The organism is Streptomyces sp. NPDC020362 (assembly GCF_040642095.1).
GTDB lineage: Bacteria > Actinomycetota > Actinomycetes > Streptomycetales > Streptomycetaceae > Streptomyces.
Window position 1 is genome coordinate 1 of record NZ_JBFAET010000029.1, and the last position, 57,671, is coordinate 57,671.

Annotated in this window: 38 protein-coding genes (1 of these 38 running past the window's edge); 24 read left to right on the forward strand and 14 right to left on the reverse strand. The window is 72.8% G+C overall.

The genetic code is table 11. The annotated features are described in order from the left end of the window. The 3 genes from AB0H32_RS14215 to AB0H32_RS14225 form a co-directional block, all read left to right on the forward strand. The coding region (locus AB0H32_RS14215; protein WP_361119208.1) for a nitronate monooxygenase at positions 1-578 on the forward strand (578 nt) is incomplete at its 5' end. Next, entirely contained in the window at positions 575-2,125 is a 1,551-nt protein-coding gene (locus AB0H32_RS14220) for an acyl-CoA synthetase (protein WP_361119210.1), read from the forward strand. The genes AB0H32_RS14215 and AB0H32_RS14220, both read left to right, overlap by 4 nt. A 43-nt stretch (positions 2,126-2,168) precedes the next feature. Then, positions 2,169-3,665: an acyl-CoA synthetase gene (locus AB0H32_RS14225; RefSeq protein WP_361119212.1), complete on the forward strand. Its 1,497-nt coding sequence runs from the start codon at positions 2,169-2,171 to the stop codon at positions 3,663-3,665. A gap of 134 nt (positions 3,666-3,799) precedes the next feature. Here the strand turns inward: AB0H32_RS14225 and AB0H32_RS14230 are convergent, their stop codons facing one another. From AB0H32_RS14230 to AB0H32_RS14245, 4 genes are all read right to left on the reverse strand, one after another. Beyond that, positions 3,800-3,994, reverse strand: coding sequence for a hypothetical protein (locus AB0H32_RS14230; RefSeq protein WP_361119214.1), 195 nt, complete (start codon positions 3,992-3,994; stop codon positions 3,800-3,802). 60 nt (positions 3,995-4,054) lie between these two features. Next, positions 4,055-4,630, reverse strand: a complete 576-nt coding sequence (locus tag AB0H32_RS14235) for a TetR/AcrR family transcriptional regulator (protein WP_361119216.1) — start codon at positions 4,628-4,630, stop codon at positions 4,055-4,057. A 114-nt stretch (positions 4,631-4,744) separates the two neighbouring features. Then, positions 4,745-6,136, reverse strand: coding sequence for an amidase (locus tag AB0H32_RS14240; RefSeq protein WP_361119218.1), 1,392 nt, complete (start codon positions 6,134-6,136; stop codon positions 4,745-4,747). Further along, a complete protein-coding gene (locus AB0H32_RS14245) occupies positions 6,123-6,332 on the reverse strand; it encodes a hypothetical protein (protein WP_361119220.1) in 210 nt (69 codons plus the stop codon). The genes AB0H32_RS14240 and AB0H32_RS14245 overlap by 14 nt, the downstream gene beginning before the upstream one ends. A 130-nt stretch (positions 6,333-6,462) precedes the next feature. On the opposite strand from AB0H32_RS14245, the gene AB0H32_RS14250 reads away from it, so the two are divergent. Both AB0H32_RS14250 and AB0H32_RS14255 read left to right on the forward strand, forming a co-directional pair. Then, a complete protein-coding gene (locus AB0H32_RS14250; RefSeq protein WP_361119221.1) occupies positions 6,463-7,725 on the forward strand; it encodes an MFS transporter in 1,263 nt (420 codons plus the stop codon). A gap of 197 nt (positions 7,726-7,922) precedes the next feature. Then, entirely contained in the window at positions 7,923-8,822 is a 900-nt protein-coding gene (locus tag AB0H32_RS14255) for an MBL fold metallo-hydrolase (RefSeq protein ID WP_361119223.1), read from the forward strand. A 43-nt stretch (positions 8,823-8,865) separates the two neighbouring features. On the opposite strand, the gene AB0H32_RS14260 is transcribed toward AB0H32_RS14255, so the two are convergent. Further along, entirely contained in the window at positions 8,866-9,738 is an 873-nt protein-coding gene (locus tag AB0H32_RS14260) for a helix-turn-helix transcriptional regulator (RefSeq protein ID WP_361119225.1), read from the reverse strand. A 140-nt stretch (positions 9,739-9,878) separates the two neighbouring features. On the opposite strand from AB0H32_RS14260, the gene AB0H32_RS14265 reads away from it, so the two are divergent. Continuing rightward, entirely contained in the window at positions 9,879-11,138 is a 1,260-nt protein-coding gene (locus tag AB0H32_RS14265; protein WP_361119227.1) for an MFS transporter, read from the forward strand. A 60-nt stretch (positions 11,139-11,198) separates the two neighbouring features. Here AB0H32_RS14265 and paaK read toward each other — a convergent pair whose 3' ends face one another. Continuing rightward, positions 11,199-12,494, reverse strand: a complete 1,296-nt coding sequence (gene paaK / locus AB0H32_RS14270; protein ID WP_361119229.1) for a phenylacetate--CoA ligase PaaK — start codon at positions 12,492-12,494, stop codon at positions 11,199-11,201. A 140-nt stretch (positions 12,495-12,634) separates the two neighbouring features. Here paaK and AB0H32_RS14275 point away from each other — a divergent pair, with 140 nt between their 5' ends. Next, complete coding sequence (locus AB0H32_RS14275) at positions 12,635-13,096, forward strand: hypothetical protein (RefSeq protein ID WP_361119231.1); 462 nt, start codon at positions 12,635-12,637, stop codon at positions 13,094-13,096. Between the two features lie 83 nt (positions 13,097-13,179). Further along, positions 13,180-14,082, forward strand: coding sequence for an alpha/beta hydrolase (locus AB0H32_RS14280; protein ID WP_361119233.1), 903 nt, complete (start codon positions 13,180-13,182; stop codon positions 14,080-14,082). Here AB0H32_RS14280 and AB0H32_RS14285 read toward each other — a convergent pair. Then, positions 14,040-15,650: an acyl-CoA synthetase gene (locus tag AB0H32_RS14285; protein ID WP_361119235.1), complete on the reverse strand. Its 1,611-nt coding sequence runs from the start codon at positions 15,648-15,650 to the stop codon at positions 14,040-14,042. The two genes, AB0H32_RS14280 and AB0H32_RS14285, sit on opposite strands and share 43 nt — an antisense overlap. A 176-nt stretch (positions 15,651-15,826) precedes the next feature. Between AB0H32_RS14285 and AB0H32_RS14290 the strand changes: the two genes are divergently transcribed. The 7 genes from AB0H32_RS14290 (at position 15,827) to AB0H32_RS14320 (ending at position 21,795) form a co-directional block, all read left to right on the forward strand. Further along, positions 15,827-16,627 (forward strand): crotonase/enoyl-CoA hydratase family protein, encoded by an 801-nt coding sequence (locus AB0H32_RS14290; RefSeq protein ID WP_361119237.1) that lies wholly within the window; start codon positions 15,827-15,829, stop codon positions 16,625-16,627. A 15-nt stretch (positions 16,628-16,642) separates the two neighbouring features. Next, positions 16,643-17,584 (forward strand): OB-fold domain-containing protein, encoded by a 942-nt coding sequence (locus tag AB0H32_RS14295; protein WP_361119239.1) that lies wholly within the window; start codon positions 16,643-16,645, stop codon positions 17,582-17,584. Then, a complete protein-coding gene (locus AB0H32_RS14300) occupies positions 17,581-18,630 on the forward strand; it encodes a thiolase domain-containing protein (RefSeq protein ID WP_361119241.1) in 1,050 nt (349 codons plus the stop codon). The genes AB0H32_RS14295 and AB0H32_RS14300 overlap by 4 nt, the downstream gene beginning before the upstream one ends. Further along, the gene (locus tag AB0H32_RS14305) at positions 18,627-19,793 is read left to right on the forward strand and encodes a thiolase domain-containing protein (protein ID WP_361119242.1); all 1,167 of its coding nucleotides are present in this window, start codon (positions 18,627-18,629) and stop codon (positions 19,791-19,793) included. Before AB0H32_RS14300 ends, AB0H32_RS14305 begins: the two co-directional genes overlap by 4 nt. An 82-nt stretch (positions 19,794-19,875) precedes the next feature. Continuing rightward, a complete protein-coding gene (locus AB0H32_RS14310) occupies positions 19,876-20,118 on the forward strand; it encodes a DUF397 domain-containing protein (protein WP_361119244.1) in 243 nt (80 codons plus the stop codon). A gap of 165 nt (positions 20,119-20,283) precedes the next feature. Then, complete coding sequence (locus tag AB0H32_RS14315; RefSeq protein WP_361119246.1) at positions 20,284-21,186, forward strand: universal stress protein; 903 nt, start codon at positions 20,284-20,286, stop codon at positions 21,184-21,186. Between the two features lie 111 nt (positions 21,187-21,297). Beyond that, the gene (locus AB0H32_RS14320) at positions 21,298-21,795 is read left to right on the forward strand and encodes a hypothetical protein (RefSeq protein WP_361119248.1); all 498 of its coding nucleotides are present in this window, start codon (positions 21,298-21,300) and stop codon (positions 21,793-21,795) included. A 12-nt stretch (positions 21,796-21,807) separates the two neighbouring features. Here the strand turns inward: AB0H32_RS14320 and AB0H32_RS14325 are convergent, their stop codons facing one another. Then, positions 21,808-23,778: a peptidoglycan recognition family protein gene (locus AB0H32_RS14325; protein WP_361119250.1), complete on the reverse strand. Its 1,971-nt coding sequence runs from the start codon at positions 23,776-23,778 to the stop codon at positions 21,808-21,810. A 288-nt stretch (positions 23,779-24,066) separates the two neighbouring features. Further along, positions 24,067-25,212 (reverse strand): aminoglycoside phosphotransferase family protein, encoded by a 1,146-nt coding sequence (locus tag AB0H32_RS14330; protein WP_361119252.1) that lies wholly within the window; start codon positions 25,210-25,212, stop codon positions 24,067-24,069. A gap of 325 nt (positions 25,213-25,537) precedes the next feature. Between AB0H32_RS14330 and AB0H32_RS14335 the strand changes: the two genes are divergently transcribed. Continuing rightward, on the forward strand, positions 25,538-27,031 hold the full coding sequence (locus AB0H32_RS14335) for a hypothetical protein (RefSeq protein ID WP_361119254.1): 1,494 nt from the start codon (positions 25,538-25,540) through the stop codon (positions 27,029-27,031). A 138-nt stretch (positions 27,032-27,169) separates the two neighbouring features. Here the strand turns inward: AB0H32_RS14335 and AB0H32_RS14340 are convergent, their stop codons facing one another. Continuing rightward, on the reverse strand, positions 27,170-28,600 hold the full coding sequence (locus AB0H32_RS14340; protein WP_361119256.1) for a SpoIIE family protein phosphatase: 1,431 nt from the start codon (positions 28,598-28,600) through the stop codon (positions 27,170-27,172). Between the two features lie 349 nt (positions 28,601-28,949). Here AB0H32_RS14340 and AB0H32_RS14345 point away from each other — a divergent pair, with 349 nt between their 5' ends. Together AB0H32_RS14345 and AB0H32_RS14350 are read left to right on the forward strand one after the other, a co-directional pair. After that, positions 28,950-29,363 (forward strand): SsgA family sporulation/cell division regulator, encoded by a 414-nt coding sequence (locus tag AB0H32_RS14345; protein WP_361119258.1) that lies wholly within the window; start codon positions 28,950-28,952, stop codon positions 29,361-29,363. A gap of 140 nt (positions 29,364-29,503) precedes the next feature. Then, a complete protein-coding gene (locus tag AB0H32_RS14350; RefSeq protein ID WP_361119260.1) occupies positions 29,504-31,525 on the forward strand; it encodes a phosphocholine-specific phospholipase C in 2,022 nt (673 codons plus the stop codon). Here AB0H32_RS14350 and AB0H32_RS14355 read toward each other — a convergent pair. Together AB0H32_RS14355 and AB0H32_RS14360 are read right to left on the reverse strand one after the other, a co-directional pair. After that, positions 31,515-32,540, reverse strand: a complete 1,026-nt coding sequence (locus AB0H32_RS14355; RefSeq protein WP_361119262.1) for a Gfo/Idh/MocA family oxidoreductase — start codon at positions 32,538-32,540, stop codon at positions 31,515-31,517. The two genes, AB0H32_RS14350 and AB0H32_RS14355, sit on opposite strands and share 11 nt — an antisense overlap. 126 nt (positions 32,541-32,666) lie before the next feature. After that, positions 32,667-33,761, reverse strand: coding sequence for a chemotaxis protein (locus AB0H32_RS14360; protein WP_361119264.1), 1,095 nt, complete (start codon positions 33,759-33,761; stop codon positions 32,667-32,669). A 342-nt stretch (positions 33,762-34,103) separates the two neighbouring features. On the opposite strand from AB0H32_RS14360, the gene AB0H32_RS14365 reads away from it, so the two are divergent. The 6 genes from AB0H32_RS14365 (at position 34,104) to asnB (ending at position 56,512) form a co-directional block, all read left to right on the forward strand. After that, positions 34,104-35,831 (forward strand): fatty acyl-AMP ligase, encoded by a 1,728-nt coding sequence (locus tag AB0H32_RS14365; protein ID WP_361119266.1) that lies wholly within the window; start codon positions 34,104-34,106, stop codon positions 35,829-35,831. Positions 35,832-35,985: 154 nt separating this feature from the next. After that, positions 35,986-49,920: an SDR family NAD(P)-dependent oxidoreductase gene (locus tag AB0H32_RS14370; RefSeq protein ID WP_361119268.1), complete on the forward strand. Its 13,935-nt coding sequence runs from the start codon at positions 35,986-35,988 to the stop codon at positions 49,918-49,920. A 33-nt stretch (positions 49,921-49,953) separates the two neighbouring features. Next, a complete protein-coding gene (locus AB0H32_RS14375) occupies positions 49,954-52,401 on the forward strand; it encodes a thioester reductase domain-containing protein (protein WP_361119270.1) in 2,448 nt (815 codons plus the stop codon). After that, positions 52,398-53,537: an alpha/beta fold hydrolase gene (locus AB0H32_RS14380; RefSeq protein ID WP_361119272.1), complete on the forward strand. Its 1,140-nt coding sequence runs from the start codon at positions 52,398-52,400 to the stop codon at positions 53,535-53,537. The genes AB0H32_RS14375 and AB0H32_RS14380 overlap by 4 nt, the downstream gene beginning before the upstream one ends. 86 nt (positions 53,538-53,623) lie before the next feature. Then, positions 53,624-54,403, forward strand: coding sequence for an alpha/beta fold hydrolase (locus AB0H32_RS14385; RefSeq protein ID WP_361119274.1), 780 nt, complete (start codon positions 53,624-53,626; stop codon positions 54,401-54,403). Between the two features lie 267 nt (positions 54,404-54,670). Then, positions 54,671-56,512 (forward strand): asparagine synthase (glutamine-hydrolyzing), encoded by a 1,842-nt coding sequence (asnB, locus tag AB0H32_RS14390; protein WP_361119276.1) that lies wholly within the window; start codon positions 54,671-54,673, stop codon positions 56,510-56,512. Here asnB and AB0H32_RS14395 read toward each other — a convergent pair. Together AB0H32_RS14395 and AB0H32_RS14400 are read right to left on the reverse strand one after the other, a co-directional pair. Then, positions 56,505-57,029, reverse strand: coding sequence for a DUF4232 domain-containing protein (locus tag AB0H32_RS14395; protein ID WP_361119278.1), 525 nt, complete (start codon positions 57,027-57,029; stop codon positions 56,505-56,507). The genes asnB and AB0H32_RS14395 overlap by 8 nt on opposite strands. Positions 57,030-57,160: 131 nt before the next feature. After that, positions 57,161-57,671, reverse strand: the end of a protein-coding gene (locus AB0H32_RS14400) for an alpha/beta hydrolase (protein ID WP_361119280.1). It continues 1,124 nt past the right edge of the window; the window shows 511 of its 1,635 coding nt (coding positions 1,125-1,635); its start codon lies off the right edge, out of view; its stop codon occupies positions 57,161-57,163.

Here is a 57,671-nt window from a genome sequence, read left to right on the forward strand (position 1 = left end):
GCATCGACATCGTCGTGGCGCAGGGTTACGAAGCCGGTGGCCACACGGGGGAGATCGCCTCCATGGTGCTGACCCCCGAGGTCGTCGAGGCGGTCGATCCGCTGCCCGTGCTGGCCGCCGGAGGCATCGGCAGCGGTCGGCAGGTGGCGGCCGCCCTCACCCTCGGCGCCCAGGGTGTGTGGCTCGGCTCCATCTGGCTGACCACCACAGAAGCGGACCTCCACTCGCCCGCCCTGACCCGCAAGCTTCTCGCCGCCGGGTCCGCAGACACCGTTCGTTCCCGCGCCCTGACCGGGAAGCCCGCGCGCCAGCTCCGCACCGAGTGGACCGACGCCTGGGACGACCCCGCCGGGCCCGGCACGCTGCCCATGCCCTTGCAGGGCCTGCTGGTCGCCGAGGCGGTCTCCCGCATCCAGAAGTACGAGGTCGAGCCGCTGCTCGGCACACCCGTGGGGCAGATCGTCGGCCGGATGACCAGCGAGCGCAGCGTCCAGGCCGTCTTCGACGACCTCACCCGCGGTTTCGAGCAGGCCGTCGACCGCATCAACCGCATCGCCGGAAGGAGCGGCCAGTCGTGAGCACACCCCCCACCGGCTTCTGGGCCCAGGCGGCCCAGAACCCCGACCGCACGGTCCTGATCGCCCCCGACGGCGAGCAGTGGACCGCCTCACGCCTGCATGCAGCCGCCAACCGGCTCGTCCACGGGCTGCGCGCGGCGGGCCTGGAGCGGGGCGACGCGTTCGCCGTCGTCCTGCCCAATGGCGTCGAGTTCTTCACCGCCTACCTGGCCGCGAGCCAGGCAGGGTTCTATCTCGTCCCGGTCAACCACCACCTGGTCGGCCCCGAGATCGCCTGGATCGTCGCCGACTCCGGAGCCAAGGTGCTCGTCGCCCACGAGCGCTTCGCCGTAGCGGCCCGCGAGGCCGCCGACGAGGCCGCTCTCCCGGCCACCCACCGCTACGCGGTCGGCACGGTCCAGGGCTTCCGGCCGTACCCCGAACTCCTCGACGGACAGCCCGGGTCCGCGCCCGCCGACCGAACTCTCGGCTGGGTCATGAACTACACCTCCGGTACGACCGGACGCCCGCGCGGCATCCGCCGCCCGCTGCCCGGCAAGCCCCCCGAGGAGGCCTACCTCGGCGGCTTCCTCGGGATCTTCGGCATCAGGCCGTTCGAGGGCAACGTCCATCTCGTGTGCTCACCGCTCTACCACACGGCCGTCCTCCAGTTCGCGGGCGCGTCCCTGCACATCGGCCACCTCCTGGTCCTCATGGACAAGTGGACCCCCGAGGAGATGCTGCGCCTCATCGACACCCACGGGTGCACCCACACCCATATGGTCCCGACCCAGTTCCACCGCCTGCTGGCCCTCCCCGACGAAGTGAAGGAGCGCTACGACGTCTCGTCCATGCGGCACGCCATTCACGGCGCCGCCCCCTGCCCGGACCATGTGAAGCGAGCCATGATCGACTGGTGGGGGCACTGTGTGGAGGAGTACTACGCGGCCAGCGAGGGCGGCGGAGCCTTCGCCACCGCCGAGGACTGGCTGAAGAAGCCCGGCACGGTCGGCAAGGCCTGGCCCATCAGCGAACTCGCGGTCTTCGACGACGACGGCAACCGCCTGCCGCCGGGCGGGCTCGGCACCGTCTACATGAAGATGAGCACCGGCGCCTTCTCGTACCACAAGGACCAGGCGAAGACCCGCAGGAACCGCATCGGCGACTTCTTCACCGTCGGGGACCTCGGCTTCCTGGACGAGGACGGCTACCTCTTCCTCCGCGACCGCAAGATCGACATGATCATCTCCGGCGGCGTCAACATCTACCCCGCCGAGATCGAGTCGGTCCTGCTCGCCCACCCCGCCGTCGCCGACGCCGCCGCCTTCGGCATCCCGCACGACGACTGGGGCGAGGAGGTCAAGGCCGTGGTCGAACCGGCCCCCGGGCACGAGCCGGGCCCGGCCCTCGCCGCGGCGCTGCTCGACCACTGTGCGCAGCGGCTCGCCGGGTACAAGCGGCCCAAGAGCGTCGACTTCACCACCGAGATGCCCCGTGATCCCAACGGCAAGCTGTACAAGCGGCGGCTGCGGGATCCGTACTGGGAGGGCCGCACCCGGATGGTGTGAGGGTGCTTGACCTGCGGCTGCGGCGGGCCGAGGATCGGCTGTCATGATGCAGGGACACGGCAGCACGGTCGACGGGGTGCTGCGGCGCAGTGCCAGGCGCACCCCGGCACGGGTCGCGGTGGAGTACCGCGAGCGCAGCTGGACGTACGAGGAACTCGACGATGCCGTCTCCCGCGCGGCGGGCCTCCTCCTCGCCGAGGGGCTCGCCCCGGGCGACCGGGTCGGTGCCTACGGCCACAACTCCGACGCCTACCTGATCGCCTTCCTCGCCTGCGCCCGCGCCGGTCTGGTGCATGTGCCGGTCAACCAGAACCTGACCGGCGACGACCTGGCGTACATCGTCGGCCAGTCGGGCAGCAGGGTCGTCCTCGCCGACCCGGGCCTCGCGGGCCGGCTGCCGGAGCGGGTACGGGTGGTCCCGCTGCGGGACACCGACGACTCCCTCCTCGCCCGGCTGGCCGGGGCGCCGCCCTGCGACGTACCCGAGGCGCGCACCGAGGACCTGGTGCAGCTGCTGTACACCTCCGGCACCACCGCCCTGCCCAAGGGCGCGATGATGACCCACCGGGCATTGGTGCACGAGTACCTGAGCGCGATCACCGCCCTCGACCTGAGCGCCGGCGACCGGCCCGTGCACGCGCTGCCCCTGTACCACTCGGCGCAGATGCACGTGTTCCTGCTGCCCTACCTCGCGGTCGGGGCGACCAGCATCATCCTGGACACCCCCGACGGGGACCGCCTGTTCGACCTCGTCGAAGCGGGCCGCGCGGACAGCCTGTTCGCACCGCCCACCGTGTGGATCGGCCTGGCGAACCGGCCCGACTTCGCCACGCGCGACCTGAGTGGTCTGCGCAAGGCCTACTACGGCGCCTCGATCATGCCCGTGCCGGTGCTGCGACGACTGCGTGAACGCCTGCCCGACCTGGCCTTCTTCAACTGCTTCGGGCAGAGCGAGATCGGCCCCCTGGCCACGGTGCTGGGGCCCGACGAGCACGAGGGCCGGCTGGACTCCTGCGGCCGGACCGTCCTGTTCGTGGACGCGCGCGTGGTCGACGACAAGGGCGAGGACGTGCCCGACGGTACGCCCGGTGAAATCGTCTACCGCTCACCGCAGTTGTGCGAGGGCTACTGGAACAGGCCCGAGGAGACCGCCGAGGCCTTCCGTGACGGCTGGTTCCACTCCGGCGACCTCGCCGTGCGGGACGCGGACGGCTACTTCACGATCGTCGACCGGGTGAAGGACGTCATCAACTCCGGTGGCGTGCTGGTGGCTTCCCGCCAGGTGGAGGACGCTCTCTACACCCATGAGGCGGTCGCCGAGGCCGCCGTGATCGGCCTGGCCGACGAGCGGTGGATCGAGGCGGTCACGGCGGTCGTCGTCGCACGTGGAGAGGTGACGGAGGATCAGCTGATTGCCCATGTCCGGGAGAAGCTCACGTCCTTCAAGGCGCCCAAGCGGGTGCTGTTCGTGGACGCGCTGCCGCGCAACGCCAGCGGGAAGATCCTCAAGCGGGACCTGCGGGAGCGGTTCAGCAGCTGACCCCGGACGCGCCGGGCAGCAGGGCGGCGGCGAGCCGGCGCCACTGCGGCAGCGCCAAGCTGCCCGGCTCGACGCCGATCACCTGCACCGCGTGCCGAGGTCCAGACGCTTCCCGCCGGTCGTCGTGCGCTCCCTCACTGGATCCATCGCGTCGCATCAATGTGGCTCACGCCCACACCCACCTCCACCGGGTCGGTGATCGCCGTCTCCATGGGGAAGTGCCGCTCGGGCTCACGCGGCCACTGCAGCATCTGCGGCCGCATCGGGTCGGACGGCGCCCGCAACGCGCTGGCCAGGTCAGGATCCGGGGAGGGGGCGATGTCCGTCATGCGTCCGGAGTACAGGTTCGCGCTGACGTTTCGAGATACGTCGATGCAGCCGGGGTCCGGTCACGAGCCGGCCGTCCCGCCGGTGCCGAGGAGCTCGTCCACGAGCCGGCGCGCGTACGTGGCGTCGAGCCCGGCCGGACGGAAGAGGATGCGGTACATGAAGGGGGCGACGACGCGGTCCATGACCGTCTCGACGTCGGGGACGTGGCCCTCGCGGCCCGTCGCCCGGGCGAGGATGACGTCGATCTGTTCGGCCGCGTAGGCCGAGCACCGGCCGGCGTTGCTGCCGTCCGGGTCACCGAGCAGGGCGTCGCGGATGTAGGCGCGGCCCGAAGGTGACGTCATCTCGTCGAGGAACTGCTCGGCCCAGGATGTCAGGTCGGAGCGCAGGTCACCGAGGTCCTCCGGTGCCGCGTCGGGCCGTAGGTGCTCCACCGCGACGTCCGACAGCAGCTCCTGGAGGTCGCCCCAGCGGCGGTAGATCGTCGATGGGGTGACCCCCGCGCGCTGGGCCACCAGCGGCACCGTCAGTGCGTCGCGGCCCACCTCCGACAGGAGTTCGCGTACAGCGGTGTGCACCGATGTCTGGACCCGGGCGCTGCGCCCGCCGGGGCGCACCATCTGTTTGCGACTCATGGGACCACCTTAGAGCACTTAAAGCACAATCCTTGCGTTTAGGGATCTCGGCCTGAACGGCTGCCTTCAGTCCGAGACCCCTCCCCGGCCCTCTCCCGGGCCCGTGCGCCGTTCTCAGGCGGCCGGTGCGAGCGCTCGGGCGGGCTGCTTCCGTTCGTAGGCGTGACCGCCCCGCAGGAGTGCCCGCTCCCCGAGCGGCCTGCCGAGCAGCTGCATGCCGATCGGCAGGCCCGCCGTGTCGTGGCCGACCGGGACGGACAGAGCGGGCACCCCGGTGATGTTGGCGGGTGCGGAAAGGCGCACGAAAGCGTCGGAGACGCCCTCGACCGTACCGTCGGGCCAGGTGATCGTCTCCTGGTCGGCTCCTACCGCGGTCGTCGGCACCGTCGGGGCGGCGATCACGTCGACCTCCCCCAGCATGCGGGCCCATTCCCGCTGCATCAGCGTCCGGGACCGCTGGGCGCGCAGGTAGTCCCCGGCGGTCATCAGCTCGCCGGCCTCCAGGAGGATGCGGACGTCCGCCCGGTACAGGTCGGGAACCGTGCGCAGCGTGCCCTCGTGGTAGGCGGTGGCCTCCGGCACCATGAGTCCCCACTGGGTCGCCTGGATGTACCGGGTCATCGGGATGTCGATCTCGACGAGCTGCGCGCCGAGGGCCTCCAGCTGCCCGACGGCGCGCCGGACGGCGGCCTCCACCTCCGCGTCGACGTGGTCGAAGTAGTAGGTGCGGGGCAGGCCGATCCGCAGCCCCGTCAGGTCCGTGTCCGCGCCCGGCCGGTAGTCCACCGCGGGGGCGGCCAGTGAGGCCGGGTCGCGCGGGTCGTGTCCGGCCAGGGCGGTCAGGACCATGGCGGCGTCCTCGACCGTGCGGGTGATCGGGCCGACGTGGTCCAGCGACCAGGACAGGGACGTGACGCCGTGACGGGGGACGAGACCGTACGTCGGCTTGAGGCCGACGACTCCGTTGAGCGCGGCGGGTACCCGGATCGATCCGCCGGTGTCGGTGCCCAGGGAGAAGGCCGCGGTGCCCGCGGCGACGGCGACGGCGGACCCGCCGCTGGATCCGCCGGCGACCCGGGTGCGGTCCCAGGCGTTGCTGGTCTGCGGGGTGGTCAGGCCATAGGCGAACTCGTGGGTGTGCGTCTTGCCGACCAGGATCGCACCGGCCGCCGTCAGACGGGAGACGACCGTGCTGTCGGCCTGAGCACGGTGGCCGGCGCGGACCCGGGAGCTGGCCGTGGTGGCCATGCCTGCGACGTCGATCAGGTCCTTGAGTCCCATCGGGATGCCGTGCAGGGGTCCCCGGTGGCGCCCGTGTGCCGCTTCGCGCTCGGCCTCGCGCGCAGCCCGGCGCGCCTGCTCCGCGGTGACCGTGACGTAGGCGTCGAGGTGCGGTTCGACCTGCTCGACGCGATCGAGGACCGAGTCCACCAGTTCGACGGGGGACAGCTCCCGGGCCCGGATCGCGTCCGCAGCGGCGGCGAGGGACAGCTCATACGCCTGCATCGTGCTGCTCCTCTCCCGCGCAGTACGCACCGGCGGGCGGGGTGTCCCCGAAGTCCAGTTCCCGCAGGAGCGCGACGACGGAGTGGATGTGGTCGGCGGTGGCCGCGACCGCGGTGTGCCGGTCGGCGGGCAGTACGAGCCCGGCACGGGCGGCCCACCGGGCCGCCTCCGGAGGCGTGAGTTCGGGGACGGACATGGGCGTCCTCTCCTGGTCGGGCGGGGACTGCAGGAGCCACCGCGCCAAAAGCTAACGGTTTGCTTTAGTCGACCGTAGGTCCTAGGGTGGCTTAAAGCAAATTCATTGCGTTTATCGGGAAGGAGTTCCCTTGCCCAGCGTCCTGTCCGACGCACCCGCGCACTGCTCCCGCCGGGCCGTCCCCGCGCGGGGGGCGCGCCGTACGGCGTCCTTCGCCCTCGACGCGTCGATACTGACGGCCCTCCTGGCCGCATCCAGTGCCCCGACGCCGCTGTACCCCGTCTACCAGGACCAGTGGCATCTGTCCCCACTCGCCGTCACGGTGGTCTTCAGCGCCTACTCCCTGGCGCTGCTGCTGGCCCTGCTCACCACCGGAGCACTCTCCGACCATGTGGGACGGCGCCCCGTCCTTGCGGGTTCCCTGATCGTGGAGGCCGCCTCCATGGCTCTCCTGGCTTCGGCGGACGGTGCGGGCTCCCTGACAGCCGCCCGGGTTCTGCAGGGTCTGGCCACCGGCGCGGCCACCAGCGCCGCAGGCGCGGCTCTCCTCGACCTGGCGGACCCCCGCCGCCCGGGCCGGTCCGCGCTGACCAACAGCATCGCCCCGGTCGCCGGCATGGCCGCAGGCGTCCTCGCCGCCACCCTCCTCGTCCGTTTCGCCCCCGCCCCCACTGTCACGGTCTACGTGCTGCTGGTGGCACTGTTCGTCGCCCAGGCGGTCGCGGTCACGTTCACCACGGAGACGGCCCACCGCCACTCGGGAGCGCTCCGGTCACTGCGCCCGCGGCTCGCCGTCCCGCCCACGGCCCGCCGTGCCCTGGTGCATGCCGGTACCGGGATCGTCGCCGTCTGGGCGCTGGGCGGCTTCTACTCCTCCCTCGGGCCGGCCCTGGTGCGCCTGGTGGCTCCCGACGCCCCGCAGGCAGCCCGCGGCATGGTCTTCTTCACCCTCAGCGCCGCTGCCGCGCTCACCGTGTGGACGCTGCGGCGCACCGCTCCCCTCGCCACGGCGATCGGCGGATGCCTCGCCGTCCTGCCCGCCGCGGTGCTGACCCTGAGCGGCCTGCACGGTGCCGGACTGCCCGCCGTCTACGGCGGTGCGGCACTGGCCGGCATCGCCTTCGGCGCCGTCTCCCAGGGGGCGTTGCGGATGATCCTCGCCTCGCTCGACGAGCAGGACCGCGCCGCGACCCTGGCCGCCTACTACGTCCTCGCCTACCTCTCCATGAGCCTGCCCGCGGTCGCCGCGGGCGCCGTTGCCCAGCACTACGGGCTCGGGACCGCCTCCCACGCCTACGCCGCCCTCGCTGCCCTTCTCGCGCTGGCAGCCCTGGCAGCGCTCACCGCGTCACGGCGCGGAACGCCCCGTCCCGCCGACGACCACCTCGACTGAACGGACGACCGCCCCCGCCGATCAGGGCCACAGGGCCACAGGGCCACACGGCCACAGGGCTGCAGAGTCACAGGGCCACACGGCCACAGGGCTGCAGAGTCACAGGGCCACAGGGCTGCAGAGTCACAGGGCCGCAGAACCACAGAGCCACAGAGCCACAGAGCCACAGATCTACAGAGCAAAGGAAACTTGAGACCATGCAGACTTCCCCCGCCACCCGCAACCCCTCCTGGACCGTGGGCGACATCACCGTCCAACGTGTCGACGAGGTCCTCCTGCCGCCCGCGACCGGATCGTGGCTGCTGCCCGACGCCACCCCCGAGGTGGTGGCCGGCGAGGAATGGCTGCACCCTCACTTCGCCGACCACGAAGGCGTCCTGCACATCGACAGCCACAGCTTCGCCTTCGTGGTGGACGGGCTGCGCGTTCTCGTGGACACCGGCGTCGGCAACGGCAAGGAACGGGCCAACCCGGCCTGGCACGACCTGAAGACCGACTTCCTGGAGCGCCTCACCGCCGGCGGCTTCTCCCCGGACTCCGTCGACCTGGTGATCCTCACCCACCTGCACGCCGACCACGTCGGCTGGAACACGCGGGAGGTGAACGGCGAGTGGGTCCCGACCTTCCCCGGCGCCCGCTACCTCACCTCCCGTACCGAGCGGGAGTTCTGGGCCTCGTACGACATGGAGGAGGCGCGCAGGCAGATGTTCCGTGACTCCGTGATCCCGGTCGAGGAGGCGGGTCTGCTCGACCTCGTCGACGTCCCGGCCGAGGGCGTCGAGATCGCCCCGGGCCTGCGCCTGACGCCCACGCCCGGCCACACCCCCGGCCACCTCGCCGTCGAGCTGACCAGCCGGGGGGAGAGGGCGCTGATCACCGGCGACTGCATCCACCATCCGGTCCAGTTCGCCCACCCCGCCATCGGCGCCTGCGTGGACATCGAACCGCAGCAGTCCGAGGCCTCGCGTCGCAAGGTGCTCGGCTCCCTGGCCGACACGGACGCCCTCGTCCTCGGCACCCACTTCGCGCCGCCCACCGCCGGCCGCGTGATCACGCACGGGGACGCCTACCGGCTGCTCCCCGTCCCCGCGGCCTGACGGGCCGCTTCGTGCCGCCGGAGTCGGCGAGAGGCCGCCTCCGTCAGGCCGTGCGTGCGGTGGATGCCCCGGACGCCGTTCGCGGGGTACGCGCGGGACGGGCGTCGTCGGCGAGGGCGCGCAGCAGGACGAGGGCGTCGGCGCTCGGGGTTCCGGGTTCGGCTGAGTAGACCAGCAGCCGCTGGCCGGGAGCGCTGGCGACGGTGAACGACTCGTAGTGCAGGTACATCTCGCCGACCTGCGAGTGCCACAGCGGTTTGTCGTCGCTGGTGCAGGGCCGCACTTCGTACCGGGCCCACAGGTCGGCGAAGGCCGGGCTGCGCAGGCAGAGTTCGCCGATGACCTGGGTGATGCGCGGGTCGTCCGGGTAAGGGGCGGCCTGCGCACGGAGGTTGCTGACGACGCCGCGGGCGGCGCGCTCCCAGTCCCGGTAGAACCGGCGGCCGGCCGGGTCGAGGAACAGCATCCGCAGCTGGTTGTCCATCCCGGCGAAGTCGCTGAACAACTGCCTCGCCGACGGATTGGCGGCAAGGATGTCCAGTGCCGGGCCGACGATACAGGCCGGCAGATCCAGGAAGTTGTTCATCAGCCGGGACAGCTCGGGGCTGACGGTGGCCACCGGGCCGGCGGCGGCTCGCGGCGCGGGCTGGGCCAGCTGGAACAGGTGCGCGGCGGCGTCGTGGTCGAGGCGCAGCGCGCGGGCGACCGCACCGAGTACCTGTTCCGACGGGTGCCGTTCGCGGCCCTGCTCGAGGCGCGTGTAGTAGTCGGTGCTGACTCCGGCGAGCAGCGCGACCTCCTCCCGGCGCAGGCCCTTGACCCGGCGGGAGGTGTGCGACGGCAGGCCCGCCTCCCGCGGCGAGACCAGATCGCGACGGGCGCGCAGAAAGTCGCCGAGCTCGTTCTCCCTCGTCATGCCTGCAACGGTACTGGCGCACGGGCCGGGCAGCCTGGGTGTGCTGCACCCTGGCTGGGAGGGGGTGCAGCACACCCTTCTCCGCCCGCCGCCGCCTTCCTAGCGTTGCCGACGCAACCTCGGAAGGAAGGCGTGAACACATGCGTCAACCGGTGACTGCGTCCCAAGTGGCCGCACCGCAGCGGATGAATCCCGCACTGACCCTGATCATGGCGGTGGCCTGCGGACTGACCGTGGCCAACCTCTACTACGCGCAACCGCTGCTCGAACTCGTGGCCCACTCCTTCGGCGTCGGCCAGGGCCCGGCAGCGACGGTGGTGACGCTGACCCAGGCCGGCTACGCACTGGGACTGCTGTTCCTGCTCCCGCTCGGCGACCTCGCCGAGAACCGCCGACTGGCGACACGGACGCTGCTCGTGACGGCGACCGCACTGCTGCTCGCCGCGGCGAGCCCGGTCTTCGGGATGTTCCTCGCCGTCTCGGTGCTGGTGGGGACGACGTCCGTGGTCGCGCAGATACTGGTGCCGCTGGCCGCCCACCTGGCCCCGCCCGAGCAGCGCGGCAAGGTCGTCGGCCAGGTGATGAGCGGGCTGCTGACCGGCATCCTGCTCGCCCGCACGGTGGCGAGCCTGGTCGCCGATCTGCTGGGCTGGCGGGCGATCTACGTGATCTCCGCGGCCCTGATGCTCGCCCTCGCCGTCGTCCTGCGCCGGATGCTGCCGCAGCGCGCACCGGACCACACGGCCGGCTACCGCACGCTGCTGGCCAGCCTGGGCGAGCTGGTGCGGCACGAGCCCGTCCTGCGCCGCCGGGCCCTGTGCCAGGCGAGCATGTTCGGGGCGTTCACCACCTTCTGGACGGCCATCGCCTATGAACTGATCGACGAACACCACTTCGGGCAGGTCCAGATCGCCCTCTTCGCACTGGTCGGTGCGGGCGGTGCGGCCGCCGCGCCGATCGCCGGCCGGATCGCGGACCGAGGCCACGGCCGCGGCGCCGGCGGGGCCGCGCTGCTGCTCGCCTCGGCGGCGTTCCTGCTCGCCGCCCTGGGGCACGGCAGCGTGCCTCTGCTGGTCCTGGCCGCGGTGCTGCTGGACTTCGCCGTGCAGTGCCACCAGGTGCTGAGCCAGCACGAGATCTACGCGCTGCGCGCCGATGCCCGTGCCCGCATCAACACCGTTTTCATGACCACGGTCTTCGTCGGCGGCGCCGGCTCCTCCGCCATGACCGGGGCACTGCACGCCGCCCACGGCTGGACCGGCGTCTGTGCCTTCGGGACGGCGCTGCCGCTGGCCGGTCTGCTGCTGTGGGCCCACGGCTGGTGGACGACCGCCCGCACCCGAGTCCGGACGGACGCCCCGCGGACCGCCGAGGCCGACCTCACCGTGGACGCCGTGTGACCGAACCCGCCGGACGAGGCCGGCCGCGGCGCCTCCGCACAATGCTTCAGGGCCCTACGGCTAGCGCGGCCGCAGGTCCACGATCCGGCGGATCTTGCCCACGGACCGCTCCAGCGTCTCCGGCTCCACGATCTCCACGTCCACCGACACACCGGCGCCGTCCTTCACGGCCGCGGCGATGGACAGGGCCGCCGCCTCCCGCACCTCGGGAGTGGCGCCGGGGCGGGCCTCGGCGCGCACGGTGAGTGCGTCGAGGCGGCCCTCCCGGGTCAGGCGCAGCTGGAAGTGCGGCGCCACGCCGGGGGTGCGCAGCACGATCTCCTCGATCTGGGTCGGGAACAGATTGACCCCGCGCAGGATCACCATGTCGTCACTGCGCCCGGTGACCTTCTCCATCCGCCGGAACACGCGGGCCGTGCCGGGCAGCAGCCGGGTCAGGTCCCGCGTCCGGTACCGGACGATCGGCATGGCCTCCTTGGTGAGCGAGGTGAACACCAGCTCGCCCCGCTCACCCTCCGGCAGCACCTCGCCCGTGATCGGGTCGACGACCTCCGGATAGAAGTGGTCCTCCCACACATGGAGGCCGTCCTTGGTCTCGGCGCACTCCTGGGCGACCCCCGGGCCGATCACCTCGGACAGCCCGTAGAGGTCGACGGCGTCGATCGCGAACCGCTCCTCGATCTCGCGCCGCATCTCCTCCGTCCACGGCTCGGCGCCGAAGACGCCGACCCGCAGCGAGGTGCCGCGCGGGTCCACGCCCTGCCGCTCGAACTCGTCGAGCAGCGTCAGCATGTACGACGGCGTGACCATGATGACGCCGGGTTCCAGATCGCGGATCAGCTGGACCTGACGGGCAGTCATGCCGCCGGACGCGGGGATGACCGTACAGCCCAGGCGCTCGGCACCGTAGTGGGCGCCCAGGCCCCCGGTGAACAGCCCGTAGCCGTAGGCCACGTGAACGATGTCACCCGGCCGTCCGCCCGCTGCCCGGAGCGAGCGCGCCACCATGTCGGCCCACATCGAAAGATCGTTGTCCGTGTAGCCGACCACCGTGGGCAGGCCCGTGGTGCCGCTGGAGGCATGGAGACGGCGGATGCGTTCGCGGGGGACGGCGAACATGCCGTAGGGGTAGTGCTCGCGGAGGTCGGCCTTGGTGGTGAACGGGAAGTGCGCCAGGTCGGCGAGCGAGCGGCAGTCCTCCGGGCGGACGCCGGCCTTGTCGAAGGAGTCCCGGTAGAAGGGCACGTGGTCGTAGGCGTGCCGCAGCGAGGTGCGCAGCCGCTCCAGCTGGAGCGCCCGCAGCTCCTCGGGCCCGAGCCGCTCGCCCGCGTCGAGCAGGTCCGTCGCATCTGCCATCGGGACTTCTCCCTCGCGATCCGCGCATTATGGACGACCGATCATTCGGTCGATGTGTTCGGGGTCAGTAATTCAGGGCGTCCGGCTCCAGACAAGGGGTCTGCCCGGACTTTCTCGGCGGCGTCTCACAGAATGGGCATGTGGAACTGCGACGGGAACTGCTGCCCCCGGCCGTGCCGGCGGATCGACTGGCGGAGCTGTGCGAGGAGATCGAGCGGATCGAGAGGCTGCTCCACGAGGACCCGGACGCGGGGCGGCGGGCGGTCGACGCCTTCAACGCGGCGACCGGCAAGGCGTACGATCCGTCGGCCTTCCCGACCCGGTGTGGATCCCTCGATCTGGCGGAGTTCGCCCTGCAGGCGGCCCGGCCTGCGTGGCCACGCGTGCCGGACGTCACCCGCGCGGAACTGATCGAGATCGTCCGCCGGATCATGGCGGGACCAGGAGATCCCGACACCGACCACTACCTGCTGGTGCTGGAGACCAACGTCGCCCACCCCCGGGTCACCGACGTTCTCCTGCACCCGCCCGCCCACCTCGCGGACGCCCCACCCGAGCGGATCGTCGACGAGCTGTCGGCCTACCGGCCCATCGCCCTGTGAGCGCGCTCCCCGGGGGGCGCCGGGCCCTCGCCCCGTCCGAAAGGGCGTTGCGACCCGTGCGGCGGGCCAGGAGGATGATCCGCATGCCGACCTTCACCGCGGCCGACGGAACCCGGCTCGCCTACCACCTGCGGGGTGACGGCGAGACCCTCGCCGTGCTGCCCGGCGGACCGATGCGCGCCTCCGCCTACTTCGGGGACCTGGGCGGACTGACCGCCCACCGCCGCCTTGCCCTGCTGGACCTGCGGGGCACCGGGGACTCCGCGGTGCCGGACGACCCGGCGACGTACCGCTGCGACCGGATGGTCGAGGACGTGGAGGTGTGGCGCGCCCACATGGGCCTGGAACACATGGATCTGGTCGCGCACTCGGCGGGCGCCTGTCTCGCGCTGCTCTACGCGGCCCGCCACCCCCACCGGATACGGCGGCTCGTACTGATCACCCCCAACCCGTCGGCCCTCGGCATGCGGACGACGCCCGAGGACCGGCTGGCCGCGGCCCGCCTGCGGGCGGACGAGCCGTGGTACGCGCAGGCGTTTCCCGCGTTCGAGGCGTGGCTCGCGGGCGAGGCCGACTTCGACGAGGCCGTCATGCCGTTCTTCTACGGCCGCTGGGACGAGGCGGCCCGCGCCCACGACGGGGCGACCGAGGAGCAGACCAACGACGAGGCCGGCGACCGGTACTTCGCCGAGGGCGCCTTCACGCCGGAGGTCACCCGGGCCGCGCTCGCCACCCTGACCGCCCCGGTCCTGGTGTACGGCGGCGAACTCGACGGCGGCCCTCGCCCCGGTCTCGCCCGCCGCGCCGCGGAGGTCTTCCCGAACGCCGAGCCGGCCGTCCAGCCCGGCGCCGGACACTACCCGTGGCTGGACGACCCGGAATGGTTCGTGGACCGTGTCCGCGCGTTTCTCGACGGGAGCGGGCCGGCTCTGCCGCCGGCGGCTCAGCAGTCCGCGGCCGCCGCCACCTCCCGTGCCCACCGGTAGTCCGCCTTGCCGCTCGGGGACCGCTGGATGGAGTCCGTGAGCACCAGCTGGCGCGGGACCTTGTATCCGGCCAGCCGGGTGCGGCAGTGGTCCTGGATGTCGTTCAGCGACGGCCGCCGCGCGCCCTCGCGCAGCTGCACCACGGCCGCCACATGGTTGCCCCACGTGGCGTCCGGAACTCCGGCGACCAGCGCGTCGTACACGTCCGGATGGGCCTTGAGCGCCTGCTCGACCTCCTCCGGGTACACCTTCTCGCCCCCGGTGTTGATGCACTGCGAGCCCCGGCCGAGGACGGTGACCACGCCCTCCTCGTCCACCGTCGCCATGTCGCCGAGCAGCACCCAGCGCTGTCCGTCCTTCTCGAAGAACGTCTCGGTGGTTTTGCGTACGTCGTTGTAGTAGCCGAGCGGCACGTGGCCGCACTGGGCGACCCGGCCGATCTCGCCCACGGCGACCAGCTCGTGCGTCGCCGGATCCACCACCTGCGTACGGGAGTTGACCCGGATGCGGAAGCCGCGCTCGGGGCCCGAGTCGTCCGTCGCCGTTCCGTTGAAGCCCGACTCGGAGGAACCGAAGTTGTTCAGCAGCACGGCGTTCGGTACCAGCTCCCGGAACTGCCGGCGGACGGTCTCCGACATGATCGCGCCCGACGAGGAGACGCTGAACAGCGCCGAGCAGTCCGTGTCCTTCATCGGTCCGCCCAGGGCGTCGATCAGCGGCCGGAGCATCGCGTCCCCGACCAGCGACATGCTGGTCACCTTCTCCTTCTCGACGGTACGCAGCACCTCCTCGGGCACGAACTTGCGGTGCAGCACGACCCGCTGGCCGAAGTTGAAGCCGATGAAGGCGGTCAGGGTCGAGGTGCCGTGCATCAGCGGGGGAGTGGGGAAGAAGGTGATGCCCGCCCCGCCCGCCGCGACCCGCTCGGCCAGTTCCTGCGGCGTCTTCACCGGTTCGCCCGTCGGTGCGCCGCCGCCCAGACCGGCGAAGAACAGGTCCTCCTGCCGCCACATGACGCCCTTGGGCATGCCGGTCGTGCCGCCGGTGTAGATGATGAACTGGTCGTCGCCCGACCGGGCCGAAAAGCCCCGCCCGGCCGACCCGGACGCCTCGGCCCGTGTGAACGGGACGGCACCGGGCACCTCGGCCGGACCGCCCACGCACAGCAGGTGCCGCAGCTGCGGCGCACGTGGCAGCGCCGCCGCCACCCGGTCGCCGAACTCCGCGTCGAAGACGAGTGCGGCGAGGTCCGCGTCCCGGTAGAGGTAGACCAGTTCCTCCTCGACGTAGCGGTAGTTGACGTTGACCGGGACGACGCGCGCCTTGAGGCAGCCGAGGACCGTCTGCAGGTATTCGACACCGTTGTACAGGTGCAGGCCCAGGTGCTCCCCGGGGCGTATCCCGCTGTCGGCCAGGTGGTGGGCGATGCGGTTGGCGGCCGCGTCCAGCTCCGCGTAGGTCAGGCGGCGTTCCGCGCCGGTGCCGGGATGGTCGAGGTACACGAGGGCCTCGCGGTCCGGTACCACGTCGACGACCGACTCGAACAGATCGGCAAGGTTGAACTCCACCGCTCCTCCTGACCTCCGACGGCCGGGCGATCCACCGGTTCGCCGGTCATCAGAGCAAAGGGCGCCGCAACTGTGAAGGGTCCGCGCAAGGAAATCTGACTGCCTGTCAGAAAACCCTTGAAGTGCCTCACCGCCTCCTGCAACCTGTTCTCGTTCTTACCGAGGGGAGATGGGCAATGGGTGGGACCGAACACCTCACCGTGCAGCGCGAAGGCGCCACACTGGTGCTCACGCTCAACAGGCCCGAAGCGAAGAACGCGCTCTCGCTTCCCATGCTCGTCGGCCTGTACGACGGTTGGACCGAGGCCGACGAGGACGACGCGATCCGCTCGATCGTGCTCACCGGGGCCGGGGGCGCCTTCTGTGCCGGAATGGACCTCAAGGCCCTGGCCGGCGACGGCATGGCAGGGCAGCACTACCGCGACCGGCTCAAGGCCGACCCCGATCTGCACTGGAAGGCCATGCTGCGCCACCACCGCCCCCGCAAACCGGTGATCGCCGCCGTCGAGGGGTACTGCGTGGCCGGGGGCACCGAGATCCTCCAAGGCACCGACATCCGGGTCGCGGGCGCGTCCGCGACCTTCGGCCTGTTCGAGGTCAGGCGCGGCCTGTTCCCGATCGGAGGCTCGACCGTCCGGCTGCAGCGCCAGATCCCGCGCACCCACGCCCTGGAGATGCTGCTCACCGGGCGGCCGTACAGCGCCGAGGAGGCCGCCGCCATCGGGCTGATCGGGCACGTCGTCCCCGACGGAGGCGCACTCGCCAGGGCGCTGGAGATCGCCGAGCAGATCAACGCCTGCGGACCGCTCGCCGTCGAGGCCGTCAAGGCGTCGGTGTACGAGACCGCCGAGATGACCGAGACCGACGGACTCGCCGCCGAACTCGCCCGCGGCTGGCCCGTCTTCGACACCGCCGACGCCAAGGAGGGCGCCCGCGCCTTCGCGCAGAAGCGTCCGCCCGTCTACAAGCGCGCCTGACCCGAGGAGCCCCCGATGCCCGAAGTCCTCAAAGCCCCTCTCGTGGTCGAGTTCCCCTTCACCCGGTCCCTCGGCCCCGTCCAGAGCGCGTTCCTCACCGGACTGCGCGAACGCGTGGTCCTCGGCGTGAGGGCCGCGGACGGCCGCACGCTCGTGCCGCCCGTGGAGTACGACCCCGTCTCCGCCGAGGAGATCCGCGACCTCGTGGAAGTCGCCCCCACGGGCACGGTCACCACCTGGGCCTGGAACCACGAGCCGCGCCGCGGCCAGCCGCTTGCCACCCCCTTCGCCTGGGTCCTGGTCCGGCTCGACGGCGCCGACACCGCCCTGCTGCACGCCCTGGACGCCCCGGGCCCCGAGGCCGTCCGCACCGGCACGAGGGTGCGGATCCGGTGGGCCGAAGACCGCACCGGAGCCATCACGGACATCGCGTGCTTCGAGCCGTACGACGGCGCACCGGAACAACCGGGCGCTCACACGGGCGAGTTCGAGAACCCCCTCACCGGCATCGTCGCCCCGGCACGGCTCGACTACACCTACTCGCCCGGCCGCGCCCAGTCCGCCTACATCCACGCCCTCTCCGGACAACGGACCGTCGGCGAGCGCTGCCCCTCCTGCCGCAAGGTGTACGTCCCTCCGAGGGGTGCCTGCCCCACCTGTGGCGTCGCCACGTTCGAACAGGTCGAGGTGGGGCCCCGGGGCACGGTGACCACCTACTGCATCGTCAACATCAAGGCCAGGAACCTCGACATCGAGGTGCCCTACGTCTACGCACACATCGCCCTCGACGGCGCCGACCTCGCCCTGCACGCCCGCATCGGCGGCATCCCCTACGACGAGGTGCGCATGGGACAGCGGGTCGAGCCCGTGTGGACACCAGGAGCGCGCTACCCCGATCACTACCGGCCCACCGGCGAACCCGACGCCGACTACGACACCTACAAGGAGCTGCTGTGACAAGGGAGATCGCGGTCGTCGCCTTCGCCCAGACCGACCACCGGCGCTCCACCGAGGAGTCCTCCGAGGTCGAGATGCTCATGCCGGTCCTGCACGAGGTCCTGGAGCGGACCGGGCTGAAGGCCTCCGACATCGGCTTCACCTGCTCCGGCTCCAGCGACTACCTCGCCGGCCGGGCCTTCTCCTTCACCCTCGCCCTGGACGGCGTCGGCGCCTGGCCGCCCATCTCCGAGTCGCACGTCGAGATGGACGGCGCCTGGGCCCTGTACGAGGCATGGACCAAGCTGCTCACCGGGGACGCCGACACCGCGCTCGTCTACTCGTACGGCAAGTGCTCACCGGGTTCGGTGCGGGACGTACTGACCCGGCAGCTCGACCCGTACTACGTGGCTCCCCTGTGGCCCGATGCCGTGGCCCTGGCCGCCCTCCAGGCGCAGGCCCTCATCGACGCGGGGGAGACCGACGAACCCGCGCTCGCCGCGGTCGGCGCCCGCAGCGGGGCCGACGCCGCCGCCAACCCCCATGCACAGCGGAAGGGGCCGGTGCCCCCGGGCGACTACGTCGTACGCCCTCTGCGCACCGGCGACTGCCCGCCCGTCGGCGACGGCGCCGCCGCCGTGATCCTCGCGGCGGGGGAGCGGGCCAGGCAACTGTGCGAGCGGCCCGCCTGGATCCGGGGCATCGACCACCGCATCGAGGCCCACTCCCTGGGTGTGCGCGACCTCACCGACTCGCCGTCCGCCCGGCTGGCCGCCGAGAAGGCCGGCGCCTTCGAACGGCCGGTCGACACCGCCGAGTTGCACGCCCCCTTCAGCTCGCAGGAGGTCGTGCTGCGCAGGGCGCTCCGGCTCGGCGACGGCGTCCGCGTCAACCCCTCCGGCGGTGCCCTCGCCGCCAACCCGGTGATGGCCGCCGGACTCATCCGCATCGGCGAGGCCGCCGCCCGCATCCACCGCGGTGCGTCCGACCGCGCGCTCGCCCACGCCACCTCCGGGCCCTGCCTGCAACAGAACCTGGTCGCCGTACTCGAAGGGGATCCACGATGAGCAAGGAGCCCGTGGCCGTCGTAGGCGTCGGCCAGACCAAACACGTGGCCGCCCGCCGGGACGTGTCGATCGCCGGCCTCGTCCGCGAGGCGGCCCTCGCCGCGCTCCAGGACGCGGAGCTGAGCTGGGCCGACATCGACGCCGTCGTCATCGGCAAGGCGCCCGACTTCTTCGAGGGCGTGATGATGCCCGAGCTGTACCTCGCCGACGCCCTCGGCGCGGTGGGCAAGCCGATGCTCCGGGTGCACACCGCCGGATCGGTCGGGGGATCCACCGCGCTGGTCGCCGCGAACCTGGTCGCGGCACGCGTCCACGGCACCGTCCTCACCCTCGCCTTCGAAAAGCAGTCCGAGTCCAACGCCATGTGGGGCCTGTCCCTGCCGATCCCCTTCCAGCAGCCCCTGCTCGCCGGGGCGGGCGGCTTCTTCGCCCCGCACGTACGCGCGTACATTCGGCGAAGCGGCGCCCCCGACACCGTCGGCTCCCTCGTCGCCTACAAGGACCGGCGCAACGCCCTGAAGAACCCCTGCGCCCACCTCCACGAGCACGACATTACGCTGGAGAAGGTCCAGGCCTCGCCCATGCTGTGGGACCCGATCCGCTACTCCGAGACCTGCCCGTCCTCGGACGGCGCCTGCGCCATGGTCCTCACCGACCGAGCCGGAGCCGCCCGTGCGCCCCGGCCGCCGGCCTGGATGCTCGGCGGCGCCATGCGCAGCGAGCCGACCCTCTTCGCGGGCAAGGACTTCGTCTCCCCGCAGGCCGGCAAGGACTGCGCCGCCGACGTCTACCGGCAGGCCGGCATCGCCGACCCGCGCCGGGACATCGACGCCGTCGAGATGTACGTGCCGTTCTCCTGGTACGAGCCCATGTGGCTGGAGAACCTCGGGTTCGCCGAGGCGGGCGAGGGCTGGAAACTCACCGAGTCCGGGGTGACCGAGCTGGACGGCGACCTGCCCGTCAACATGTCGGGCGGCGTGCTGTCCACCAACCCCATCGGCGCCTCCGGCATGATCCGCTTCGCCGAGGCCGCACTCCAAGTGCGCGGTCAGGCCGGGGAACACCAGGTGGACGGCGCTCGCAAGGTGCTCGGGCACGCCTACGGCGGCGGTTCCCAGTTCTTCTCCATGTGGCTGGTGGGATCACAGCCCCCCGCCTCCTGAAAGGTCCTCCCGACACGGCCTGTCCGCCGTCGTAACCGCTCGCTAGGCTGACCGCGGACGACGAACCGGGAGGAGCACGGACGTGGCCGAGACCACCATCCAGCAGCAGCCGTTCGCGGGCTGGGACAAGCCGGAGCTGGACCTCAGCAAGGCCGAGTGGCAGTCCAGCAGCCGAGGGCTGGGCGATGTCCAGATCGCCTTTGTCGAGGGATTCATCGCGATGCGCAACAGCGGCCGCCCGCAAAGCCCTTCCCTGATCTTCACCCCGGCGGAGTGGGGCGCGTTCGTCTCCGGCGCACGGGAAGGGGAGTTCGACCTGACCTGAGCGCCCTCACCGTCGGTCCTCCCGGTGTCCCGGGCGGCACCGGAGCCGATCCGGGCGTGTTGAGCGCGGATTTCCGGACACGCGATCAACAGCGCCCGGCCGGGGCCCATGCCTGAGCGAGGCTGGCACCGGCACGGGAAGGTCGTGTTCCGGAAGTGAGGAAAGATGAGCAGTGCGCCGGTCATCGCCGCGGTCGACGGCTCCGAGGACAGCCGGCGGGCCCTGGAATGGGCCCTGGAAGCCGCCCGCCGCCGCGCGGCCGAGCTGCGGGTGGTGCACGTACGGCAGTACGCCGCCTGGGGACAGGCGGACGTGCTGGTCGCCGGGCCGCCCGACGCGGGGGGCGACCCGGTGCTCGACGAGGTGCGCGCCCTGCTGCGGGACCGCCCGGACGCCCCGGCCGTGGAGTACGTGGCCCTGGAGGGCGTACCGGGCGCGGTACTGCCCGAACTGGGCGCGGACGCCCAGCTGTTGGTCCTCGGCTCACGGGGCCGCGGCGGCTTCGCCAGCCTGCTGCTCGGCTCCAACGGCCTGGCCGCCGCACGTGACGCCGCATGCCCGGTGGTCGTCGTGCCCCGGCCCGGCCGCGAGGTCCACGGGGACGGGCCCGCGGAGCCCGGGCCCCGCGTGGTCGTCGGCGTGCACGCCGACAGTCCGGACGATGCCACCCTCGACTTCGCCTTCACCGAGGCCGCCCTGCACAAGGCCCGCGTCCAGGCCGTCGCCGCCTACCCCTGGCCGGTGCAGACCTGGTCCGCCCCCGGCCAGCTGGTGCCGCCGCCGATCGACGAGGACGCCGTCGGGAACGAGACCCGGTCCCTCGCCGAGGGCTTCCTCGCCCCGCACCGCAAGCGGCACCCCGACGTGCGCGCCGACGTGGAGGCCCTGCCCGGAGACGCTGCCGGTCACCTGGTTGCCGCGTCCAAGGACGCCGACCTGGTCGTGGTCGGCCGGCACCGGCGGAGCCTGCTCGCCCCCGCCCGCATGATGGGCTCGGTCACCCAGGCCGTGCTGCTGCACGCGGCGAGCCCCGTGGCGGTCGTACCGCCGTCGCCGCCACAGGAGTGACCCCGTCGCGCCCGGGCACCGGCACGCTCCGTGACGGACGGATGCGTACGGGCGTCCCCCGAGAGCGCGCCCGCACGTCGCCGACCACGCGTGTACACGTACCATGGCCGCATGTCGTTCCTCCGCCGCCGCAGCGCCACTCCTGCCGGACCCGACTTCGACGTGCTGGCCATGGACCCGGGCGACTGGCCGGGCAACCTCGGCGCGGGCCAGCTGCCCGCGCCCGACGGCACCTGCCAGGGCGTCTTCCTGCGCTACGACCTGTTCGGCGGCCGCGGCCCCGCCATGATCATCGGCAACCTCCCCGAGGGCTCCCCGGCCCGGGAGGTCACCGAGGGCGAGATCCCCTTCGAGGTGGGCCAGCTGCTGCTGGCGCTGGAGAACGACGAGGAGGTCACCGTCGTCGGCACCGAGGACACCCCGGTCCTCCAGGGCGACAACCTGCTGATCGTGCGCCGCCTGAAGCTCTCCGAGAGCCGCATCTCCTGCGTCCAGTTCGACCGCAGCGACGGCATCCTCGTGACCATCGCCGCCTGGGACCGCCCCATCACCGACGACCTGTACGCCCTGCTGAAGCCGCTCCCGGCGGAGCTGTTCCAGCAGGGCTGACCAGGGGTCCCGCTACCGGACGGCCCCCTCCAGGCGGACGTCCGCGGCCCGCACGAACGCCACCCGGTGGCCGTACTGGATCTCGTAGTACAGATCCTTGCCGACCACGACCCGGTGCGAGTCGGTGGTGAAGGTGACCGAGTAGTAGTACTCGCCCGGCACCACGTCACCGACCACGTACTTCTGCCCCGCCGGAATCGTGTACGGCAGCGCCACCACGGACTGGGCGGGCACCCCCGCCGGGTAGGCCTCCTTCTCCGGGTACGCCCTGCCGTACACCGGGACGCTCGCCAGGCCGTCCTTCGGAGTGACGACGAGGCCGGACGCCGGCACCGCCGTGGGCTCCTTGCGCGGATTCTCGAACCAGGCCTTCTGCCCGAGGTACCAGATTGCCGTCCAGTCGCCCCAGCGGTCGGCGACCGCGTACTGCTGGCCGGTGGAGGCCCGGGAGGACAGGTCGTTCACCCCGTCGGTCGGTGCCCTGCCCAGGCCGATGTCCTTGATCAGCGGTGCGTTCTCGTCATGGTCGGAATAGAGCCGCACCTCGCCGGAGCCGTGCGCCGTGCAGGGCTCGCCCGCGGTGGTGCAGCCCGTGTACACCGGCTGGTTGTCGGCGTAGTCCGGCAGGATCGTCACCAGAGGGGAGTGCCGGCCGCCCGTGGGCTCGAAGGGGTGGCCCAGCAGGTGGAAGTAGTGGCGCCAGTCCCAGTACGGACCCGGGTCCGTGTGCATGCCGGGGATGGTGGACGTGGTCGGCCCGGGCACATTGTCGTGGCCCAGGATGTGCTGCCGGTCCAGCGGGATGTCGTAGGTCCGGGCCAGGTACTTCACCAGACGCGCCGAGGACCGGTACATCGCCTCCGTGTACCAGGCGTCCGGCGCGGCGAGGAAGCCCTCGTGCTCGATGCCGACGGACTTCGCGTTGACGTACCAGTTGCCCGCGTGCCAGGCGACGTCCGCCGCCTTGACGTGCTGGGCGATCAGACCGTCGGTGGACCGGATGGTGTAGTTCCAGGACACATAAGTGGGGTCCTGGACCAGATGGAGCACCCCGTCCCAGGTGCCCTCCGTGTCATGGATGACGATGTACTTGATGCTCTGTGATCCCGGGCGGTCGCCGAGGTCGTGGTTGCCGTAGTCGTCGTCCCCGAACTGGGCGTACGGCGCGGGGATCCACTCGCAGGACACCGAACGCGGGCATTCGGTGCCGTCCGCCGGGACCGTCCGCAGCCCGGCCAGCTTCAGCTGGGCGGTGTCGGCGACGACGTGCGGCTGGGCGGCGAGGACGACCAGCTGGCCGTCGTCGGTGGTGCGCTCCTCGCCGGTGTGCAGCACGTCGTACACGTCGTTCGCGTAGGCCGCCGCGGTCGCCGCGTCGTCCGCGCCGGAGAAGCGGGCCACCGCGCCGTACCAGTCGGCCGGGTCGGAGCTGAACGGCTCGCCCAGTTCCTTCTGGGCGGCCGCGAGCAGGGCGGCGCCGCCCGCGATGTTGGCGGCCGGGTCGGAACGCAGCCGTGCTGCGGCAAGGCCGGTCAGCCCGGCCGCCCTGGGCAGCGTCTTGAGGCGGGCCGGGAGCGCCGATGCGGCCGGCAGCCTGATGTCGGGGTGGAGGGCCGCACGGGCGGTGTCGCCGCGGGCGTCCTCGGTGCCCTCGGCGAGGTGCTCGGTCGTGGCGAGCGCGGTGCGGGCGTCGGTGAGGTGCATCGGGCCGTAGCCGCCGCTCACACTGGGCGCTCCGGCGTGCGTGTCCCAGCGGGACTGGAGATAGGAGACGGCCAGCAGGACGCTCAGCGGCACGTGGTACTCGTCGGCCGCGGTGGCGTAGGCGTGCTGGAGCCGGTCGGTGGAGGGTGAGGTGGCGCCCGGGGCGGGGGCCGCGCCGAGCAGCGGCAGCAGCAGGGTCGCGGAGGCGAGTGTGCCGGCGGTCCGTCGCAGATGTCTGTGGCCGGGTGCGGGTCTGGGGTCGGTGGCGGAACCTCGCAATGCTGCCTCCTGTGACGGGCGGGGCGTGGCGGGGCGTGGCGGGGCGTGGCGGGGCGTGCGGCGCCGAGCTGGGACAGTGGTACCGGCTGGCCGACGATCCGTCAATAATGCCTTCACGAACCTGATTTCCCATGTCACGGAGGGTTTCGGCGAGTTTCGCCAGGGCGGTGCGCGGGCCTGCGGGGCGTCAGAGGCGTACACCAGTGGGCGTCCGCGGACCGTGGTCCGGACACACGAAGGTCCGCGATGCGCCGCCGCTCTGGGCGCACCGCGGAGCCGTCGTCCCCGTCAGCGAGTGCCGACCGCAGCGCGCACGGCCCTGCGGGCCAGCTGACAGTCGTCGTGCAGCCGCCTGAGCAGCAGCCGCTGTTCCTCGCCGGACGGCGCAGCACTCGGGTGGGCCGTACCCGGTGCCGCCGGGGTCGTGTCGTGCATCGAGCGCTGCACGGCCGTCTCGTAGGTGCGGATCTCCCGGGTCAGCACGAGCATCAGGTTCACCAGGAAGGCGTCCCGGGAGGCAGGGCCCGCCGCCTGGGCGATCTGGCTGATCTGACGCCGGGCCACCGGCGCGTCCCCGAGGACCAGCCACAGCGTCGCCAGGTCGTACCCCGGCAGATACCAGCCCGCGTGCTCCCAGTCCACCAGCACTGGACCGGCCGGTGACAACAGGACGTTCGACAGCAGGGCGTCGCCGTGGCAGAACTGGCCCATCCCCTGGCGGCCCGCCGCGTGCGCGATGCCGTGCAGCAGCTTCTGCAGGTCTCCCAGGTCCCGGTCGGTCAGCAGCCCCAGCTCGTGGTAGCGGGAGATGCGGGCCGCATAGTCCAGGGGGGCGTCGAAGGTGCCCGCCGGAGGCCGCCAGGCGTTCAGCCGGCAGATGGCGCCGAGCGCGGCCCGGATGTCCGGCCGGGGCGGGGCCTCCACCGGATGCCGCTGGAGCGCCGCCACCCGGCCGGGCATGCGCTCGATCACCAGGGTGCAGTTGTCCGGGTCCGCCGCGATCAGCCTGGGCACCCGCACCGGCGGCCGGTGCCGGACGAACGAGCGGTATGCCGCTATTTCGTGGCGGATCCGCTCCGACCAGGCGGGCGAGTGGTCCAGGAGGCACTTGGCCACGGCCGTGCTGCGCCCCGTCGTCCCGACGAGAAGGACGGACCGCCCGCTGCGGCGCAGTACCTGCACCGGAGAGAACTCCGGACAGATCCGGTGCACCGAGGCGATCGCGGTGCGCAGCTGCGATCCCTGGGGACCGGACAAGTCGAGTCTCCCGCTGAGCGGTTGGGTACCGGGCTGGCCCGGAACGCGCCGCGGTCGGCCCGCGCCCAGCGCGGGGGCTCCCGGCCGCGCCACCGGGTCGAGGTACGGCCCGCCGCCCGCCGGGCGGGGACGCAGCGGCCGGGGCGGAGCGGACACGGAGGACGATGCTGCGTACATGGGAGATACAGATCCCTTCGTGTGCCTGCGGTGCCTGCCTGTGGGTCCGAGCTCAAAGTCGTGCTCGAAGCTCAAAGTCACGCTCGAATTCCACGCTCGAAGTGATGGCTTCGAGTTCGTACGCCCACCCGGCCCGGCGCCCGGGTGCACCCTGGGGAATGCACCTTCACTACAAGCGGCGACCGGGTCGGGGTGGCGCTTTCCTACCTGACACCCGATGACCGGTGGCACACCATCTGGCGCACCCTGGCGAACCGTGGCGAATAGTCGCCCGGCAACCTCCACGGGGCTACTGTCAACTCAGCCGAGAACCTGGGGGCTTGACGTGAGCGGAGAACCCAACACCCGCCTGGCCGACCTGTTCGGCCTGGCCGGCTGGTCCAAGGGCGAACTCGCGAGGCTGGTCAACAAGCAGGCGGCGGCCATGGGCCACCCCCAATTGTCGACCGACACCTCCCGGGTGCGGCGGTGGATCGACACGGGAGAGATCCCGCGCGATCCCGTGCCGCGGGTGCTGGCGGCTCTGTTCACCGAGCGTCTCGGCCGTGTCGTGACCATCGAGGACCTCGGTCTGGTACGGCACGGGCGTGCGGGAAAACGGCAGGGCGACGGGAATGCGGAGCATCCCGACGGAGTGCCGTGGGCGCCCGAACGGACCGCCGCGGTCCTCACCGAATTCACGGGAATGGACCTCATGCTCAACCGACGCGGCTTGGTGGGCGCGGGTGCCGCGCTCGCCGCGGGATCCACACTCAGCAGCGCCATGTACGACTGGTTGCACACCGACCCCACCCTGAAGGCCGACGCCCCTGTCCTCGACGATCCCCTGCACGCCGACCCCGCTGGGTTCGACCGCTATGAGGCCGCCCCCATCGGGTCGCAGGAGATCGAGGAACTGGAGCGCTCGGTCGAGGTGTTCCGCGCCTGGGACGCGGCCCGCGGAGGCGGGCTACAGCGCAAGGCGGTCGTGGGACAGCTCAACGAGGTGGGCGGCATGCTCGCCTACCACCATCCACCCCATCTCCAGCGCCGCCTGTGGGGCGTCGCCGCCAACCTCGCCGTCCTCGCGGGCTGGATGTCGCACGACGTCGGCCTGGAGCCCACGGCCCAGAAGTACTTCGTCATCGCCGCCCATGCCGCCCGCGAGGGCGGTGACCGGCCGCGAGCCGGTGAGGCCCTGTCCCGGGCGGCCCGGCAGATGGTGCACCTCGGCCGGCCCGACGACGCGCTGGATCTGATGAAGCTCGCCCAGTCCGGCTCGGGGGAGCGCCTCCAGCCGCGTACGAAGGCGATGTTCCACACCATCGAGGCCTGGGCACAGGCCTCGATGGGCAAGGGCCAGGCGATGCGCCGCACGCTCGGACAGGCGGAGGACCTCTTCGTCTCCGACCGTGCGGAGGTGGAACCGCCGGACTGGATGCAGACCTTCAAGGACGAGGATCTGTACGGCATGCAGGCCCTCGCCTACCGCACGCTCGCGGAGTTCGACCCGGGCGCAGCCGCCCACGCGCAGTACTACGCGGACAAGGCCCTGGCCCTGCGCGTCGACGGACGGGAGCGGTCGAAGATCTTCGACCATCTCTCCATGGCCTCGGCCTGCTTCATCGCCGACGACCCCGAACAGGCGGACCGCTACGCACGGCTGGCCCTGATGTCGATGGGCTCGAACTCCTCACGCCGCACCTGGGACCGGCTGCGGCAGATGTACCGGCTCACCGCCGAGTACGCCGGCTACCCGAAGATCCATGAACTGCGGGAGGAGATCAGGCTCGTCCTGCCGAGGCAGAAGGGCAGGGGCGACAACAGCGCACAGGCGTAAGTGGCCTGCGCGCTGCGGATTCCGAACCGGTCAGGTCACGCGGTGCCCCGGGCAGGCCGGCTCGGCCGGTGACTCGCCGGGGCGGCTCACGCGATGTTCTCGGCAGGTCGGCTCAGCCGGTGACCCCGGCAGGTCGGCTCATGTGGTGACCTTGGCGACGAGCACACACGCGTCGTCCTCACGCTCGGCTCCGCCGAACTCCTCCACGACCGCGCGCACACAGTCCTGCGCGGTGCGTGCCGCCCCGAAGCGCGGGGCGAGGTCGAGGAGGGGGGCCACGGCGGTCGTCGCGCTCTGCCCGGACACCAGTCCGTCGGTGTGCAGCAGGAGAACGTCGCCCGGCTCGAGGGCCACCTCGGCCTGCCCATAGGTGGCGCCCGTGGTGGCGCCGAGCAGGACGCCTTCGGGTGCGTGCAGCACACGCCCTGTCCCGTTGCGGTACAGCAGCGGGGCGGGGTGTCCTGCCTGCGCCCACACCAGGGCGCGGGTCTCGGGCCTGTAGCGGCAGCAGACGGCGCTGCCGAGAGCGGGCTGCACGGTGGCGTCGAGTAACTGGTTCAGCATGGCGAGCAGTGCGCCGGGTTCGGTTCCGGCCATCGCCATCCCGCGCACGGCGCCCAGCAGCATCGCCATGCCCGAGGCGACGGCGACCCCGTGCCCGGTGAGGTCGCCGACGCTGAGCAGGGTCGCCCCGTCGGACAGTTCCAGCGCGTCGTACCAGTCGCCGCCGATCAGTGCGCTCGTCGCGGCGGGCAGACAGTGCGCGGCGAGGTCGAGGGTCTGCTGCCCCCGGTGCGGGAGCCGCAGGGAACCGCGCCATGGCGGCAGCACGGCCTCCTGCAGCTCGACCGCGAGCTGGTGCTCGGTCTGCGCCTGCCGGCGGTGGTGGTGCAACGAGTCACGGGTCTCGCTCACCGTCCGCTGGCTGCGGCGCAGTTCGCTGACGTCCCGCAGCACGGCCCACATCGAGGCGGTGCTGCCGTCGGCACCGAGCACGGGTTCGCCCATCATGTGCACGGTCCGCTCGGCGGCGTCGGGCCGTACGATGCGGAACTCGCCGTCGATCGGCTTGGCGTCGACCAGGCAGTCCGTCACCATCGCGGTCAGTTTCGGCCGGTCCTCCTCCAGGATCAGGGAGGGCAGCTCGTCGAGGGTGAGCGCGGGGGCGGCCGGGTCGAGGCCGAGGATCTGGTACAGCTCGCCGGACCAGCTCACCTCGTCGGTGAGCAGGTTCCACTCCGCGCTGCCGACCCGGCTGAGCAGCGACCCGCGTGCGGTGCCGGCCGGTGCCGGCCGGACCACCGGGGTGTCGACGGGCTCGGCGGGTGCGGGCAGCGGGCCGTCCCTCAGCTGCGCCAAGTGCGAGTCCAGATCCTCGAGTTGGTGCAGTGCGAGGTCGTACAGCGCCTGTTGCCAGCGCTCCTCGGGCTCCGAAACCTCGCTCTTGGTGTCGCGCCGTACGGCGTCCATGTCGCCCCTGAGTCTCCGCGTCTGCGATATCAACGCCTCGACCGAGCCGCGCGCCGGCGGCTGGGCGGCTGAGCGGTCCGCGGAGACTGGGGACGGCATGACGCACTCCGATGAGGGGACGGTACGGCCACGGGGGAGGGGAGGGACCGTTACGACTGTCGCACAGCCCGCGACGCCCCGTAAGGGATTTGGCAACACACGATACGGTGGTGCTTCCGGCATATGCCAGAGTCCCTCCGGTGTGATCCGAAGGTACGGATGCCGTACGCGCGGAAGTCGCCAAGTCGTAGACGCACTACGGGAGATGACTGACTTCGAACCCTTCGAAGTAGCGCCCATTCGCGCGTTCGACGCTCTGGTGTTCCATAGTGCCTCCGACAGGTTGCGGCGCGCCAACTCTGTCCGGATTCAGCGTCCTGTGAAGGACGTCTGCGGACTCCTTATAGGCATGGACCTCATCATCGAGCAGCCCGCCCACGCCCGTCTGATCACCGCCGAGGACCAGGAGGTCCCGGTGTCGGCAACCCTGCGCTACACGGCGGACGATCCGCTGGCCGTCTTCGTGGACTTCCCGCCCGAGGCCACCCTGGGGGGCGACGAGGTCACCTGGACCTTCGCGCGCTCCCTGCTGGACCAGGGACTGCGCGCCCCGGCCGGACACGGGGACGTCCAGATATGGCCGTGCGGCCACACGCGGACGGTCGTGGAGTTCCATTCGCCGTGCGGTCTGGCCCTGATCCAGTTCCCGACCTCGGCGCTGCGCCGTTTCCTGCTGAACACCTATGCCATGGTGCCGGCCGGGCAGGAAGACGTGACGGCGGTGGTGGAACGGGGGCTGAGCACCCTGTTCGGAGGGGTGTGAGCGGTGCCGGTCATGCCCGGCAGCAACTTTGACTTTTGTTCACCCATGCCTCATCGCACACCTATGGACCTCGTCGATCACCGCGTGCACCCTGGCGCGCGGTGTGCCGCAGGGGCACTCCGCTGACGAGGACGGGGCCAATGACACCGATCAGCCGAAGGGGATTCGTGGGGCTCGGGGCGTCCGTGGCGGCGGGAGCGGCGCTGGGCGTCGGCACCCGCAGCGCGGCCGCGGCCGCCACGGCGAGCGGCACGATCAAGGACGTACAGCACGTCGTCATCCTCATGCAGGAGAACCGCAGCTTCGACCACTACTTCGGGCGCCTGAAGGGTGTCCGCGGCTTCGACGACCGCAGCGGCATCACCCTCAGCGGCGGCTACCCGGTCTTCAACCAGCCCAACGGACTGGGCCGCCAGTACCCGTGGAAGCTCAGTGCGACCCCGGACGCGGGCGGCAAGGACGGGGAGACCCTCGCCCAGTGCAGCGGCGACCTGCCACACTCCTGGTCCTCGCAGCACTCCGCGTGGAACAAGGGCCGCATGGACGACTGGGTCCTCGGCGTGGGCAACGTCCGATCGCTCGGCTACCTGGACCGGTCCGACATTCCTTTCCACTACGCGCTCGCCGACAACTACACCATCTGCGACGCCTACTTCTGCTCCACCCTCAGCGCGACCGGACCCAACCGCACCTACCTGTGGAGCGGCAAGGTCGACCCCTCCAGCTACGACGGCGGCGACGAGTCGGGTCTGACCTGGCAGAGCTACGCCGAGGCGCTGCAGGCCGCCGGGGTGAGCTGGAAGGTCTACCAGAACGCGGACGACAACTACGGCGACAACGGCTGCGCCTACTTCAAGAACTTCACGAACGCCAAGCCGGGCGACCCGCTCCACGACCGCGGCATGTCCTCCGTCCCGAAGGTCACCGGCTCCACCCCGGACGACATCGCCGCCGCCATCAAGGCCGACGTCCTCGCGGGCACCCTGCCGCAGGTCTCCTGGGTGGTCCCCAACCAGGCATTCTCCGAGCACCCCTACGCCCCGCCCGGCGACGGCGCGCACTTCGTCAGCCAGGTGTACCAGGCCCTCGCCGCCGACCAGGACGTCTTCGACTCGACCGTCCTCTTCCTCAACTACGACGAGAACGACGGCTTCTTCGACCACGTCCCGCCCCCGGCCCCGCCCGCCGGAACCGCCGGCGAGTTCCTCAACGGTGTGCCCTACGGCTTCGGCTTCCGCGTCCCGATGATCGTCGTCTCTCCCTGGACACGCGGTGGCTGGGTCTCCTCGGAGGTCTTCGAGCACACGTCGGTGCTGCGCTTCCTGGAGACCTGGACCTCGGCTCTCGGCAAGCCCGCCAAGTGTCCCAACATCAGCGACTGGCGACGCAGGGTGAGCGGCGACCTGACCGGTGTCTTCGACTTCGCCAACCCGGTCCACGGCACCGTCGCGCTGCCCGCGACGAACGTCATCGGCATCGACACCTGCGGCCCGCTGCCCAACCCCGTGCCGACGAACAACGCCCTGCCCGCCCAGGAATCCGGCACCCGTCCGGCCCGTGCGCTGCCGTACCAGCCGAACGGGTACCTGGACCACCTGGAGTTCGGGTCCGCCGGCAAGATCCTCGCCTGGTTCACCATGACCAACCAGGGCGGCCCGGCGACCCGGGCGGCGCACTTCTCCATCCACCCCAACGCCTACCGGGACACCACGCCCTGGCAGTACACCGTCGACCCGGGCGGCACGGCCTCCGACTCCTTCAACATCGGCCTGGGCTTCGGCTCCGGCAAGTACGACCTGACCATGGTCGGGCCCAACCGGTTCCTGCGCCGCTTCCAGGGCGACGCCACCAAGGCGGGCAAGACGGCAGAGGTGAGCACCCGTTACGCCGTGGAGCCCGGCACGGGCAGGCTCGCCGTCTACTTCAAGATGACCAACTCGGGTGCGTCGGGCGTGAAGTTCACCATCACGTCCAACCACTACCGCAGCGACGGTCCCTGGACGTACACCGTCGTCGCCGGGGCGTCGAAGGAGGACTACTTCAACGCCGTCGCGTACCAGAACGGCTGGTACGACTTCACGGTGACCGTCGACTCCGACGCGACCTGGTCGCGCCGGTTCACCGGGCACCTGGAGACGGGCGCCGTGAGCGTCAGCGGCTGACCCGGGCGTACAGGTCCGGGCGCGGGGCGAGGTCGACGGCCACCCGGCCGCCGGTCTCCAGCGCCCGGACCCCCGCCTCGGCGACGACGGAGGCCGCGTAGCCGTCCCAGACGCTCGCGCCGGTCGCCTCGCCCCGCCGGGTGGCGTCGACCCACGCCTGCACCTCGCGGTCGTAGGCGTCGGCGAAGCGGACGAGGTAGTCCTGCGCCACTGCCTCGGCGGCGCTGCCCCCGGCGGTCACCACCATGGTGTGCTCGTCCCCGATCCGGGCGCTGCCCGCCTCGCACACGGCCTCGCAGCGCACCTGGTAGCCGAAGCCGCAGTTGACGAAGACCTCGACGTCCACCAGGGCACCGTGCTCCGTCTCGAAGACGACGAACTGCGGATCGACCAGGCCCTCGGGCGCACGGGCCGAGGACGCCGGCCGCAGCACGGTGACCGCCGTCAGCTCCTGTCCGAGCAGCCAGCGGGCCGCGTCGATCTCGTGCGAGACGGAGCTGTTGACCAGCATGGCGCTGGTGAAGCCGGCGGGGGAGCAGACGTTGCGGTGGGTGCAGTGCAGCATCAGGGGACGGCCGAGGCCGCCTCCGTCCAAAAGAGCCTTCAGGCGCCGGTACTCCCGGTCGTAGCGCCGCATGAAGCCGATCTGCGCCAGCCTGCGGCCGAGGCGCGCCTCGGCTTCCAGCACCCGCAGCGCACCCGTGGAGTCCGGCACCATGGGCTTCTCGCACAGCACCGGCAGGCCACGGTCGAAGGCCGCGAGCAGGGCCTCCTCGTGCGCGGGGCCGGGAGAGGCGATCAGGACGGCAGCCACCCCGGGCGCGTCGAGCGCGGCCACCGCTTCTGTGTGCACGGCGACGCCGTCCAGGCCGGCCACCGCGTCCTTCGCCCGCTCGACCACGGGGTCGGCCACGGCAGCCACCCTGGCGCCACTCACCACCTGATCGAGGCGTCGTATGTGGTCGGCTCCCATGTGTCCGGCACCCAGTACCGCCACGCCCAGCAGCTCACCCATGCACGCGCTCCCTCTCGCCGCCGATCACGCCGTAGCGTTCGCCCGGGGAGCAGGCGGCGAGGGGGCCGGTCAGGGGGACCCGGGCGGTTCGGGCGCAGGCCGGGGGACCGGAACGGCTCGGGGGGCTCAGTACCGCAGCACCCCCGCGATACCGTTCGCGTCGCCCAGCGTGCCGTCGGGAACGAAGCGGACGTCGGCGCCGGTCTCCAGACACTGCTCGACGATCTCGTCCACGATGTCGTCGCGGGCGTCCAGGTCACCGGTCTCGGCCGGGATGAGGTGGTCGCCGTCGTCGCGGACGGTCGTGCGGTAGTTCTCCTCGACGGCGAGGAGCCGGACGCGCCCGTCCCGGGCGTTCTGCCACAGCTCGTCGACCCCGGCGGCGAAGGTCTTGTGCCCGCGTGCCGAGATCAGTTCCCTGATGACGGACGTGGTGTTCCTGTGGTCCTCGGCCGCCAGGACCGGCTTGAGGGCCTGCCACACGGCCTCCGGGCCGGCATGGGCGAGGCCTCCGTGCGCGATCTGCGCGGCGGACTTGGCGACGCTGCCGACCTCGTCCAGCAGGGACAGCGCTGCCTGCTCGCCGGTGATGTACAGGGGTCGGGGCTGGTCGCGCAGGACCGCGCTCATGGCGATGTCCGCCTCGCGCAGATACTGGCGGGTGCCCTCGTCACGGAAGGTGCTCGGCTCGTCGCCGATCTGCATCCTCCGTTCGGCGTCGAAGTTCTCCCGGACGTGGATCAGAGGGAAGCCGCCGGAGCGGACTTCCACGACCCGGTCGGGGCCGCCGGACCACAGCGTGATGCGGTCGGCGGAGAGCGACAGCACCCAGAAGGGCCGCTCGGCCGCCTGGGCGGAGACCAGATTGCGGGTGAGGAAGGTGTCCGAGAGCACCACGCGCTCGGGGACGGTGCGGGCCAGCGACCAGACCTGGTGCTCACCGGGGGCGGCGAAGATCACCAGGCCGTCCTCGGCGTGTGCCAGGTCGACTTCCGCCAGGGCGCGGTCGAGCTCTGCCACGACCTCGGCGCGCCGTTCCCGGCTGACGCCGGGGTCGGATTCCAGCCGCTTCCTGGCCTCGGCCACCACATTGCGCAGCCGGACCGGATCCTGTCCGCTCTCGGGTTCGCGGCGATGTGTCGGCGTCAGCACGGACACTGCCGGATAAGGACGCGGGCGCCGCAGTTCGGCAAGGGTTGCGGGACTCAGTGCGTGCTCCATGACAGCACGATAGGGCGGTTTCAGCTGTCCGGCATTCGGACTCAAAAGAGGACATTTCGCTACGCTGCGTCATGCCCCGGACGCGATGCGTCAACTCGCTTGGACACGAAGCGTTTACATGCGTTCGACATGTCGATCATTTGGACTGCTATCGTGCTACTCGCTGGTAGCAAGTTGCTGCGGGGGAACAGCGGGAGCCATCCGACCCATGGCTCCCCATACGGGCAGCCGAGCCCAATGACCCGGCAATGAGGCCGGGTTGGCGGCGCACGTCCGGTCATGCACCGCGACGCCCGCACTCCGTATCCTCGCCCACGTACCCAGACAGGTGAGACACCTCCCATGGCACGTTCCCTGGTCGATTTACTGACCCAGCACGCCTCGAACCATCCCGAGCGCACCGCGTACCGGCACCTCGTGACCGGTGACTGCGACGGGGAGATCCAGGAACTCACCTACGACCGGCTGGCCACTCGCTCCCGGGCCGTCGCCGCCTGGCTGCAGGAGCGCGGCCTGGCCGGCTCGCGCGCGATGCTGCTGTACCCGCCCGGCCCGGAGTTCATCTGCGCCTATCTGGGCTGCCTCTCGGCCGGTGTGATCGCCGTACCGGGCGTGCCCCCGCAGGGCCGCTCGCAGAACCACCGCGCGCTGACCCGGATGAAGCGCCTGATGGCCGACGCCGACGCCAAGGTCATCCTGGGCGGCCGCGACGTCATGGCCGCGCTCGACGGCATGGCCGGGCATCTGCCCGAACTCGACGGGATCGCCCGCGCCGCCACCGAGGACATACCCGACGACGCGGCCGCCGCCTGGCGCGAGCCCGAACTCACCGCGGACACCGTCGCGTTCCTCCAGTACACCTCCGGTTCGACCTCCGCCCCGCGCGGTGTCGTGGTCACCCACGGCAACCTGCTCGACAACGAGCGGGTCATCACCGAGCGCATGGGCCACACGCCCGAGGCGATCGCCGCGCACGACCACGAGATGTTCGTCAGCTGGCTGCCCGTCTACCACGACATGGGGCTCATCGGCCCGGTCCTGAACACGGTGTACCTCGGCGCCACCGCCACCCTGTTCTCGCCCCTGCACTTCCTCCAGCAGCCGGACCGCTGGCTCACCGCGGTCAGCCGCTACCGCCCGCACACCAGCGGCGGCCCCAACTTCGCCTACGAGCTGTGCCTGAAGCACGCCGGCCCGGACCTCCTCGACAGCCTGGACCTCAGCGCGTGGAAGGTCGCCTTCAACGGTGCCGAGCCGGTGCGCGCGGCCACACTGCGTCGCTTCGCCGACACGTTCGCCCGCGCCGGATTCCGCCGCGAGGCGCTCTACCCCTGCTACGGCCTGGCCGAGACCACCTTGATGGTCACCGGCGGCGCCGTGGACGCCCCGCCCACGCTGCTCGCCGCCGCCGACGGGGCACCGAACGCGGGCGAGGCCGACGCGGCCGCCGTGGGCTGCGGCCGGCCCGGCGAAGGCGTGATCGTGGCGATCGTCCACCCCGAGCGGCAGCAGGAGCTGCCCGAGGGAGAAGTCGGCGAGATCTGGGTGGGCGGGGCGAGCGTCGCCAAGGGCTACTGGCGCAACACCCTCGCCACCCGTGAGACGTTCCGTGCCCGGCTCCCCGGCCGCGAGGGCCGGTTCCTGCGCACCGGCGACCTCGGTTTCCTGCGGGACGGTGAACTGTTCGTCACCGGCCGGCTGAAGGACCTCATCGTCATCGACGGCCGCAACCACTACCCGCAGGACCTGGAGCTGACCGCCGAACTGTCCCACCCGGCCCTGCGCCCCGGCTGCACGGCGGCCTTCGCCGTGGACTCCGCGGCGGAGGGCGAACAGCCCGTCCTCGTCGCCGAGGTCACCCCCGACAGGGCCGGTGAGTCCGAGAAGATCACCGACCTGATCCGCAGCGCCGTCGGCGAAGCGCACGGCCTGTCCGTGGCCGACGTCGTCCTCGTCCTGCCCGGCACCATCCCCAAGACCTCCAGCGGGAAGATCCAGCGCCGCGCCACCCGGACCGCGTACCTCGGCAGCACCCTGTCCCTGGTGCCGACCGCCGCCGTCGAGGGGTGACCCCGGGCGCCGGTGCCCTGGCGGCGCCGGCGGCCCGGCGCCCCGCCCCTGCGGTCCCGATACCGGCCGCACCCCCTTCCCTCTGCCGTGCCGCGCCTCCGTCGCCCGGTGCGGAATCAAGCCTGAGCCCGAGTTCACGAGGACACCTGCCCAGATGCCTGCGAACGAGTCCCCCCAGCACGCCCCCGAGCCGTCCCTGACGACCTCCGAGGGTGTGAGGGCCTGGCTGGCATCGGCGGTCGCCGAAGCGGCCGGGACCGATCAGTCACACATCGACCCGGACCGGCCGCTGGCCGAATTCGGCCTCGGGTCACGCCGGTTGGTGACGCTGGCCGCCGAACTGGCCGCGCTCACCGGCCGCCCCCTGGAGCCGTCGCTCGTCTTCAACCACCCCACCATCGCCGCGGCCGCGGACGCCGTCTTCGCGCAGCCGCCCGCCCAGGTGCCGGCGCCGACTCCCGCCGCGGACCGGGCCGGCCCCGGCGACGACGTGGCGATCATCTCCATGGCCTGCCGCTTCCCCGGCGGAGCCGACGACCCCGAAGGCCTGTGGCGGCTGCTGAGCGCCGACGAGGACGTCATCCGCGAGGTCCCGGCGGGCCGTTGGGACACCAACGGTCTGTACGACCCCGACCCCGAGGCCACCGGCACCGCGTACACCCTGCGCGGCGGCTTCCTCGACGGCGGTATCGACCGCTTCGACGCAGCCTTCTTCGGCATCTCCCCGCGCGAGGCCGCCGCCATGGACCCCCAGCAGCGGCTGCTCCTGCAGACCACCTGGGAGACCCTCGAACGCGCCGGGATCCTCCCGGAGTCCCTGAACAGCAGCTCCACCGGCGTCTACCTCGGCCTGTACGACAGCGGCTACCTGGCCGCCGCCTCGCTCGCCCAGCTCGACGGACACGTCGGCACCGGCTCGGCGGCCAGTGTGGCCTCCGGGCGCATCGCCTACACCCTCGGCCTGCAGGGCCCCGCGGTGACCGTCGACACCGCCTGCTCGTCGTCACTGGTCGCCCTGCACCTGGCGGCGCGTGCCCTGGCCGGCGGGGAGTGCGATCTCGCCCTGGCCGGCGGGGCCACGCTGCTGGTCACCCCGCGCGGGCACGTCGAGTTCAGCAGGCTGCGCGGGCTGTCCCCGTCCGGGCGGTGCAGCCCCTTCTCCACCGACGCGGACGGCGTCGTGTGGGCCGAGGGCTGTGGTCTCGTCCTGCTCAAGCGGCTCACGGACGCACGCCGGGACGGCGACCGGATCCTGGCCGTCGTCAAGGGTTCGGCGATCAACCAGGACGGCCGCAGCCAGGGCCTGAGCGCCCCCAACGGCCCGGCTCAGGAGCGGGTGCTGCGCGCCGCCCTGGACGCGTCCGGACTCGCCCCGCACGACCTGGACCACGTCGAGGCCCACGGCACCGGCACCCCGCTCGGCGACCCCATCGAACTGCGGGCACTGGCCAATGTGTTCGGGCCCGGCCGGCCCGCCGACCGGCCGCTCGGCATCGCCTCCGTGAAGTCCCGCATCGGCCACACCCAGGCGGCCGCGGGCATCGCCGGCGTCATCACGACCGTCCTCGCCCTCGGCCACGAGCGCGTACCGGCGTCCCTGCACGCCGAGCGCCTCACCGACCACATCGACTGGACCGACAGCGGCCTGTACGTGCACAGCGCCGGACAGGCCTGGCCGCGCGACGGGGGCCGGGTGCGCCGGGCCGGGGTCAGCGCGTTCGGGATCAGCGGGACCAACGCCCACGTGGTCCTGGAGGAGGCACCGGCCGGATCCGGGTCCGAGCCGGGACCACAACCACCGGTCGCCGCCCCTGAAGAGCAGCCCGCCCTCGAAGAGCGGTGCGCCTCCGAAGGGCAGTCCGTCTCCGAAGGGCAGTTCGCCCTTGAAGAGTCGCCCGCCTCCGAAGAGCGGTCCGTCTCTGAAGGGCAGTCCGCTTCCGAAGAGCAGCCCGCCCCTGAAGAGCAGTTCGCTTCCGAAGAGCGGCCTGCCTCCGGGCAGTCCGTCCCTGAAGAGCAGCCCGCCCCCGAAGGGCCGGGACGGGTGCCCACCCCCGCTCTCTTCCCCCTCTCCGCCCGCAGCCCCGCCTCCCTCCGGGGCCAGGCCGCCCGGCTGCTCGACGCCCTCGAAACGTGCCCGGAGCTGCCGCTGCCCGCGGTCGCCGCGACCCTCGCCCACCGCCGCACCCACTTCGACCACCGGGCCGTGGTCCAGGCGCCCGACCACGCCCGTCTCCTCGACGCCCTGCGGGCTCTCGCCGACGGGCGTCCCGAGCCGGACCTGACCGCGGGACCCGAGCAGCACGCCCCCGCCGGAAAGCTGGCGTTCGTCTTCCCCGGCCAGGGCAGCCAATGGGCCGGGATGGCCCGTGACCTGCTCGACGGGGACCCGGTCTTCGCCGACGAACTCGACCGCTGCGACGCCGCGCTGCGCCCGTTCACCGAGTGGTCCGTGGCGGCCGTGCTGCGCGGGGACGCGGGCGCCCCGTCCCTGGACCGGGTCGACGTCGTCCAGCCCGCGCTGTTCGCCGTGATGGTGTCGCTGGCCGCCGTGTGGCGGGCCCGGGGCGTCCGCCCGGACGCCGTGATCGGGCACAGCCAGGGCGAGGTCGCCGCGGCCTGTGTGGCCGGCGCGCTGAGCCTCAACGACGCGGCCGCCGTGGTCGCCCTGCGCAGCCAGGCCCTGACCGGCCTGTCCGGCACCGGCACCATGGCCCTGATCGCGCTGCCCCACACCGAGGTGCGGGCGGCGCTGGACGGCCTCGACGGCGCCGTCGCCGTCGCCGCCGTCAACAGCGACCGGGCGACCGTCGTCGCAGGCGCCGTCGAACCGCTCGCGGCCCTGCTCGCCGACCTGGAAGCGCGCCAGGTGTTCGTCCGCCGTCTCGACGTCGACTACGCCTCCCACAGCGACCGGGTCGAACCGGTCCGCGACCTGATCCTCGACGAACTCGACGGCGTCACCACGTATCCGACGGACATCGCCTGGTACTCCACGGTCACCGCCGAACCGGTCACCGAGGAACTGGCGGCGGACTACTGGTACACCAACCTCCGCGACACCGTCCGCTTCGCCCCCGCCGTCGAGCGCATGCTCGCCGACGGCTACCGCCACTTCGTGGAGCTGAGCCCCCACCCGGCCCTGCTCACCGCGCTGCGCACCATCGGCGAGGACACGGGCCACGACCTCACCGCCGTCGGCTCGCTGCGCCGGGACGAGCACGGTCCCGCCGGTCTGGCGAGGGCCGCCGCCGAACTCCACGTCCGCGGACGGCGGATCGACTGGCGCCGGCTGGTCCCCGCCGCCGGCCCCGCCGACCTGCCGACCTACGCCTGGGACCCGCAGCGCCACTGGACCGAGCCGGAGACCACCGCCGGCGGCCCCGCCCTCTTCGACCGCGCCGCGCACCCGTTGCTCGGCATCCAGCTCCAGTCCGCCGACGAGACCCGCTGGACCTTCCGCAACGAGTGGTCCCGGGCCACCGCCGACTGGCTGCCCGACCACACCGTGTTCGGCCGCACCGTGGTCTCCGGCACCACGGTCACGGAGCTGTGCCGCGCCGCACTCGCCGCGGCCCGCCCGGAGCGCCCGGCCGACCTCACCGACCTTCTCCTGCTCAGCCCCCTCGTCCTGCCCGACTCCGGCACGGTCGAGGTCTCCGTCGAGGTCGTCACCTGCGGCCCCGCCCCCGAGATCACGGTCCACAGTCGCCCGCGCGGCCCGCACGCCGTCGGCTGGACCCTGCACGCGACCGCCTCGGCAGCCGAGCCGTCCCCGCCCACCGCGGGCGGCCCCCCGCAGTGGCCCGACACCGCCGAAGAGGCCTGGAGCGGACAGACGTACGACCGTCTCGCCGCTCTCGGCCTCGGCTACGGTCCCGCCTTCCAGGGCGTACGGTCGGCCGTCACGACCGGCGACGGAGAACTCCTCGCCCGCCTGTCCCTGCCGGCCACCGCCCGTGACGTCGCGGACCCGTACCCGGTGCACCCGGCCCTGCTGGACGCCGCGCTCCATGTGACCGCCGCCCTCGGCACGGCCGACGGACGCGCCCTGCTCCCCGTCGCCGTGGGCCGCTGCGTCCTGCCCTGGAGCGGCACGGGCGACCTGACCGCGCATGTGCGGCGCACCGGCGGCTCGGCCACGGACCTCACCCTGGACGTCACCCTGTGGGACGCCGACGGCCTGCCCGCCGGCCGCCTGGAGGCGGTACGGCTGCGTGCCGCCGACCCGGCCGACCTCGACGCCGGCTCGGAGAACGCGCGGCACCTGTACGAGGTGGCGTGGACGGCCGTGACCGAGGAGGCGGCCACCGCCGCACCGGACCTCGCCTGGACCGTCACCGGCGACCCGGCCGACCCGCAGACCGCGGCCGCCCTGCACGCCCTGGACGGCGGTGAGCAGGACGCCGGCGTCGTCGTACGCTTCTGGCCCCGCACGGCACCGGATGCGCAACCGGAGGCCGTGGCCCACGATCTGGCGGCCACCGCCCTCGCCGAGCTGCAGGCTCTCATCGCCCTCCCCGCGGAGCAGACGCCCGCCCGGACCGTCTGGGTGACGCGCGGCGCGGTCGCGGCCGCCGACGGCGACCCGGTGCGGGGGTACGCGCAGTCGGTGCTGTGGGGCCTCGTGCGCAGCGCCCGTGCCGAACACCCGGATCTCGGACTCATGCTGCTGGACCTCGACGACGGCGACCCCGTGCCGGCGCTCCGAGCAGCCGCGGGCCTGGGGGACGAGCCCGAAATCGCCCTCCGCGAAGGGCAGTTGCTCGCCCCCCGGCTGGTGCGCGCCCGTCCCGCGAACGCCCCGCGCGAACCGGAGGCGGAGAACCGGGACGAGCAGCGCAGGTCCGGGCACGTCCCCACCGACGGAACCGTCCTGATCACCGGCGGTCTCGGAGCCGTCGGCCGGCACATTGCGCGCGTCCTCGCCCGACGAGGCGTCCCCCGGCTCGTGCTGACGGCCCGCAAGGGTGCCGACGACCCCCGCGCGGCCGAGACCGTCGCCGAACTCACCGCGCTCGGCACCGGGACCGAGGTCGTCGCCTGCGACGTGACCGACCCGGCCGCCGTCGCCGCCGTCCTAGCCCGCGTGGGCGAGGTGCTGCCCCTGCGGGGTGTCGTCCACTGCGCCGGGATCCTCGACGACGGGGTGGTCGCCGAGCTGACGCCCGAGCGGCTGGCGCGGGTGCTGCGGCCCAAGGCCGACGGGGCCGCCCATCTGCACCGGCTCACCGCGCACGCTCCGTTGACCCTGTTCCTGCTCGTGTCGTCGGCCGCCGGTGTGGTCGGCAACGCGGGCCAGGGCAACTACGCCGCCGCCAACGTCTTCCTCGACCAGCTCGCCCATCACCGGCGGGCCCTGGGCCTGCCCGGCTGCTCCGTCTCCTTCGGCGCCTGGGCCGGCGAAGGTCTCGCCGCCGCCCACGCCGACCTGGACCGCATGGCCCGGCTCGGCCACCGCGCCCTCACCCCGGACCAGGGCCGCGACCTCGTGGAGCTGACCGTGCGGCACGGCGCCCCGCATCTGGTCGCCTGGGCCCTCGACCTGCCCCGCCTGCGCGAGTCCGACGCCGTCGGCACCGCCCTGTGGCGCTCGCTGCTGCCCGCACCGCACGCCGGCGTGCACACCGGCGAGGCGCTGGCCGACCGGCTCGCCCGGCTGCCCGAGGCCGAGCGGGCCGAGCGTGTCCTGGCCCTCGTCCGCGAGGAGGCCTCGCGCGCCCTCGGGCTGCGCTCGGCCGAGTCCGTACGCCCCGACCAGCCACTGCGCGACCTCGGCATGGACTCCGTCACCGCCGTCGAACTGCGCAACCGCATCGGCGCCCGGCTCGGCACCCGCCTGCCCGCCACCCTCCTCTTCGACCACCCCACCGCGGACCGCCTCGCCGAGTACCTCCTCGGCCACGCCCTCGGCCGCACCGCGCGCCCCGCCCCGGCCGAGCCGCAGCGAGTCCACAAGGCCGCCACCGACGAGCCGATCGCCATCGTGGCCATGGCCTGCAGGCTGCCCGGCCAGGTGAGCGACCCGGACGGCCTGTGGCAGCTGGTCGCCGACGGCCGGGACGCCGTCGGCCCGTTCCCCGCCGACCGCTGGGACGTGGACGCGCTGTACGACCCCGACCCGGACGCCCTCGGCAAGACGTACGCCCGCGAGGGCGGCTTCCTGGACGACATCGAGTCCTTCGACGCGGGTTTCTTCGGCATCACCCCGAAGGAGGCCGCCGCCATGGACCCGCAGCAGCGGCTGCTCCTGGAGACGTCCTGGGAGGCGCTGGAACGGGCCGGTATCGTGCCCGCACGCCTGGCGGGCAGCACCACCGGCGTCTACGTCGGCATGTTCGGCAGCGACTATCTGGCGGGCTCCCGCCTGGACCAGCTCGACGGCTACGTCGGCACCGGCTCGGCGCTCAGCGTCGCCTCCGGACGCCTGGCGTACGCGCTCGGCCTGCAGGGTCCGGCGCTGACCGTGGACACGGCCTGCTCGTCCTCCCTGGTCGCCACCCATCTGGCCGCCCAGGCGCTGCGCCTGGGCGAGTGCGACCTCGCCCTGGCCGGCGGGGTGACCCTGATGGTGACCCCGCAGACCTTCGTGGAGTTCAGCCGCCTGCGCGGCCTGTCGCCGACCGGACGCTGCCGCTCCTTCTCCGACGACGCCGACGGCGCGATCTGGGCCGAGGGCGCGGGCATGCTCGTCCTCAAGCGGCTCGGCGACGCGGAGCGGGACGGCGACGAGGTGCTGGCCGTGCTGCGCGGCACCGCCGTCAACCAGGACGGCCGCAGCCAGGGCCTGTCCGCGCCCAACGGCCCGGCCCAGGAGGACGTGATCCGCCGCGCGCTGGAGCTGTCCGGGCTCGCGCCCGCCGACATCGACCACATCGAGGCGCACGGCACCGGGACCTCCCTCGGCGACCCGATCGAGGCGGGCGCCCTGGCCGAGGTCTTCGCGGGCTCCCGTCCCGAGGACCGGCCGCTGTACCTGGGCTCGCTGAAGTCCAACATCGGTCATGTGCAGGCCGCCTCGGGCGTCGCCGGACTGATCAAGGTCGTGCAGTCGCTGCGCCACCAGACCCTGCCGCGCACCCTGCACGCCGGCACACCGAGCCGCCACGTCGAGTGGGAGGGCAGCGGGCTGCAACTGCTCCAGGAGCCGGTCGCCTGGCCGGTGACGGCAGGGCGGGTACGGCGCGCCGGGGTCAGCGCCTTCGGCATCAGCGGCACCAACGCCCATGTCGTCGTGGAGGAGGCCCCGGCCCGGGCGCGGGCGGTGGAGGACGAACTGCCCGACGAAAAGCGGCTGTTCGTGCTCTCCGGCCGCAGTGAGGCCGGACTGCGCGGGCAGGCGGCCCGGCTCGCCCGGCACGTCACCGCCGACACCGCACTCCCCGGCGTCGCCCACACCCTGGCCCGGCACCGCAGCCACTTCGAGTGGCGCACCGCGGTCGTCGCGGGAGACCGGGACGAACTGCTGTCCTCCCTCAAGGCGGTGGGCAGCGGACGCAAGCCGCTGCCCACGCCCCGCGAGGGCCGGAGCGGCAAGGTGGCCTTCGTGTTCGCCGGGCACGGCGGCCAGTGGACCGGCATGGGCCTGGGACTGCTGTCCCGGAGCGAGGCCTTCCGCACGGAGCTGACCCGGATCGACGAGGCCGTCGAACGGCACGCCGGCTGGTCGGTGCTCAACGTGCTGCGCGCACCCGAGGAGTTCTCCCCGCTCGACCGCACCGAATACCTCCAGCCGGTGCTCTTCGCCGTCAACGCGGCCCTGGCCGCCGCCTGGCGGGAGCTGGGCGTGACCCCGGACGCGGTCGTCGGCCACAGCCTCGGCGAGATGGCCGCCGCCTACAGCGCGGGAGCCCTCACCCTGGACGAGGCCGTGACCGCCGTCACCGCGCGGGCCGCGGCAGTGGTCCCGCACGTCGGGCACGGCGGCATGCTCGCCGTGGAACTGCCGCCCGCGGACGTCGAGGACCTCCTCGCCCCCTACGCCGGCCGGCTCTTCGTCGGAGCCGTCAACGGCCCCGCTGCCACCGCCGTCTCCGGCGAGTCGGAGGCGCTCGGCGCACTGCGCCGGCACCTGGAGGAGCGCGGCGTCCCCGCCCGCGTCCTGTCGACGCCGTTCGCCTCGCACACCCCGCTCATGGAACCCCTGCGCGCCGAACTCCTCGACCGTTTCTCCGGCATCCGCGGCACCCGCACCGAGACCCCGCTCTACTCGTCCGTGCAGGCCGAGCCCGTTGCCGGGGAGAGCCTGGACGCCGCCTACTGGTTCGCGAACCTCCGGCAGCCGGTCCGGTTCGCGCAGACGATCCGCCGGATGCTGGACGACGGCTACCGCCATTTCGTGGAACTCAGCCCGCACCCCTCGCTCACCTCGGCGATCGAGGCGGTCGCGGCCGAAGCCGCGGTCCCCGCGGCCGCGATCGGCTCACTGCACCGCGGCCGGGACGGCGGGGACGTCCTCCTCGGCAGGCTGGGAGAGCTGTACACGGCCGGGCACACGCCCGACTGGACGGCGCTCTTCCCGCACGGCCGCCGCGCCGGCCTGCCCACCTACGCCTTCGCCCGCGAACGCCACTGGCTCGCCCCCGTCCGAACCGGCCCCACCGCCGGCTCACCGCTGCTCGGCACCCACGTCCAGGCCAGCGACGAACCCGGCCGGGACCTCTTCCAGAGCGAGATCGACCTGAACGACGGCCGCTTCGCCTACCTGACCGACCACCGGGTCACCGGTGAGGTCTGGCTGCCGGGCGCCGCCTTCCTCGACATGGCACTGGAGGCCGCCGCCACCCTCGCGGACGGCGACGAGGTGCACCTGGCCGACGTCCGGTTCGTCCAGCCCCTGCGCCTGGACGCCGGCCGGCCCGTACGGCTGCAGCTGGTGCTGCGGCCCGCCGAGGACGGCTTCCGCGACTTCACCGTCGCGTCCGCACCGACCGGTGAGCGCCAGTGGCACCAGCACGTGACCGGGCGCATCGCCACCACGCCTCGGCCCGGCCCGGACGCCGGGCCGGCGCTCGCCGCGCTGCGCGAGCGCTGCACCGAGCCGGTCGACCTGCCCGCCGTCTACGCCGGCCTCGCCGCCCTCGGCATCGACTACGGCCCCGTCTTCCGGGGCCTTCAGGAGGGCCACCGGGACGGCGGCACGAACGCGGTGGCCCGCCTGGCCGCCCGGCCCGCCGCCGGTCACCTCCTGCACCCCGCCACGCTCGACGCCTCCTTCCACTCGGCCGCGCTGCCCGCCGACGCACCGGGCGGCAGGGCCTTCGTGCCGGCCGGCGCCGGACACGTACGGTTCACCGGTCTGCGTACCCAGCCGGCCTGGGTGAGCTGCGACCTGCGCTCGGTGGACGGCGACACCGCCCTCCTCGACCTGCGTCTGTGGGACGAGAACGGCAGACTCGTCCTCGCGGCCGACGAGTTCCGGCTCGCCGCGCTCTCCCCGCTGGACGGCGCCCTCTTCGAGACCCGCTGGCAGCCCCGCCCGGCGGCGCAGGAGCAGCCCGCCGAGGGCAGCTGGCTGATCCTCGCCGACGAGACGGGCGTCGCCGAGGAACTCGCCGGCCGCCTCGGTGACTCGGCGCCCCATGTCGTCGCCCGCCGCGGCACCGCGTACGGCACCGAGGGCCCCGGCCGCTACGTCCTCGATCCGGCCGACCCGGCCCAGCTGGCCCGGCTCCTCGACGACGCGTTCGCGGACGCGCCGCCCGCCCGGGTGGTCCAGCTGTCCGCGCTCGACGCCCCGCCGGTCCGCGACGACCACAGCGCGGGGGAGGCGGCACGGCTCTGCTGCCTGACCACCCTGCACCTGGTCCGGGCCCTCGCCGAGCGCGAGCGGCCGCAGGGCCGGGCCACGCGCCTGTTCGTCGTCGCACGCGGCAGCCAGGCCGCCGGCGACAGCACCGCGGTGACCCATCCCCAGCAGGCCCTCGCCTGGGGCTTCGGGCTCGCCGTGGCCCAGGAGCACCCGGAACTCGCCACCACCCTGATCGACCTGCCCGCCGACGGCGGCACCGAGTCGCTGTGGACGCAGCTGTGGCACGCCGACGACGAACGCCTCGTCGCCCTGCGCGGCACGGACCGCCTCGTCCCACGCCTGGCCCGCACCCGCCCCGACGACGGCGCGCACGAACTGCCGGACGGCGTGCACCTGATCACGGGCGGCCTCGGCGGCCTCGGCAGGGTCGTCGCGGACCGGCTGGTCCGCCGGGGCGCCCGGCGGCTCGCCCTGCTCGGCCGCGGCACGCCCGACGCGGCCGCCACCGCCTGGATCCAGGGCCTCGAACAGCGCGGGGTCACCGTGCACCTGCCCCGCGCCGACGTCGCCGACCGCCAGGGACTCGCCGCGGCCCTGGACGCACTGCGCGGTGAGGCCGGCCCCGTCGCCACCGTCGTCCACGCCGCCGGTGTCCTGGACGACGCCATCCTGGCCAACCTCACCGACGAGCGCGTCCGGCGCGTCCTCGCGCCGAAGGTGCTCGGCACCGCCCTGCTCACCGAACTGGTCCCGGAAGCCAGGGACCTGGTCCTGTTCGCCTCGGCGGCCGGTCTGCTCGGCTCGGCGGGACAGAGCCCGTACTCGGCGGCGAACGCCTTCCTCGACGCCTGGGCACACCACCTCTCCCGGACCGGCCGACGGGCACTGAGCCTGGACTGGGGCGCCTGGGCCGGCGTCGGCATGGTCGCCGAGTCCGGCACCCGGGCCGCCGAGACCAGCCGTTCGGGCCTGGTCGCCTTCTCCCCGCAGGACGGCGGCGAGCTGTTCGAACGGGTGCTGAGCACCGACCGCCGCCAGCTCGCCCCGGTCGCCCTCGACTGGGACCTGCTCGCCCTGGACCCGGACGCCGCCCGCAGCCGCCCCCTCCTGGCCGACCTGATGAGCGTCCCGGCCGGCGGCGCTCAGAGCGACGACCTCGTGAAGAAGGTGTTCGCGGCCGCCACCGACCAGGAGCGCTCCGAATGGCTCGAAACCTATGTGCGGGCGCGCGTCGGCGAGGTCTCCGGCGGTGCGGTGGACGTGTTCGCCACCACGGCCCTGAAGGAACTCGGCCTGGACTCGCTCATGCTGGTCCGGCTGCGCAACGCCTTCGCCCGTGAGCTGGGCGTCGAACTCCCGGCCGCCGACGTGTTCTCCGCGGCCGACATCCGCGGCCTCGCCCGCGCCCTCGGCGAGGCCCTGCCCGAGCGCGCCGCACCGGCCGAGCGGGCCGAGAGCGCACCCGCCGAGGACGTGCCCGAGACCGAACTGCGGCCCGCGACCCGGGACGTCGTACGCCTCCTGCGCAGCGCCCAGCCGGACATGCCCGACGCGGCCCACGGCGTCGGCCTGGCCGTGCGGCTGACCACCCCGGTCACCCGGGACACCCTCACCGGCATCCTGGCACGGCTCGCCGCCCGGCACGCGGCCCTGCGCACCGCCGTCGTCACCGGCACCGAGGGCGGACGGCAGCTGCGCGTGGACCGGGCGCTGCCCGCGCCGCTGCTGCGGTGGACCGACGGCGGGGCCGACGGCACGACCGAGACCGCCGCCGAGCGACTGCGCCGGCTCCTCGAAGCGCCGTTCGACCTCGCCGTCCCGCCGCTGTGGCGCTTCGAACTCGTCGACGGCGGCCCAGCGGGCCAGATCCTGGTCTTCGGTGCCCACCATGCGGTGAGCGACCTGCAGTCCCTGCTCCTGGTGGCGGCGGAGATCGACGCCGAGCTGTCCGGCACCCCGCTGGACGGCACCGTCACCAACCGGGACATAGATCTGCTGATCGAGGCCCAGCAAGGCGGCGGCGACACCCCCGGTGACGACTGGCGCGCGGCCTTCCAGGGCAGTGAACGGCTCGACCTGACCCTCGCCCGGCCCCGTCCCGAGACCCGCTCCTACCGGGCCGGGAGCGTCACCGTGACCGTCCCCGACGGGCTCGTGGGACGCGTCGCGGCGGCGGCGAGCAGCCTGGCCGTCACCCCCGCCGCCTTCTGCCTCGGCACCCTCACCGTGCTGCTGGCCAGGAAGCGGGAGAGGGAGCGGTTCGTGCTCGCCGTGCCGGTGGACACCCGCATCCACGCCGACGCCTACGGCGCGGTGGGCTTCTTCGGCGTCCCCGTGCCCTTCCCCGCCCAGGCGGCGGCGGGCGAACGGGTCGCCGACGTGCTGGTCCGCACCGACGGCCGGCTGCAGCAGATCCTGGCCAAGGGCGCCATGTTCTCCGACGTCCTCGCCACCCTCGCCCGCCAGGGCCTGCACCGTCCCAACGCGCCCCTGGTCGAGGTGTACTTCAACTACGTCCGTTTCTCGGGCCGGTTGGAGAACCTCACGGTGCTGCCCGCCGGGGTCGGCCACACCGACCTCGACCTGATGATCACCATGACGCCGGACGCGGGCACCGTCCGCCTCGACCACAACCTCGACATCCTGGACGCGGACACCACCACCGAACTCGGCGAGGAGTTCCTGCGGTTGCTCGCGGAGACCGCCGAGGACGCGACCGGGACCGTACGGGAGAACGCACCGGCGCCGCAGCAGACCGCGGCCGGGGCACCGCGTCTCGCCCTTGCCGCCACCTTCGCGCTCGGCAACCTGCCCCTGATGTGCGAGGCCGCCCTGGAGGAGGACCGGGCGAGCGTCACCGAGGCGCCGTACCACCAGGTCCTCGCCGCCGTGCAGGATCCGTCCGGCGTCCTCGCGGCTCCGGACACCACGGTGGGCGTCGTCCTGCTGCGGGCAGCCGACCTGGAGCGCTTCGGGCCGGTGGACGACGCCGTCCTCGCCGAACTGCGCACCGCCTACCCGGCCGCTCTGAAGTCCCTCGCCGAGCGCACCCGCAGGCCGCTGGTCGTCGGCGTCCTGCCCACCGCCCGGGCCGAGGAACGCTTCCTGGACTGGGAGCGCCGGATCGCCGCCGACCTCGCCGAACTGCCCGGCATCGCGGTGCTCGGCCCAGACGAGTGGACCCGGCACCACCTCGTCGAGGACCCCTTCGACGAGCGCACCGAGCGCCTCGCCCACCTGCCCTTCACCCCGGCCTTCCAGGCGGCGGTCGCGCTGCGCCTGGCCGAGACCGTCCGTGCCGTGCGGCGCCCCGCACCCAAGGTGATCGCCGTCGACGGCGACGAGACCCTGTGGGGCGGAGTGGCGGGCGAGAGCGGCCCGCAGGCGGTGGACCTCACCGGTCCGCGCGCCCTGCTGGCCCGCAGGCTGCTCCGGTGGCGGGACGCGGGCGCCCTGCTCGTGCTGGTCAGCAACAACGACGAGGCCACGGTCCGCGCCGTCCTGGACCGCCCCGACAGCCTGCTCAAGGCCGAGCACTTCAGCGTGCTGTCCGCGGCCTGGGGGCCCAAGCCGGTCCGGCTCGACGAGGCCGCCCGCACCCTCAACCTCGGCCTGGACAGCTTCCTGTTCCTGGACGACAACCCGGCCGAGATCGCCAAGATGCGCGCCGCGCTGCCGCAGGTGCTGTCCGTGACCTGTCCGCCCTCCGCCGAACTCGCCCCCTTCATCGACCGGTTGTGGCCCCTGGTCCCCGCCGCGGCGACCGCCGAGGACGCCCTGCGGGCCCGGTTCTACACCGATGAGCGGGAGCGCGACGCCGCCCGTGCGGGCGCCGGCTTCGAGGAGTTCCTGGCCCGGCTGAACCTCGAGGTCGACATCAGGGAGCTGGACGAGCAGGACGTCGAGCGCGGCGAGCAGCTCGTGCGCCGCACCAACCAGTTCACCCTGCGCGCCCGTTCCGCCGACGGCGGCGACCTCGCCCGGTGGCGCGAGCAGGGCGAGGTGTGGACGGCGGCGGCCCGGGACCGGTTCGGCGACTACGGCCAGATCGCGCTGCTCGCGGTCCGCGCCGAAGGCGACCGACTCGACGTCCTCGCCTGGCTGATGAGCTGCCGGGCCCTCGGCCGGGGCGTCGAGGAACGGCTGCTCGCCCACCTCGCCGACCGGGCCGGGGAACTGGGCTGTGCCAAGGTCCGGCTCTCCGCGGAGCGCACCCCGCGCAACGCACCCGCCCGCCGGCTGGTGGCCGCGCTCGGCGGCGCCGACCCGGACGACGAGCTGCTGGACATCGTCACCACGCCCGACCACCTGCGGGCCTTTCGCTCCTGGGAGCAGCAGTGAGGAACACGACCAAGCACAACCCGAAGGGTTCTCATGCGTGACGTGAACGAGGATCCGGCGTACGCCGGCCGCCGGGCGATCGCCGAGTCGATCGAACGGGGTGACGGCGGACTCGGCGTGGCCGGCCTGCTGGCCAAGGTGCGGGCCGCGGGCGCGGCGACCGAGCCCGCCCCGGCCCCGGCACCCGACCTGGACGGCCTCGCGGCGGCCATCGCCACCGCGGCGGGCCGCCACCTGCCCTCCGGCCGGCTGGCGCCCGACGCCGACTTCTTCGACGCGGGCGGCACCTCCGTCGGCGCGGTGGAGCTGATCGCCGAACTGGAGGGCGACCTGGGCATCGAGGTCGGTCTCGACGAGGTCTTCGCGGACGCCCGGCCGGTCAGCCTGGCCCGGCGCTGGCTGCCGTTGCTCGGGGGCACGCCCGCACCGGCGTCCTCCGCCGTGCCGGCACCGCTTGCCGCCCCGGCGGTCCCCTCCGCCGGGACGTCCCCGGCCGAGATGGCCCCGGACCCGTCGGGCGTGGCCGCCCAGGCGCCGTGCACACCCCTGGCCACCCCCGTCCCTGCCCCCGGCACCATCCCCGTCACGTCGCCCCGCACCCCGCCCGCCGTGCCGAGCAGCGCGTACCGGGACGGCGACCCGCACTCCCGGGCCCGGCAGGAGGACCTCGAACAGATCCTGGCCGACCTCGCGCTCGCCGACCGGCTGCCGTTCACGGACGTCCCCGAGCCGCTGCCGCCCCGTCGCATTCTGCTGACCGGCGCCACCGGCTTCCTCGGCAGCCACATGCTGCTCGACCTGCTGCGGCACAGCGACGCCCATGTGTACTGCCTGGTCCGCGCGGCCGACGAGACGGCCGCGGCCGAACGGCTCGGCGCACAGCTGCGCAGCTACCGGCTGCCGTGGTCCGCGGAGGTGCGCCGCCGCATCACCGTGCTGCCCGGTGACATCCGCCGCCCCCGCCTGGGCCTCACCGACGAGCAGTGGCACACCCTCGCGCACGAACTCGACAGCATCGTCGGTGTGGCGGCCGCCGTGGACTTCCTGCGCGGCTACCAGTCGCTGCGCACCAGCAACGTCCTCGGCGCGCTCACCCTCGCCGAACTCGCCGCGACCGGCCGCCCCAAGCCGCTGCACCACATCTCGTCCATCGCGGTGTTCAACGAGGTCGGCATCACCTCGATGGGCGAGGACGACCCCCTCGCCCACGCGGACCGGCTCATCGCCGGCTACGACCAGTCCAAGTGGGCCGCCGAGGTGGCCCTGCGCCGCGCCCGCGACCACGGACTCGTCGTCACCGCACTGCGCCCCGGCGGGATCGGCGGCCACACCCGGACCGGCGCGTACAACCCGCAGGACCTCAGCAGCGGCCTGATCTCGGCCTTCGGCCGCTTCCGTACCGTACCGGCGTTCCGCTACCTCAACGCCGCCCCGGTGGACTGGGTCAGCCGGGTCGCGGTCGCCGCGATCTGCGAGCCCGACGCCTGGGGCTTCGACTACAACCTCACCGGCGTCCCCAACACCCTGGACGACGTCGTACGGGACATGGCCTTCGGCGGCATGCACGTACGCGTCCAGGACTGGGACGAGTGGCGCACCGACACCCTGGCCCGCCTGGAGGCCGGGCCGGTACCCGAACTCGCCTTCCTCTCCCGGGTGCTGCAGAGCCCCGCCGCGCTGAAGCTGTGCGAGGCGACCCTCAAGGGCCCCGCCGCGGGCGCCGAGCGCACCGACGCGCTGGTCGCCGCGCTCGGCCTCGCGCCCGCCGCCCGCTACGACGCCCAGGCCCAGCTGAAGACCTTCGAGAAGCTCGCCGACGACGGCCTGGCCCGGCTCCCGCACAAGGACGACCAGCCCTACCTCTGGTTCGCCGAGACGACCGAGGGCACGGTGGGCCCGGTCGGAGCCGCCGCGGAGACCCCGTGCTCGATGGCGCTGACCCTGTCCATCGCGAGCATGTACCAGCTGGTCAAGGAGCGCCGCGTGGACGTCACCGGCGAGGTCACCTGCACCGCGATCCACCCCGATCCGCTGACCGTCGAGCGCGGCGACGTCTGGGTCCGCCCCGACGAGGGCATTCCGCAGCAGCACGGCCTCAGGCACCAGCTCCTGCGCTACCGGCTGACGTTGCGCGACGCGGACGGCGGCCTGTGGTGGCTGGAGGGCCGCAAGTACGCCCGGGCCCGCCGTGACCTGTGGCGGCAGACCCGCGCGCTCACCGTGGAGATCGGCCGCGAGGGCGAGTCCGCGAGCCTGCTGGGCGAGGTCGTCGTGCCCGCCGACTCCTACGTCCGCGACCAGATCGACGGCATCAGGGTCGACCCGCGTCTGACCGGCCAGGAGAAGCGCGCCGCGAAACTGACCTGGCTCGCCTGGTTCGGGCTGGAGATGGGCCGCGGCCTTCTCGCCCCGTTCACCCGGGCCGCCGCGGACCTGCTCGACCTGCGTCGCACCCCCACCCTCACGGAGCACCACCGATGATCTTCAGGACCACTCCCTCCCGGACGGCCCGCCCGGCGCTGCGCAGGGTCCGCACCACCGCGTCCCTGCGCCCCCTGCGCCACCGCCTGGACCCGGCACGCATCGAGGAGATCCCGTTCCGCGCGAGCGACGGAGTCCGCCTCGGCCTGACCCGCGTGGACACCGGCGACCCGACGCGCCCTGCCGTTCTGCTCCTGCACGGGCACACCGCCTCCGCCGACATGTTCCTGCTGCCCGAGACCCGCAACCTCGTCGACGTCCTGCTCGACGAGGGCTACGAGCCCTGGCTGCTGGACTGGCGGGGCAGTTGCCGGCTGCCGTACAACGAGACCGGCCGCCGGTACACCTACGACGACGTGGCGCTCCACGACATCCCCGAGGCAGTCGCCCACATCCGTCAGCGCATCGGAGAGCGGCCGCTGTCCGTGGTCGCCCACTGCATCGGCTCGCTCACCCTGTCGATGAGCCTGGCGGCCGGGCTGGTCCCGGGCCTGGCGGGTGTGGTGTCCCAGGGGGTGTTCCTGACGCCGAAGCTGGCGGGCCGGACCTCGCTCAGGATGTCCGTGGCGGGGGAGCTGCTGAAGACCCGGATCGACCACATCCCGGTCGACTTCCGCAAGGTCGGCCTGTGGTCGAAGTACACCCCGCTGTTCGCCCTGGCCTCCCGCAGGGCGAGCTGCCCGGACCCGACCTGCCAGATCCTGCACAACTCGGCCTGGGGCACGGGCGCCTCGCTGTTCGTGCACGAGAACCTGGACGGCGCCACCCACGACCGGCTCGCCGAACTCCTCGGCCCCGCACCCCTGTGGATCCTGCCCCACCTGCGCCGGATCGAGCTGGCCCGCAGTGTGGTGCGCTGGCACGACACCGACCACCGCTACCGGGCGCTGCCGCCCAACGCGCTGGACGCCGCGGACCGCATCGACACCCCGGTGCTGCTGCTCGCGGGCAGCGAGAACGGGCTGTGGCTGGACTCGCAGCGGCTCTGCCACGAGGTGCTGGCCCGTCGGCAGCCGCAGCTGGACGTCTCCTACACCGAGATCCCCGGCTACGGCCACCTGGACACCTTCCTCGGCCGGGGCGCCGCCCTCGACGTGTTCGGGCACATCCTCGAATTCCTCCGCGGACACCGGTGAGAATTCAAGGGCCGACGGCGGTGACGGAGGCCCGTAGGGCCGGTTACCGTACCGGACAGTAACCGGAACGCACCCCAGGAGGCCCCATGCCGCAGCTCGAAGTCGACGGAGCGGCCCTGACGTACGACGACGAGGGCCCCCGCGACGCCGAGGACGTGCCGCTGGTCTTCGTCCACGGCTGGACGGCGAACCGGCACCGCTGGGACCACCAGCTGGCGCACTTCTCCGCCGGCCGGCGGGTGATCCGGCTGGACCTGCGCGGGCACGGCGAGAGCACCGGGGCCGGGGTGCGGACGATCGCGGAGCTGGCGAGGGACGTCCTCGCCCTCCTCGATCATCTGAAGGTCGAGCGGTTCGTGCTGGTCGGCCACTCCATGGGCGGGATGATCTCGCAGACCATCGCCCTCTCCCACCCCGAGCGGGTGGAGCGCATGGTGCTGGTCAACTCCATCGGCAAGATGACCTACAACCGCGGCCGGGGCCTGCTGATGTCGGCCTCCACCCTGGTGCCGTACAAGATGTTCGTCGCCACCAACATCCAGCGGGCCTTCGCCCCCGGCCACCCGCGCGAGGAGGTCCGCAGGTACATCCGCGACTCCGCCGGCACCCCGCGCGAGGTCGTCATGACGCTGTACGGCGCCATGCGGGCCTTCGACGTCCTCGACCGCGTCGGCGAGATCCGCACGCCCACCCTGATGGTGCACGGCTACCACGACATCCAGCTGCCGGTGCACCAGATGCTGCGGATGGCCAAGGCGTACCCGGACGCGGTCGTCCGCATCCTCGACGCGGGCCATGAGCTGCCCGTGGAGAAGCCGGCCGAGCTGACCGCGGCACTCGACTCGTTCCTGACGCCGAGGCCGTGACGCAGGAGGCGGTTGGTGAAGTTTTTACCCGTGGCCGGTTCCTGCCGCCGCCGGCCCGGACGCACGGCGCTCCCCGGATCTCGCGCAGGCAAAGCGCGTCCGAAAAGACCGGGGAGCGGAAATCGCCCGCCTTGCCTGCCGCGCCTGCCTGACGGACGCTCGTCATATAGGTGCTCGATACAACTGGTTCCGCGGCCGCCGTCCGCCCACCCCGGAAAACGCAGGTGAGCGGGGGGTTGGCCGCGGGCCGGAGGCAGGAGGTAGCGCATGTGCGGCATCACCGGATGGGTCTCCTTCGACCGCGACCTCACCACCGAGTCCACCGCACTGGACGCGATGACCGAGACGATGGCCTGCCGCGGCCCGGACGACCGTGGCACCTGGGCCCAGGGCCCCGTCGCACTGGGGCACCGCCGGCTCGCCATCATCGACCTCCCCGGCGGCCGCCAGCCCATGTCCGTCGACACCCCCGAGGGCGCCGTCGCCCTCGTCTACTCCGGTGAGGCGTACAACTTCACCGAACTGCGCCGCCAACTCGCCGACCGCGGCCACCGGTTCACCACCGACTCCGACACCGAGGTCGTCCTGCACGCCTACCTGGAGTGGGGCGACGCCGTCGCCGAGCGGCTGAACGGCATGTACGCCTTCGCCGTGTGGGACGGCCGCCGCGATCAGCTCGTGATGATCCGCGACCGCATGGGCATCAAGCCGTTCTACTACCACCGGACCCCGGACGGCGTCCTCTTCGGCTCCGAGCCCAAGGCGATCCTCGCCAACCCGCTCGCCCGCCCGCGCGTCGCCCTGGACGGCCTGCGCGAGATGTTCACCATGGTCAAGACCCCCGGACACGCCGTCTGGGACGGCATGCACGAGGTCGAACCCGGCACCGTCGTCACCGTCGACCGCGACGGCCTGCGCACCCGCGTCTACTGGCGCCTGGAGACCCGCCAGCACACCGACGACCGCGACACCACGATCTCCACCGTGCGCTCGCTCCTCGACGACATCGTGCGCCGCCAGCTGGTCGCCGACGTCCCGCGCTGCACCCTGCTCTCCGGTGGCCTCGACTCCTCGGCGATGACCGCGCTCGCCGCCCGGCAGCTCGCCGAGCACGGGGAGAAGGTCCGCAGCTTCGCCGTCGACTTCGTGGGCCAGACCGACAACTTCGTCGCCGACGAACTGCGCGGCACCCCGGACACGCCCTTCGTGCACGACGTGGCCCGGCTCGCCCGCACCGACCACCAGGACATCGTCCTCGACGCCCAGTCCCTCGCCGACCCGGCCGTGCGCGAGAGGGTGATCCGCGCCCGCGACCTGCCGGTCGGCATGGGCGACATGGACGCCTCGCTCCTGCTGCTCTTCCGCGCCATCCGCGACCAGTCCACCGTCGCCCTGTCCGGCGAGTCCGCCGACGAGGTCTTCGGCGGCTACCTCCAGTTCTTCGACGAGGAGGCCCGTCGTGCCGAAACCTTCCCCTGGCTGGTGGGCTTCGCCGGCCACTTCGGGGACGACACCGAGATGCTCCGCCCCGACCTGGCCAAGTCGCTGGACCTGGAGACGTACATCGCCGACGGCTACCGCAGCGCCGTCGCCGGCATCCCACGCCTCGACGGCGAGAGCGACCTTGAGTTCCGGATGCGGCAGATCTGCCATCTGCACCTGACCCGCTTCGTCCGGATCCTGCTCGACCGCAAGGACCGGATGAGCATGGCCGTCGGCCTGGAGGTCCGGGTGCCGTACTGCGACCACCGGCTCGTCGAGTACGTCTACAACACCCCCTGGTCGCTGAAGTCCTTCGACGGCCGGGAGAAGAGCCTGCTCCGCGAGGCCACCGCGGATCTCCTGCCGCGGTCGGTGTACGAACGGGTCAAGAGCCCCTACCCGTCCACCCAGGACCCGCGGTACGCGCGTGCCCTCCAGGAGCAGGCGGCGGAACTGCTGGCCCGGCCCTCCCACCCCGTCTTCGACCTGGTCGACCGGGAGCGCGTCCGGGAGGCCGCCGAACGCGACACCCCCGTCAGCACCCAGGCGCCCCGGCGCGGCCTGGAGCGCGCCCTGGACCTCGCCCAGTGGCTGGACATCTACTCCCCGGAGCTGAACCTCAGCTGACGCCGAGCGCCCGGTCCGCGGCCGCGGCCGTCGGCCGCCACCAGGTCGTCACGGGCTCCCACACCCGCACGTCGCGTCCGGTGCCGAGCTGCGCGGCGGTGAAGGTGCGGCCCCACTGGGACGCCGACGCGGCCACCGTGATCGAGTCCGCCCGGCGCGCCTCCGGGTCCGCCGGGTCGGCGATGGTGCGCAGGGCCGCGTAGCCGGTCTTGCCCGCCCCGAGCCGGTACGTGCCGGTGCCGACCGGCGGCACCGGCAGTGCGGCCCCGTCCAGGCCGCCGAAGGTCACCGTGGGCACACGGTCGACGGTGCAGGCGTGGCTGCCCCGGTTGCTCACGCCGACGCGGACCAGCGTCGGATCGTGGGGGTCGGCCTTCGCCCGCACGGTGAGCGCCTTCTCCGCGCACCGGGCGGGCGCGGCGTGCCCCTCGGCCGCCTGGCTCTGCGGCGCGGCCAGCAGCAGGGCCGCGGCAGCGGCGGAGACGGCGGGTACGGCGATGGCGGCGCGGATGCGCATGACGGGTGTCCCCCTGTCGGGTACGGGTACGGGTACGGCGGGCCCAGGCGCGCCTGCCTGGTGTGACGTCGGGGACGTCCTGGAGGTTGTGCCGGAATCGGCCCTGCTACCCGGTTGCGCCATTCCTGTCATCAGTTGGTGGTGTTCGTGATGGAGCTCCAGGCCTTGCCGTCGGCCGGGCAGGAGCTGCCGCTGGACGGCAGGGACCCGTAGAGCAGGAAGTCGTCGATCGTGCGGTGCACACACGTGGACGACGAGTAGCCGGTGTGTCCGTCGCCCTTGTTGTCGAGCACCACGGCCGCCGGGCCGAGCCGCCGGGCCGTCTCCTCGGTCCAGCGGTACGGCGTGGCCGGGTCGCCGCGCGTGCCCACCAGCAGCATCCTGGCCGAGTGGAGGTCCTTCACCCGGTCGCGGATGAAGTCCGTGCCCTTCGGGCGGCCGTAGCACATCAGCAGCTGGGTGAGCCGGAAACGGCCGAAGACCGGGGACGCCTGGTCGTAGGACGCCTGCAGGTCCTTCAGGTCCTTGGTGATCCGTGCGGCGGTGGGGCGGTCGGGGTCGTCCGCGCAGTTGATGGCCATCAGCGCGGCCGGCAGATTGTCCGCGGGGACGTCCTGGGCGTCCACGAGCCCGCCGCCGCGC

Excerpts from the sequence above, each read along its gene's own strand:
- AB0H32_RS14225 (WP_361119212.1), top strand. The coding sequence starts at position 2,169 with ATGATGCAGGGACACGGCAGCACGGTCGACGGGGTGCTGCGGCGCAGT.
- AB0H32_RS14230 (WP_361119214.1), bottom strand. The coding sequence starts at position 3,994 with ATGACGGACATCGCCCCCTCCCCGGATCCTGACCTGGCCAGCGCGTTG.
- AB0H32_RS14235 (WP_361119216.1), bottom strand. The coding sequence starts at position 4,630 with ATGAGTCGCAAACAGATGGTGCGCCCCGGCGGGCGCAGCGCCCGGGTC.
- AB0H32_RS14240 (WP_361119218.1), bottom strand. The coding sequence starts at position 6,136 with ATGCAGGCGTATGAGCTGTCCCTCGCCGCCGCTGCGGACGCGATCCGG.
- AB0H32_RS14245 (WP_361119220.1), bottom strand. The coding sequence starts at position 6,332 with ATGTCCGTCCCCGAACTCACGCCTCCGGAGGCGGCCCGGTGGGCCGCC.
- AB0H32_RS14255 (WP_361119223.1), top strand. The coding sequence starts at position 7,923 with ATGCAGACTTCCCCCGCCACCCGCAACCCCTCCTGGACCGTGGGCGAC.
- AB0H32_RS14260 (WP_361119225.1), bottom strand. The coding sequence starts at position 9,738 with ATGACGAGGGAGAACGAGCTCGGCGACTTTCTGCGCGCCCGTCGCGAT.
- AB0H32_RS14265 (WP_361119227.1), top strand. The coding sequence starts at position 9,879 with ATGCGTCAACCGGTGACTGCGTCCCAAGTGGCCGCACCGCAGCGGATG.
- paaK (WP_361119229.1), bottom strand. The coding sequence starts at position 12,494 with ATGGCAGATGCGACGGACCTGCTCGACGCGGGCGAGCGGCTCGGGCCC.
- AB0H32_RS14280 (WP_361119233.1), top strand. The coding sequence starts at position 13,180 with ATGCCGACCTTCACCGCGGCCGACGGAACCCGGCTCGCCTACCACCTG.
- AB0H32_RS14290 (WP_361119237.1), top strand. The coding sequence starts at position 15,827 with ATGGGTGGGACCGAACACCTCACCGTGCAGCGCGAAGGCGCCACACTG.
- AB0H32_RS14295 (WP_361119239.1), top strand. The coding sequence starts at position 16,643 with ATGCCCGAAGTCCTCAAAGCCCCTCTCGTGGTCGAGTTCCCCTTCACC.
- AB0H32_RS14305 (WP_361119242.1), top strand. The coding sequence starts at position 18,627 with ATGAGCAAGGAGCCCGTGGCCGTCGTAGGCGTCGGCCAGACCAAACAC.
- AB0H32_RS14315 (WP_361119246.1), top strand. The coding sequence starts at position 20,284 with ATGAGCAGTGCGCCGGTCATCGCCGCGGTCGACGGCTCCGAGGACAGC.
- AB0H32_RS14320 (WP_361119248.1), top strand. The coding sequence starts at position 21,298 with ATGTCGTTCCTCCGCCGCCGCAGCGCCACTCCTGCCGGACCCGACTTC.
- AB0H32_RS14330 (WP_361119252.1), bottom strand. The coding sequence starts at position 25,212 with ATGTACGCAGCATCGTCCTCCGTGTCCGCTCCGCCCCGGCCGCTGCGT.
- AB0H32_RS14340 (WP_361119256.1), bottom strand. The coding sequence starts at position 28,600 with ATGCCGTCCCCAGTCTCCGCGGACCGCTCAGCCGCCCAGCCGCCGGCG.
- AB0H32_RS14345 (WP_361119258.1), top strand. The coding sequence starts at position 28,950 with ATGGACCTCATCATCGAGCAGCCCGCCCACGCCCGTCTGATCACCGCC.
- AB0H32_RS14350 (WP_361119260.1), top strand. The coding sequence starts at position 29,504 with ATGACACCGATCAGCCGAAGGGGATTCGTGGGGCTCGGGGCGTCCGTG.
- AB0H32_RS14355 (WP_361119262.1), bottom strand. The coding sequence starts at position 32,540 with ATGGGTGAGCTGCTGGGCGTGGCGGTACTGGGTGCCGGACACATGGGA.
- AB0H32_RS14360 (WP_361119264.1), bottom strand. The coding sequence starts at position 33,761 with ATGGAGCACGCACTGAGTCCCGCAACCCTTGCCGAACTGCGGCGCCCG.
- AB0H32_RS14365 (WP_361119266.1), top strand. The coding sequence starts at position 34,104 with ATGGCACGTTCCCTGGTCGATTTACTGACCCAGCACGCCTCGAACCAT.
- AB0H32_RS14370 (WP_361119268.1), top strand. The coding sequence starts at position 35,986 with ATGCCTGCGAACGAGTCCCCCCAGCACGCCCCCGAGCCGTCCCTGACG.
- AB0H32_RS14375 (WP_361119270.1), top strand. The coding sequence starts at position 49,954 with ATGCGTGACGTGAACGAGGATCCGGCGTACGCCGGCCGCCGGGCGATC.
- AB0H32_RS14380 (WP_361119272.1), top strand. The coding sequence starts at position 52,398 with ATGATCTTCAGGACCACTCCCTCCCGGACGGCCCGCCCGGCGCTGCGC.
- AB0H32_RS14385 (WP_361119274.1), top strand. The coding sequence starts at position 53,624 with ATGCCGCAGCTCGAAGTCGACGGAGCGGCCCTGACGTACGACGACGAG.
- asnB (WP_361119276.1), top strand. The coding sequence starts at position 54,671 with ATGTGCGGCATCACCGGATGGGTCTCCTTCGACCGCGACCTCACCACC.
- AB0H32_RS14395 (WP_361119278.1), bottom strand. The coding sequence starts at position 57,029 with ATGCGCATCCGCGCCGCCATCGCCGTACCCGCCGTCTCCGCCGCTGCC.